The 57,279-nt window shown below is 72.5% G+C and carries 51 protein-coding genes and 1 tRNA gene (1 of these 52 running past the window's edge); 13 read left to right on the forward strand and 39 right to left on the reverse strand.

The genetic code is table 11. From position 1 onward, the window contains the following. The 3 genes from tilS to dacB form a co-directional block, all read right to left on the reverse strand. Window positions 1-843: the 5' portion of a tRNA lysidine(34) synthetase TilS gene (gene tilS / locus NI25_RS17255; RefSeq protein WP_061443304.1), read on the reverse strand. The gene continues 216 nt to the left of window position 1, outside the view; the window shows 843 of its 1,059 coding nt (coding positions 1-843); it begins with the start codon at window positions 841-843; its stop codon lies beyond the left edge, outside the window. A gap of 192 nt (window positions 844-1,035) precedes the next feature. Beyond that, window positions 1,036-2,163: a zinc-dependent metalloprotease gene (locus NI25_RS17260; RefSeq protein WP_061443305.1), complete on the reverse strand. Its 1,128-nt coding sequence runs from the start codon at window positions 2,161-2,163 to the stop codon at window positions 1,036-1,038. Window positions 2,164-2,350: 187 nt separating this feature from the next. Further along, window positions 2,351-3,946 (reverse strand): D-alanyl-D-alanine carboxypeptidase/D-alanyl-D-alanine-endopeptidase, encoded by a 1,596-nt coding sequence (gene dacB / locus NI25_RS17265; protein WP_228951831.1) that lies wholly within the window; start codon window positions 3,944-3,946, stop codon window positions 2,351-2,353. A gap of 79 nt (window positions 3,947-4,025) precedes the next feature. On the opposite strand from dacB, the gene NI25_RS17270 reads away from it, so the two are divergent. Beyond that, window positions 4,026-4,517 (forward strand): inorganic diphosphatase, encoded by a 492-nt coding sequence (locus NI25_RS17270; RefSeq protein WP_061446956.1) that lies wholly within the window; start codon window positions 4,026-4,028, stop codon window positions 4,515-4,517. Between the two features lie 124 nt (window positions 4,518-4,641). Further along, complete coding sequence (locus tag NI25_RS17275; protein WP_061443307.1) at window positions 4,642-6,351, forward strand: threonine/serine ThrE exporter family protein; 1,710 nt, start codon at window positions 4,642-4,644, stop codon at window positions 6,349-6,351. A gap of 6 nt (window positions 6,352-6,357) precedes the next feature. Here NI25_RS17275 and NI25_RS17280 read toward each other — a convergent pair whose 3' ends face one another. After that, a complete protein-coding gene (locus tag NI25_RS17280) occupies window positions 6,358-7,287 on the reverse strand; it encodes a DedA family protein (RefSeq protein WP_061443308.1) in 930 nt (309 codons plus the stop codon). Between the two features lie 181 nt (window positions 7,288-7,468). Beyond that, the gene (locus tag NI25_RS17285) at window positions 7,469-8,230 is read right to left on the reverse strand and encodes a MerR family transcriptional regulator (RefSeq protein WP_061443309.1); all 762 of its coding nucleotides are present in this window, start codon (window positions 8,228-8,230) and stop codon (window positions 7,469-7,471) included. 129 nt (window positions 8,231-8,359) lie between these two features. Between NI25_RS17285 and NI25_RS17290 the strand changes: the two genes are divergently transcribed. Further along, window positions 8,360-9,787: a glutamate decarboxylase gene (locus NI25_RS17290; protein WP_061443310.1), complete on the forward strand. Its 1,428-nt coding sequence runs from the start codon at window positions 8,360-8,362 to the stop codon at window positions 9,785-9,787. A gap of 125 nt (window positions 9,788-9,912) precedes the next feature. On the opposite strand, the gene NI25_RS17295 is transcribed toward NI25_RS17290, so the two are convergent. The 5 genes from NI25_RS17295 to NI25_RS17315 form a co-directional block, all read right to left on the reverse strand. Continuing rightward, window positions 9,913-10,641, reverse strand: coding sequence for an ABC transporter permease (locus NI25_RS17295; RefSeq protein WP_061446957.1), 729 nt, complete (start codon window positions 10,639-10,641; stop codon window positions 9,913-9,915). 65 nt (window positions 10,642-10,706) lie between these two features. Further along, window positions 10,707-11,648, reverse strand: coding sequence for an ATP-binding cassette domain-containing protein (locus tag NI25_RS17300; RefSeq protein WP_061443311.1), 942 nt, complete (start codon window positions 11,646-11,648; stop codon window positions 10,707-10,709). A 97-nt stretch (window positions 11,649-11,745) separates the two neighbouring features. Next, on the reverse strand, window positions 11,746-12,387 hold the full coding sequence (locus NI25_RS17305; RefSeq protein WP_061443312.1) for a PadR family transcriptional regulator: 642 nt from the start codon (window positions 12,385-12,387) through the stop codon (window positions 11,746-11,748). A 71-nt stretch (window positions 12,388-12,458) separates the two neighbouring features. Next, entirely contained in the window at window positions 12,459-13,919 is a 1,461-nt protein-coding gene (locus tag NI25_RS17310) for an aldehyde dehydrogenase family protein (protein WP_061443313.1), read from the reverse strand. Between the two features lie 75 nt (window positions 13,920-13,994). Beyond that, the gene (locus NI25_RS17315; RefSeq protein WP_061446958.1) at window positions 13,995-14,819 is read right to left on the reverse strand and encodes a helix-turn-helix domain-containing protein; all 825 of its coding nucleotides are present in this window, start codon (window positions 14,817-14,819) and stop codon (window positions 13,995-13,997) included. A gap of 357 nt (window positions 14,820-15,176) precedes the next feature. Here NI25_RS17315 and NI25_RS17325 point away from each other — a divergent pair, with 357 nt between their 5' ends. Next, window positions 15,177-15,662 (forward strand): ATP-binding protein, encoded by a 486-nt coding sequence (locus NI25_RS17325; RefSeq protein WP_061443315.1) that lies wholly within the window; start codon window positions 15,177-15,179, stop codon window positions 15,660-15,662. Between the two features lie 79 nt (window positions 15,663-15,741). Here the strand turns inward: NI25_RS17325 and NI25_RS17330 are convergent, their stop codons facing one another. The 5 genes from NI25_RS17330 to rpmG form a co-directional block, all read right to left on the reverse strand. Next, a complete protein-coding gene (locus NI25_RS17330; RefSeq protein ID WP_061443316.1) occupies window positions 15,742-15,993 on the reverse strand; it encodes a DUF397 domain-containing protein in 252 nt (83 codons plus the stop codon). A gap of 309 nt (window positions 15,994-16,302) precedes the next feature. After that, on the reverse strand, window positions 16,303-16,542 hold the full coding sequence (gene rpsR, locus NI25_RS17335) for a 30S ribosomal protein S18 (protein WP_061443317.1): 240 nt from the start codon (window positions 16,540-16,542) through the stop codon (window positions 16,303-16,305). Between the two features lie 4 nt (window positions 16,543-16,546). After that, a complete protein-coding gene (locus tag NI25_RS17340) occupies window positions 16,547-17,755 on the reverse strand; it encodes a CobW family GTP-binding protein (RefSeq protein WP_061443318.1) in 1,209 nt (402 codons plus the stop codon). After that, window positions 17,752-18,006: a type B 50S ribosomal protein L31 gene (locus tag NI25_RS17345; protein ID WP_061443319.1), complete on the reverse strand. Its 255-nt coding sequence runs from the start codon at window positions 18,004-18,006 to the stop codon at window positions 17,752-17,754. The genes NI25_RS17340 and NI25_RS17345 overlap by 4 nt, the downstream gene beginning before the upstream one ends. 6 nt (window positions 18,007-18,012) lie before the next feature. Next, window positions 18,013-18,177 carry a 50S ribosomal protein L33 gene (rpmG, locus tag NI25_RS17350; RefSeq protein WP_030801977.1) on the reverse strand — a complete coding sequence of 55 codons (165 nt, stop codon included), beginning with the start codon at window positions 18,175-18,177 and terminating at the stop codon, window positions 18,013-18,015. Between the two features lie 72 nt (window positions 18,178-18,249). Between rpmG and rpmB the strand changes: the two genes are divergently transcribed. Genes rpmB through NI25_RS17365 form a run of 3 tightly spaced genes read left to right on the forward strand, consistent with a single transcriptional unit; the run spans window position 18,250 to window position 19,459 of the window. After that, entirely contained in the window at window positions 18,250-18,486 is a 237-nt protein-coding gene (gene rpmB, locus NI25_RS17355; RefSeq protein WP_061443320.1) for a 50S ribosomal protein L28, read from the forward strand. After that, window positions 18,486-18,791 (forward strand): 30S ribosomal protein S14, encoded by a 306-nt coding sequence (gene rpsN / locus NI25_RS17360; protein ID WP_061443321.1) that lies wholly within the window; start codon window positions 18,486-18,488, stop codon window positions 18,789-18,791. The genes rpmB and rpsN overlap by 1 nt, the downstream gene beginning before the upstream one ends. A 53-nt stretch (window positions 18,792-18,844) precedes the next feature. After that, on the forward strand, window positions 18,845-19,459 hold the full coding sequence (locus tag NI25_RS17365) for a hypothetical protein (RefSeq protein WP_324610073.1): 615 nt from the start codon (window positions 18,845-18,847) through the stop codon (window positions 19,457-19,459). Window positions 19,460-19,483: 24 nt separating this feature from the next. On the opposite strand, the gene NI25_RS17370 is transcribed toward NI25_RS17365, so the two are convergent. Beyond that, window positions 19,484-20,638: a DUF2786 domain-containing protein gene (locus NI25_RS17370; RefSeq protein WP_061443323.1), complete on the reverse strand. Its 1,155-nt coding sequence runs from the start codon at window positions 20,636-20,638 to the stop codon at window positions 19,484-19,486. An 87-nt stretch (window positions 20,639-20,725) separates the two neighbouring features. Here NI25_RS17370 and NI25_RS17375 point away from each other — a divergent pair, with 87 nt between their 5' ends. Next, a complete protein-coding gene (locus NI25_RS17375; protein ID WP_061443324.1) occupies window positions 20,726-21,487 on the forward strand; it encodes a Clp protease N-terminal domain-containing protein in 762 nt (253 codons plus the stop codon). A 50-nt stretch (window positions 21,488-21,537) separates the two neighbouring features. After that, the gene (locus NI25_RS17380; protein WP_061443325.1) at window positions 21,538-23,229 is read left to right on the forward strand and encodes a bifunctional 3'-5' exonuclease/DNA polymerase; all 1,692 of its coding nucleotides are present in this window, start codon (window positions 21,538-21,540) and stop codon (window positions 23,227-23,229) included. 81 nt (window positions 23,230-23,310) lie between these two features. On the opposite strand, the gene NI25_RS17385 is transcribed toward NI25_RS17380, so the two are convergent. The 14 genes from NI25_RS17385 to bldG all read right to left on the reverse strand — a co-directional run bounded on the left by NI25_RS17385 (window position 23,311) and on the right by bldG (window position 40,747). Then, window positions 23,311-23,760 carry a hypothetical protein gene (locus tag NI25_RS17385; protein ID WP_199560941.1) on the reverse strand — a complete coding sequence of 150 codons (450 nt, stop codon included), beginning with the start codon at window positions 23,758-23,760 and terminating at the stop codon, window positions 23,311-23,313. 92 nt (window positions 23,761-23,852) lie between these two features. Next, a complete protein-coding gene (locus NI25_RS17390) occupies window positions 23,853-24,068 on the reverse strand; it encodes a hypothetical protein (protein ID WP_061443326.1) in 216 nt (71 codons plus the stop codon). A gap of 50 nt (window positions 24,069-24,118) precedes the next feature. Beyond that, the gene (locus NI25_RS17395) at window positions 24,119-24,313 is read right to left on the reverse strand and encodes a hypothetical protein (RefSeq protein ID WP_148315130.1); all 195 of its coding nucleotides are present in this window, start codon (window positions 24,311-24,313) and stop codon (window positions 24,119-24,121) included. Between the two features lie 112 nt (window positions 24,314-24,425). Next, window positions 24,426-24,499 (reverse strand) — tRNA-Thr (locus tag NI25_RS17400). Between the two features lie 118 nt (window positions 24,500-24,617). Next, window positions 24,618-26,237, reverse strand: coding sequence for an alpha/beta hydrolase (locus tag NI25_RS17405; protein WP_061443328.1), 1,620 nt, complete (start codon window positions 26,235-26,237; stop codon window positions 24,618-24,620). Window positions 26,238-26,346: 109 nt separating this feature from the next. After that, window positions 26,347-27,552 (reverse strand): DNA polymerase III subunit delta', encoded by a 1,206-nt coding sequence (locus NI25_RS17410; RefSeq protein WP_061443329.1) that lies wholly within the window; start codon window positions 27,550-27,552, stop codon window positions 26,347-26,349. A 197-nt stretch (window positions 27,553-27,749) separates the two neighbouring features. Then, a complete protein-coding gene (gene tmk, locus NI25_RS17415) occupies window positions 27,750-31,061 on the reverse strand; it encodes a dTMP kinase (protein ID WP_061443330.1) in 3,312 nt (1,103 codons plus the stop codon). Window positions 31,062-31,206: 145 nt separating this feature from the next. Then, window positions 31,207-34,065 carry a type I DNA topoisomerase gene (gene topA, locus NI25_RS17420; RefSeq protein ID WP_061443331.1) on the reverse strand — a complete coding sequence of 953 codons (2,859 nt, stop codon included), beginning with the start codon at window positions 34,063-34,065 and terminating at the stop codon, window positions 31,207-31,209. Window positions 34,066-34,333: 268 nt separating this feature from the next. Continuing rightward, window positions 34,334-34,531: a hypothetical protein gene (locus tag NI25_RS17425; RefSeq protein ID WP_061443332.1), complete on the reverse strand. Its 198-nt coding sequence runs from the start codon at window positions 34,529-34,531 to the stop codon at window positions 34,334-34,336. Window positions 34,532-34,761: 230 nt separating this feature from the next. Beyond that, window positions 34,762-36,279: a DUF7059 domain-containing protein gene (locus NI25_RS17430; RefSeq protein ID WP_061443333.1), complete on the reverse strand. Its 1,518-nt coding sequence runs from the start codon at window positions 36,277-36,279 to the stop codon at window positions 34,762-34,764. 61 nt (window positions 36,280-36,340) lie between these two features. Then, window positions 36,341-36,931, reverse strand: coding sequence for a hypothetical protein (locus NI25_RS17435; protein WP_061443334.1), 591 nt, complete (start codon window positions 36,929-36,931; stop codon window positions 36,341-36,343). Window positions 36,932-37,157: 226 nt separating this feature from the next. Next, entirely contained in the window at window positions 37,158-39,563 is a 2,406-nt protein-coding gene (locus NI25_RS17440) for a sodium-translocating pyrophosphatase (RefSeq protein WP_061443335.1), read from the reverse strand. Window positions 39,564-39,864: 301 nt separating this feature from the next. Continuing rightward, window positions 39,865-40,296: an ATP-binding protein gene (locus NI25_RS17445; protein ID WP_061443336.1), complete on the reverse strand. Its 432-nt coding sequence runs from the start codon at window positions 40,294-40,296 to the stop codon at window positions 39,865-39,867. A 109-nt stretch (window positions 40,297-40,405) separates the two neighbouring features. Then, a complete protein-coding gene (gene bldG, locus NI25_RS17450; RefSeq protein WP_003975386.1) occupies window positions 40,406-40,747 on the reverse strand; it encodes an anti-sigma factor antagonist BldG in 342 nt (113 codons plus the stop codon). 82 nt (window positions 40,748-40,829) lie between these two features. On the opposite strand from bldG, the gene NI25_RS17455 reads away from it, so the two are divergent. Then, entirely contained in the window at window positions 40,830-43,286 is a 2,457-nt protein-coding gene (locus tag NI25_RS17455; RefSeq protein WP_078884644.1) for a DEAD/DEAH box helicase, read from the forward strand. Here NI25_RS17455 and NI25_RS17460 read toward each other — a convergent pair. From NI25_RS17460 to ssd, 7 genes are all read right to left on the reverse strand, one after another. Then, the gene (locus NI25_RS17460; RefSeq protein WP_107071760.1) at window positions 43,249-43,755 is read right to left on the reverse strand and encodes an Rv3654c family TadE-like protein; all 507 of its coding nucleotides are present in this window, start codon (window positions 43,753-43,755) and stop codon (window positions 43,249-43,251) included. The genes NI25_RS17455 and NI25_RS17460 overlap by 38 nt on opposite strands. Then, on the reverse strand, window positions 43,752-44,210 hold the full coding sequence (locus NI25_RS17465) for a TadE family type IV pilus minor pilin (RefSeq protein ID WP_233520739.1): 459 nt from the start codon (window positions 44,208-44,210) through the stop codon (window positions 43,752-43,754). The genes NI25_RS17460 and NI25_RS17465 overlap by 4 nt, the downstream gene beginning before the upstream one ends. After that, the gene (locus NI25_RS17470) at window positions 44,197-44,436 is read right to left on the reverse strand and encodes a DUF4244 domain-containing protein (RefSeq protein ID WP_061443338.1); all 240 of its coding nucleotides are present in this window, start codon (window positions 44,434-44,436) and stop codon (window positions 44,197-44,199) included. Before NI25_RS17470 ends, NI25_RS17465 begins: the two co-directional genes overlap by 14 nt. Window positions 44,437-44,537: 101 nt before the next feature. Beyond that, window positions 44,538-45,335, reverse strand: coding sequence for a type II secretion system F family protein (locus NI25_RS17475; RefSeq protein ID WP_061443339.1), 798 nt, complete (start codon window positions 45,333-45,335; stop codon window positions 44,538-44,540). Next, a complete protein-coding gene (locus NI25_RS17480; RefSeq protein ID WP_078884866.1) occupies window positions 45,332-46,309 on the reverse strand; it encodes a type II secretion system F family protein in 978 nt (325 codons plus the stop codon). The genes NI25_RS17475 and NI25_RS17480 overlap by 4 nt, the downstream gene beginning before the upstream one ends. Before the next feature lie 5 nt (window positions 46,310-46,314). Continuing rightward, window positions 46,315-47,484 (reverse strand): TadA family conjugal transfer-associated ATPase, encoded by a 1,170-nt coding sequence (locus NI25_RS17485; protein WP_061443340.1) that lies wholly within the window; start codon window positions 47,482-47,484, stop codon window positions 46,315-46,317. A 479-nt stretch (window positions 47,485-47,963) separates the two neighbouring features. Next, window positions 47,964-49,157, reverse strand: coding sequence for a septum site-determining protein Ssd (gene ssd / locus NI25_RS17490; protein ID WP_061443341.1), 1,194 nt, complete (start codon window positions 49,155-49,157; stop codon window positions 47,964-47,966). A gap of 725 nt (window positions 49,158-49,882) precedes the next feature. On the opposite strand from ssd, the gene NI25_RS17495 reads away from it, so the two are divergent. Continuing rightward, window positions 49,883-50,740 (forward strand): HAD family hydrolase, encoded by an 858-nt coding sequence (locus tag NI25_RS17495; protein ID WP_078884645.1) that lies wholly within the window; start codon window positions 49,883-49,885, stop codon window positions 50,738-50,740. A gap of 381 nt (window positions 50,741-51,121) precedes the next feature. On the opposite strand, the gene NI25_RS17500 is transcribed toward NI25_RS17495, so the two are convergent. Next, a complete protein-coding gene (locus tag NI25_RS17500) occupies window positions 51,122-51,946 on the reverse strand; it encodes a Fic family protein (protein ID WP_061443343.1) in 825 nt (274 codons plus the stop codon). Window positions 51,947-52,057: 111 nt separating this feature from the next. Here NI25_RS17500 and NI25_RS17505 point away from each other — a divergent pair, with 111 nt between their 5' ends. Then, window positions 52,058-53,038, forward strand: a complete 981-nt coding sequence (locus NI25_RS17505; RefSeq protein ID WP_061446961.1) for an ATP-binding protein — start codon at window positions 52,058-52,060, stop codon at window positions 53,036-53,038. A 32-nt stretch (window positions 53,039-53,070) separates the two neighbouring features. Here the strand turns inward: NI25_RS17505 and NI25_RS17510 are convergent, their stop codons facing one another. Continuing rightward, window positions 53,071-54,366: a polysaccharide deacetylase family protein gene (locus NI25_RS17510; RefSeq protein WP_061443344.1), complete on the reverse strand. Its 1,296-nt coding sequence runs from the start codon at window positions 54,364-54,366 to the stop codon at window positions 53,071-53,073. A 255-nt stretch (window positions 54,367-54,621) separates the two neighbouring features. Here NI25_RS17510 and NI25_RS17515 point away from each other — a divergent pair, with 255 nt between their 5' ends. Continuing rightward, on the forward strand, window positions 54,622-57,186 hold the full coding sequence (locus NI25_RS17515) for a SulP family inorganic anion transporter (protein ID WP_061443345.1): 2,565 nt from the start codon (window positions 54,622-54,624) through the stop codon (window positions 57,184-57,186). The last annotated feature ends 93 nt before the right edge of the window (window positions 57,187-57,279 follow it).

A 57,279-nucleotide genomic window follows, 5' to 3' on the forward strand; every position in this document is an offset into this window, starting at 1 on the left:
CTCCAGGACGCCGGTGGCGTCGCGGACGCCGGCCTCGGCCTGGCGGGCCCAGGTGTCGAGGGCGTCGGCGTCGTCCCGGGAGAGTTGGGCCGTACGGGCGAGGGCCTCGACGACGCCCTTGCCGAGCGCCTTCTCCAGGGCGGGCAGGCCCTCGTGGCGCAGCCGGGAGCGGGTGTAGGCGGGGTCGGCGTTGTGCGGGTCGTCCCAGACGGGGAGGGACTGGACCATGCAGGCCTTGCGGGCGGTCTGGCGGTCGAGCTGGAGGAAGGGGCGCCGGTAACGGCCGCCGGCCCCCGAGACCGCGGCCATGCCCGACAGGGAGCGGATGCCGGAGCCGCGGGCGAGGCCCAGCAGGACCGTCTCGGCCTGGTCGTCGCGGGTGTGGCCGAGCAGGACGGCGGCGGCGCCGTGGCGGGCGGCGGCCTCGTCCAGCGCGGCGTAGCGGGCGTCGCGGGCGGCGGCCTCCGGGCCGCCCTCGCGGCCGACCGTCACGGCGGTGGCCTCCACCGGGTCGAGGCCCAGTTCGCGCATGCGCAGGACGACTTCTTCGGCGCGCAGGTCGGAGCCGTGCTGCAGGCCGTGGTCGACGGTGACGCCGCCGGCGCGGATGCCGAGCCGGGGTGCCTCGAAGGCGAGGGCGGAGGCGAGCGCCATGGAGTCGGCGCCGCCGGAGCACGCCACAAGGACGAGCGGGGAGGCGGGGAGTCCGGACGCGCCCTCGGGCGTGCGTCCGGCGGCCGTCGCGGCGGGGACGCCGGCCGGAGTGTTCAGTTCGGTGAGGATGTCGTGGAGGACGCGGCGGACCGCCAGGCGTATCGCCGCGACCGCAGGATGGGGACCCATGTCCGGTGCCCTTCATGAAGTTGTCGGGGGTGAGCCCGAGATTCGGTCACGCAGAGTGTGTAGATGGTGACAGAAACGGGCCGTTCCCTGAGCATCGCACGCCTGCCGAAGGCAAACGGTCCCTCGGACGGGTGATTGGAGGGTCGTTCGACTGCCGTCGGCCGGAATCGTTTCACGCCCCGCCCGCGGGGTTCACGCCTCCGGCTTGCGGTGCACCCGCGCGATCCAGTCCGCCGGTTTGGCGATCTCCGACTTGGTGGGGAGCGTGTTGGGCGAGGTCCAGACGCGGTTGAACCCGTCCATGCCGCACTCGTCGACGACGGCCCGTACGAAACGCTCGCCGTCGCGGTACTGGCGGAGCTTGGCGTCCAGGCCGAGCAGCTTGCGCAGCGCCATGTCCAGGCGGGAGGCGCCCTTGGCGCGACGCTGCTGGAACTTCTCCCGGATCTCCCCGACGCTCGGTACGACCGCGGGTCCGACGCCGTCCATCACGAAGTCGGCGTGCCCCTCCAGGAGGGACATGACGGCGGTGAGGCGGCCGAGCACCTCCCGCTGGGCCGGGGTCTGCACCAGCTCCACGAGCGAGCGCCCGCCGTCGTCCTCCTCCGCCTCGGGACGGCCCCCGGCGAGGGACTGGGCGGCCTCGCGGACCCGTTCGAGGACGGTCATGGGGTCGACGTCGGTCTCGGCCAGGAACGACTGGATTTCGCCCTCCAGGTGGTCACGCAGCCAGGGCACGGCGGTGAACTGCGTGCGGTGCGTCTCCTCGTGCAGGGTCACCCACAGGCGGAAGTCGTGGGGCTCCACGTCGAGTTCGCGCTCGACGTGCACGATGTTCGGCGCGACCAGGAGCAGCCGGCCGCCGCCGTTCGCGCCGGCGGGCAGTTCGCGGGTGGCGGGGGCGAAGGTCTCGTACTGGCCGAGGACGCGGGAGGACAGGAACGACAGCAGCATGCCCAGCTCGACGCCGGTGACCTTGCCGCCGACGGCGCCGAGGACCGCGTTGCCCGGACCGCCGCCGCGCCGCTGCTCCATCTTCTCCAGCAGGGGTTTGAGCAGCTCGCGGAACCCGGCGACGTTCGCCCGGACCCAGCCCGGCCGGTCGACCACCAGGACGGGGGTGTCGTGGGTCTCCTCGGTGCCCATCCGGGTGAAACCGCGGACGTGCTCCTCCGAGGCCTTGGCATGGCGGCGGAGTTCCCCGACGACGGCCCTGGCCTCGTCGCGGCTCACCTCGGGGCCCGGTCGTACGAGCCGGGTCGCGGTCGCCACCGCGAGGTTCCAGTCGACCATGCCGGAATGTGCGCCGATGCTCGTCATGGGTCAACGGTACGGGAGCGCTGCCGCTGGGGGCAGGCTGAGCGGTGCCCGGGGGGCGCTTACGAGGTCGGCCGGCACGAGGTCCGTTGCCGAGGCACCCGGCGTTGCAGGCCGTGCCCGCCCTCCCCATTGCCTGAACGGCATGGGAGGTACCCCCACCGCCGTGCGGAACGCCTGCCCACGGCGGTCAAGAAGCCAGCGTCGTCGCTGCCCTGTCCAAAGCCGACTGCGCCGCCCACGGGTCCGTCGTGTCGTTGGCCAGGAAGGCGAAGCCGAGGAGGTGGCCGTCGGGGGTGGTCACCGTGCCGGCGAGGGTGTTCACGCCGGTGAGGGTGCCGGTCTTGGCGCGGACGAGGCCCGCTGCGCCGTCCGTGTAACGGCCGGCCAGGGTGCCGGTGAAGTGGGCGACCGGCAGCCCGGTGAGGACGGCGCGGAGCTGGGGCCGGGAGGGGTCGGCGGCCTCGGTCAGCAGGGCGGTGAGGAGGTCGGGGGTGATCAGGTCGGTGCGGTCCAGGCCGCTTCCGTCGTGGAACCGCGCTCCGTCCACCGGCAGGCCGAGCTGCTTCAGGCGGGCCGTGATCGCGGCGCCCGCCCCGGCGAAGTCGGCGCGCTTGCCGGTCGCCACGGCGGTGTGGCGGGCGAGGGCCTCGGCGAGGTCGTTGTCGCTGTTGGTCAGCATGCGCTCCACCAGGGCCGACAGCGGGGGCGAGGAGACCGTGGCGAGGGTGGCGGCGCGGCCCGTGGCCTTGGAGGGTCCGGGGGGTGACGCGGTGATGCCGTGCTGCTTCAGGAAGCCCGCGAAGGCGCGGGCGGCGGCGTCCGCCGGGTCGGCCACGCGCGGGGCGGGGCCGCTGGTGGAGTCGTCGGTGCGGCCCTCGTCGGCCATCAGGGCGGTGACGCGGGCCAGGTTCTCGTTGACCCCGATCGGGTGCAGGTCCGTACCGGCGTAGAGCGTCGTGTCGTACGACAGGGTCACCTTGCGCACGCCGCGCTTCTTCAGGGCGGTGGCGGTCTTCTCCGCGAGGGTGCGCAGGCCGGCGAGGCCGTGGGCGTCCTCGTGGGCGGTCAGGGTGGGGTCGCCGCCGCCGACCAGGACGAGTTCGCCGGTGTCGGCCTCCAGGGCGGTGCGGGTGGTGAGGCGGTGGTCGGGGCCCAGGGCGGTGAGCGCGGCCACGGCTGTGGCGATCTTGGTGGTGGAGGCGGGGGTGAGCGCGGCGCCGGAGTCGAGGCCGTAAAGGCGCTTGCCGGTGGTCAGGTCGACGACGGCCGCCGCGCGGCGCCCGCCGAGCGCCGAAGCGTCCTTCAGCAGGGGGTCGAGGAGGTCCGCGAGGGCCGCCCGGTCGGCGGGGGCCGCCTTGACGCCGCCGGGGGTGGTGGTGCCGCCCAGGCCGGTCAGTACGGGCCCGGCGCTGGGTGCGGGGCGGGGCGAGCCGGGCGCCGTACCGGAGCCGCCGGGCCCGTGGCCGTGATCTGTGCCACCCGTGCGGTCCAGGGCGACGGCCCGGTCCCGCTCGGCCGTACGCTGACCCGTGGAGTCCCAGGGGCCGGCGGCGGTCACCACACCGGCGGCCAGCGCCAGCCCGGCGGTGGCGGCACCGGCGGTGTACTGCCAGGTCTTCGGCCTGGTGATCCTGGCGAGCTGCGGCGCCGTGGCCCGTGCGAACCGTGTGACCCGCGGCTCGGCGGTCCGGGCAAAGCGGGTCAGACGGGGACGTACGGCACGCGCGGCCCGCGCCACACGCGGCCCCGCGGTCCGCCACGGCCTCAGCTCCGGCACCGTCACCAGCCCCTTTCGCGATCACACGCCTGCGTGAGGGACACTTAACCACCAGAACTATGTGCTGATCATGGAGGAGCGTCCGGTGGAGTTCGACGTCACGATCGAGATCCCGAAGGGTTCGCGGAACAAGTACGAGGTGGACCACGAGACCGGTCGTATCCGCCTGGACCGCCGCCTGTTCACCTCGACCGCCTACCCGACCGACTACGGCTTCGTCGAGAACACCCTCGGCGAGGACGGCGACCCGCTGGACGCGCTGGTCATCCTGGACGAGCCGACCTTCCCGGGCTGCCTCATCCGCTGCCGCGCGATCGGCATGTTCCGGATGACGGACGAGGCCGGCGGCGACGACAAGCTGCTGTGCGTGCCGTCGACCGACCCGCGTGTGGAGCACCTGCGTGACATCCACCACGTCTCGGAGTTCGACCGCCTGGAGATCCAGCACTTCTTCGAGGTCTACAAGGACCTGGAGCCCGGCAAGTCCGTCGAGGGCGCCGACTGGGTCGGCCGCAGCGACGCCGAGGCCGAGATCGAGCGGTCCTACAAGCGCTTCAAGGACCAGGGCGGCCACTGAGCGGTTCGGTCTCCCGTAAGGCGCCCGTAACGGGCCGCACGCACACGCGTGCGGCCCGTTCGTGTTTGAGTGACCATACTGAGGTCAACAGGAGGGTGTGTCGGTACCAGGGAGCGTTGCGCAGGTGACGGAGGCGGAGGAGCCCAAGCCGCAGTCGGACGAGGCCCGCAGTGCCTTCCGGCAGCCCAGCGGCATCGCGGCGTCCATCGACGGCGAGTCGTCGACGACGTCCGAGTTCGAGATCCCGCAGGGACTCGCCGTCCCGCGACACACCGGCTCCGAGTCCGAGACGACCTCGGAGTTCTCGCTCCCCGACGGCCTGGAGGCACCGCAGGCCGTCCCCGCGGACGCCGAGGGCTCGGCGTTCAGCATGCCGAGCACCCACAGCGCGTGGACGGCCCCAGCCGCCTTCACCCCGGCGAGCGGCTTCCCGGCGGTGAGCCTGACGGACGTGCCCTGGCAGGACCGGATGCGCGCCATGCTGCGCATGCCGGTGGCCGAGCGGCCCGCGCCCGAACCCTCCCAGAAGCACGACGACGAGACCGGCCCCGCCGTGCCGCGCGTGCTCGACCTGACGCTGCGTATCGGGGAGCTGCTGCTGGCGGGCGGTGAGGGCGCCGAGGACGTGGAGGCGGCCATGTTCGCGGTCTGCCGGTCCTACGGCCTGGACCGTTGCGAGCCGAACGTCACCTTCACCCTGCTGTCGATCTCCCACCAGCCGTCCCTGGTCGACGACCCGGTGACGGCCTCGCGCACGGTACGCCGCCGGGGCACCGACTACACCCGGCTCGCGGCCGTCTTCCACCTGGTGGACGACCTCAGCGACCCCGACACGAACATCTCCCTGGAGGAGGCCTACCGGCGCCTCGCGGAGATCCGCCGCAACCGGCACCCGTACCCCACGTGGGTGCTGACCGTGGCGAGCGGTCTGCTCGCGGGCGGGGCCTCGCTGCTCGTGGGCGGCGGACTGACCGTGTTCTTCGCGGCGATGTTCGGCTCGATGCTCGGCGACCGGCTGGCATGGCTGTGCGCCGGGCGCGGGCTGCCGGAGTTCTACCAGTTCGCGGTGGCCGCGATGCCGCCGGCCGCGATGGGCGTGGCGCTGACGGTGACGCACGTCGACGTGAAGGCGTCCGCGGTCATCACCGGTGGGCTGTTCGCGCTGCTGCCCGGGCGGGCGCTGGTCGCGGGGGTGCAGGACGGTCTGACCGGTTTCTACATCACGGCCGCCGCGCGACTGCTGGAGGTCATGTACTTCTTCGTCAGCATCGTCGCCGGGGTGCTGGTGGTGCTGTACTTCGGGGTCCAGCTGGGCGCCGAGCTCAACCCGGACGCCAAGCTGGGCACCGGGGACGAGCCGTTCGTGCAGATCTTCGCCTCGATGCTGCTGTCGCTGGCCTTCGCGATCCTGCTCCAGCAGGAGAGGTCCACCGTGCTGGCGGTCACGCTGAACGGCGGCGTCGCCTGGTGCGTGTACGGCGCCATGCACTTCGCCGGTGACATCTCTCCGGTGGCCTCCACGGCCGCCGCGGCGGGGCTGGTGGGCCTGTTCGGGCAGCTGATGTCCCGGTACCGGTTCGCGTCGGCGCTGCCGTACACGACGGCCGCGATCGGGCCGCTGCTGCCCGGTTCGGCGACGTACTTCGGTCTGCTGGGGATCGCCCAGGGCGAGGTCGACTCGGGGCTGCTGTCGCTGTCCAACGCGGTGGCGCTGGCGATGGCCATCGCGATCGGGGTGAACCTGGGCGGGGAGATCTCCCGGCTGTTCCTCAAGGTGCCCGGCGCCGCGAGTGCGGCGGGACGCCGGGCGGCCAAGCGGACGCGAGGTTTCTAGCGGGGGTCAGCGTCCCTGGTTGTACGGGTACTGGTCGCCGTACTGCTGGGGCTGGGACTGGTCGCCGTAGCCCTGCGGGTACTGCTGGGCGTACGGCTGCTGCGGGGGCTGCTGGTACTGCTGGGGCTCCTGGTACTGCTGGGGCTCCTGGTACTGCTGGGGCTCCTGGTACTGCTGGTGCGGCTGCCGGTACTGCTGCGGCTGGTCGTACGGGTCCACCCGGCGCAGCTGGGTCGTGGCGTCGTCCATGACCGGGTACTGCGGCTGGGGCTGGTGCCGCTGGGACACGGCAGGGGCCGGTTCCGCCGCCGCGGCGCGCTGCTTCTTCTTGCGTTCGCGCAGGTACTCGATGGCGATCGGGACGACCGAGACCACGACGATCAGGACCAGGATCGCCTCGACGTTGGTCCGGATGAACTCGATCTGGCCGAGCCAATAACCCGCGAGGGTGACACCGGTGCCCCAGGCCACGCCGCCGATGACGTTGTACGTGAGGAAGGTGCGGTACTTCATGCGGCCGGCGCCCGCCACGATGGGGGCGAAGGTGCGCACGATGGGCACGAAACGGGCCAGGACGATCGCCTTGGGGCCGTACTTCTCCATGAACTCGTGCGCCTTCTCCAGGTTCTCCTGTTTGAAGAGCTTGGAGTTGGGGCGGCTGAAGAGCTTGGGCCCGAAGAACTTGCCGATCATGTAGCCGACCTGGTCACCGAGGACGGCGGCGGCCACGATCAGGGTGCACACCAGCCACAGCGGCTGGCTGATGTACTCGCCCTGGGCGACGAAGAGACCCGCGGTGAACAGCAGGGAGTCGCCGGGCAGGAACGCGAAGAGTCCCGACTCGGCGAAGACGATGAGCAGGATGCCCGGCAGACTGAACGTCTCGATCAGGTAGTCCGGGCTGATCCACTCGGGACCGAGCGCAAGGGTGGTCACGGGATGTGGCTCCTGCTGCTGGGGGGAGGCGGGCGGGACCTGGCTGCCCAAACGTACAACGCAGCCGCGGTGTCCCAGGTTCCACGGGGTTCCCCGGGGTGCGCCGTGACGTACCCCGGGGAAACCTGAGGACCATGGGAAGTGAAGAATACGGCGGCGGCCAGGCCCCGCACCCCAGCGCTCAGGGGGTGTGCCGGACGGCGTTGGCGAGGATCGCGTCGCGCATGTAGGCGGCGAGGCCCGGCTTGGCGGCGTCGATGTTCCGCGTGAAACGTTCGTCCGAGACGTACATCTCCCCCAGGCAGGTGTGCATCTCGTACCCGCAGTCGTAGTGGTTGCGGGCGATGCCCCGGCGGTGGTCCTCGGCGGCGTCCATGGCCCCCTCGGAGTCGGCGGGCTCACCGGCCTCCATCAGGGCGACGAAGCGCCGGGTCAGCTCGTCGGCCTCGTCCTGGATGCGCTGCCAGTCCTCCTTGGTGTAGGAGGCGGTCTTCTCCTTGGACTGGCGGTAGGCGTCGGTGTCGCCCCAGCGCTCCTTGACCTCCTCCTCGTACTGGTCGGGGTCGAAGTCGCCGAAGACCTCGAACTTCTCCTCCGGCGTGAGGTTGATTCCCATGCTGCGTGCCTCCATGGCCTGCTCCACGGCCGCCGCCATCTTCTGCAGCTTCTCGATCCGGGCGGTCAGCAGTTCGTGCTGGCGGCGCAGGTGCGCGCGCGGGTCCGCGGCCGGGTCGTCGAGCAGGGCGGCGACCTCGTCGAGCGGGAAGCCCAGCTCCCGGTAGAACAGGATCTGCTGCAGCCGGTCGAGGTCGGCGTCGCTGTAGCGCCGGTGGCCCGCGTGGCTGCGCTCGCCGGGTGCGAGCAGGCCGATGTCGTCGTAGTGGTGCAGCGTGCGCACCGTCACTCCGGCGAAGCCGGCCACCTGTCCCACGGAGTAGCTCACTTCCGCTCCCTTCTCTGACGCGGTCCACGCTGCCTCCTCACGTGACGTGAGGTGCAAGCCCGTGCGACGCACGCAGGCCCGGCGCCCGCCCGGGTGCGGGGTGCGGGGTCCCGGCCTACCGTCGGTCGTATGCCACTGCACCACGGGCCCCACCCGCCGCAGGACGACGACCGGGAACGGCGCCGGCTCGCCGTGAACCCGTTCTACGCGACGGCGGACCCCCTCGGCGGCATGACCGAGGCCCCGCCCACGCACCGCCTCCCTGACGCTCCCCTGCCGCCCTCGACGGCGTACCGCCTCGTGCACGACGAGCTGATGCTGGACGGCAACGCGCGGCTGAACCTGGCCACCTTCGTCACCACCTGGATGGAACCGCAGGCCGGGGTGCTGATGAGCGAGTGCCGGGACAAGAACATGATCGACAAGGACGAGTACCCGCGCACCGCCGAGCTGGAACGGCGCTGCGTGGCGATGCTCGCCGACCTGTGGCACGCGCCCGACCCGGAGGCGGCCGTGGGCTGCTCGACGACCGGGTCGAGCGAGGCGTGCATGCTGGCCGGGCTGGCGCTGAAGCGGCGCTGGGCGCTGCGCAACGCCGACCGCTACCCGGCGAAGGACGTGCGGCCCAATCTCGTCATGGGCGTGAACGTCCAGGTCTGCTGGGAGAAGTTCTGCAACTTCTGGGAGGTGGAGGCCCGGCAGGTCCCGATGGAGGGCGAGCGCTTCCACCTGGACCCGCAGGCCGCCGCCGAGCTGTGCGACGAGAACACCATCGGGGTCGTCGGCATCCTGGGCTCCACCTTCGACGGCTCCTACGAGCCGATCGCCGAGCTGTGCGCCGCCCTGGACACCCTCCAGGAGCGGACCGGACTCGACGTCCCGGTGCACGTCGACGGGGCCTCCGGCGGCATGGTCGCGCCGTTCCTGGACGAGGACCTGGTGTGGGACTTCCGGCTGCCCCGCGTCGCCTCGATCAACACCTCGGGACACAAGTACGGGCTGGTCTACCCCGGGGTCGGCTGGGCACTGTGGCGGGACTCGGCGGCCCTTCCGGAGGAGCTGGTGTTCCGCGTGAACTACCTGGGCGGCGACATGCCGACCTTCGCGCTGAACTTCTCCCGGCCGGGCGCCCAGGTGGCGGCGCAGTACTACACGTTCCTGCGGCTGGGCCGCGAGGGGTACCGCGCCGTGCAGCAGAACGCGCGGGACATCGCCGGCTCGCTCGCGCGGGGAGTGGCCGCGCTGGGCGACTTCCGGCTGCTGACACGCGGCGACGAGCTGCCGGTGTTCGCCTTCACGACGGCCGACGACGTGACGGCGTACGACGTCTTCGACGTCTCCCGGCGGCTGCGGGAGGGCGGCTGGCTGGTGCCGGCGTACACCTTCCCGCCGCACCGCGAGGATCTGTCGGTGCTGCGGGTGGTGTGCCGCAACGGCTTCTCGGCGGACATGGCGGATCTGCTCCTGGACGACCTGGAACGGCTGCTGCCGGAGCTGCGCCGCCAGCCGCATCCGCTGACCCGGGACAAGGGGGCGGCGACCGGGTTCCACCACTGACCCGGTTCCGCGTCGACGGTGATCGCCGGTTCCCCGACCGCCCCGTCCGCTTCCTCACCGCCCGCCTCGGCGCCGGGCACCCGTCCCGCCCGTGAGCCGGGTGCCGGCAGCCGGAGTCGCCGCCCTCACCGGCTCAGCCGCGCGAACCTCGCCACCGCCAGCGGGAAGAACACGGCGAGCAGCGCCAGCGGCCAGGCGAGGGCGGCCCAGACGTGGCCGGACTCGCCGCCGGGGCCGCCGAAGAGGTCGCGGACGGCCGTGGCGGTCTGGGACATCGGGTTCCACTGGACGACGGTGCCCAGCCAGCCGGGCATGGAGTCGGGTGTGGCGAAGGCGTTGGAGAGGAAGCCGACCGGCCAGACCAGGATCTGCACCGCCTGCACCAGCTCGGGCTTCCCGGCCACCAGGGCCAGGAAGATGCCGATCCACAGCATGGCGAAGCGGAAGAGCAGCAGCAGGCCGACCGCGCCGAGGAAGGCGCCGGGGCCGCCGTGGGCGCGCCAGCCGAGCGCGTACCCGACGCCGGTCAGCACGGTGAGTCCGAGCGCCGACTGGAGCATGTCGGCGGCGGAACGGCCCACCAGGACCGCGCCGTTGGTCATGGGCAGCGAGCGGAAGCGGTCGACGACGCCCTTGTTGAGGTCCTGGGTGACGGCGATCATGGTGCCCTCCAGGCCGAAGGCCATGGTGAGCGCGAGCATGCCGGGGACCAGGTAGTCGACGTACTCGCCGCTCACGCCCCGGCCGCCGCCGACCAGGTAGCCGAACATCAGCAGCAGCATGACGGGGAAGACCAGGTTGACGACGACCGTCACCGGCTGCCGTCCCCAGCGGGCCAGCTCGCGGCGGGTCATGGTCCAGGAGTCGGACAGGGCGTGGTGCGCGGGACTCACGGCGGTCGTACGCACGGCGGTCGTACTCACGCGGCCTCCTTCGTGCGGTCGGTGAGGTGCAGGAACACCTCGTCCAGGGTCGGCCGGCGCAGCGCCACGTCCTCGGCCTCGATGCCGGCCTCCTCCAGCGCCCGTACGACGCCGGAGAGCGCCGCCATCCGGTCGGTGACCGGGGCGCTGACGAGCCGGCGGTCGGCGTCGACGCGGACACCGGTCAGCGGCAGCAGGGCGACGGCGGCGCCCAGTTGGCCGGCGTCGCGCAGGACGACGTCGACGCGGTCGCCGCCGGTGGCGGCCTTGAGCTCGTCCGCCGTGCCGTCCGCGACGACCCGGCCGGCGTCCACGACGGAGATGCGGTCGGCGAGCTGGTCGGCCTCCTCCAGGTACTGGGTGGTGAGCAGGACCGTCGTACCGGCACCGACCAGGGAGCGGACCGAGTCCCACACCTCCGCGCGGCCGCGCGGGTCCAGACCGGTGGTGGGTTCGTCCAGGAAGAGGACCTCCGGTTCGGTGATGAGGGACGCGGCCAGGTCCAGGCGGCGGCGCATGCCTCCGCTGTAGGCACTGACCGGTTTGCGTCCGGTGTCGGCGAGGTCGAAGCGCGCGAGCAGTTCGTCGGCACGCGCGCGTGCCCTCCGGGCGCCGAGGTGGTGGAGGCGGCCGAACATCTCCAGGTTCTGCCGGCCGCCCAGTTCCTCGTCGAGCGCCGCGTGCTGGCCGAGCAGGCCGATGCGCAGCCGCACGGCGTACGCCTCGGCGACGACGTCGTGTCCGGCCACCTCGACACGGCCCGCGTCCGGCCGCAGCAGCGTGGACAGGATGCGGACCAGGGTCGTCTTGCCGGCTCCGTTCGGGCCCAGCACGCCGTGCACCGTGCCGCGCGTGACGGTCAGGTCGAGCCCGTCCAGTGCGTTCTTGCCGCCGTACCTCTTGCGTGCGCCTTCGACGGTGATCGCCGTGTCGGCCACTGCCACTCCCCCTTCGCGCTCTCTCCGGGAGAGAGCTAGCCAAATTTGACTACCGGCCGACGAAGGTATGCCCTCGACCTCTCTTAGTCAAACTTGATTAGCGAGCATCCCCGTAGTGGGGCCGCCCCGCCCCGAAGGGGTTCTCCTCGCCCTCGGCCAGCACACCGACGAACGGCTCGCCCTCGCCTGCGAAGGTGTACGCGCCGCCCCGGACGCGTTCGATGAGGCCGCGGGTCCACTCGGCGCCGGAGTCGGCCGAGTGGACCCAGTAGTTCATGATCTCGCCGATGTGCCCGTACTGGCCGGGCCCCTCCGCGGGCATGTAGTACTCGGTGACGGCGGCACGCCACTCCTCGATCTTCCGCACCCGCTCCTCCAGGAGCGCCAGGGCCTCCTCGCGCGGCAGGTCGACCATGAAGCCGAGCGCCGCGGTGAGCACGTCCGGCCGCTGGTCGTATGCGGTGAGGTAGTCGCGGAGCAGCGCGAGGTACTCCTCGGTGCCCTGCTCCGTGATCTCGTACTCCACGCGCGGCGGCCCGCCCGCCGTGGACGGCGCGATCTCGTGCGCGAGGAGCAGTCCCTGCTTCGCCATCTGCTTCAGCGCGTGGTAGATCGAGCCGGGCTTGGCGTTGGACCACTCGTGCGCGCCCCAGTACTCCAGGTCGTTGCGCACCTGGTAGCCGTGGGCCCGCCCGTGCTGGCGGACGGCGCCGAGCACGAGGAGACGGATCGCTGACATGCCTCCAGCCTATGACCCGCCCGTCGCGCCCCCGCGCCGGCGTCCGCGCGCGGCGGGCGTCGGAACGCGCCTCAGAACGGGAAGCCGCTGCGCCCGTGCTGCACCGAGATCCACTTCTGGGTGGTGAAGGCGTCCAGCATGGTGTCGCCGTTGAGGCGGCCGAGGCCGGAGTGCTTCTCGCCGCCGAAGGGGACGATCGGCTCGTCGTGCACGGTGCCGTCGTTCACGTGGAACATCCCGGTGTCGATCCGCTTGGCGAACGCGACACCCCGCTCGACGTCGCCCGTGTGCACGGCGCCGCTCAGCCCGTACGGCGTGTCGTTGACCAGGCGCACGGCCTCCTCCTCGCCGTCGAAGGGGACGAGGAAGGCGACCGGGCCGAAGACCTCCTGCTTCAGCAGCGCGGAGTCGGCGGGCAGGCCGGTGAGGACCGAGGGCTCGACCAGGTTGTCCGTGCCCGAGCCGCGCACCAGGGCGGTGGCGCCCTCGGCGAGCGCCTGCTCGACCACGCCGGAGAGCGCGTCCGCCTGCGAGGAGTTGATCACCGGGCCGATGACGGTGGCCGGGTCGCGCGGGTCGCCGGCCTTGAGGGTCTTCACCTTGGCGACGAACTTCTCGGTGAACTCGTCGGCCACCGCCCGGTCGACCAGCACGCGGTTGGCGGCCATGCAGACCTGGCCCTGGTGGACGTAGCGGCTGAAGACGGCCGCGTCGACCGCGTAGTCGACGTCGGCGTCGTCGAGGACCACCAGGGCGCTGTTGCCGCCCAGTTCGAGGACGGAGCGCTTGAAGTTCGCGGCGCAGACGGTGGCCACGTGGCGGCCCACCTTGTCGGAGCCGGTGAAGGAGATCACCTTCGGCACCGGGTGCTCGATGAAGGCGTCGCCGATCTCCGCGATGTCGGTGACCACGACGTTGAGCAGGCCGCCCGGCAGTCCGGCGTCCTGAAGGATCTTCGCGACCAGCGTGCCGCCGACGATCGGCGTGTTCTGGTGCGGCTTGAGGACGACGCCGTTGCCCAGGGCGAGGGCCGGGGCGACCGACTTCAGGGAGAGCAGGAAGGGGAAGTTGAACGGGCTGATGACGCCCACGACGCCGACCGGCACGCGGTAGACGCGGTTCTCCTTGCCGTCGACGGGCGAGGGGATGATCCGCCCCTCGGGCGCCAGCGCCAGGTGGACCGCCTCGCGCAGGAACTCCTTGGCGAGGTGCAGTTCGAAGGCGGCCTTGAGACGGGTGCCGCCCAGCTCGGCGACGATGGCCTCGCCGATCTCCTCCTCGCGCTCCTCCACCAGGCGCAGCGCCTTCTCGAACACCGCGCGGCGCGCGTAGGGGTTCGTCGCGGCCCACTGCTTCTGCGCGCGCTCGGCGGCCCGGTAGGCGGCGTCGACCTCGTCGACGGTGGCTATCGTGATCGAGGCGAGCTTCTCGTTGTCGTACGGGTTGAAGTCGATGATGTCCCAGGAGCCGGTGCCCGGGCGCCACTCGCCGTCGATGTACTGCTGGGCGAGGTCGGTGAAGTACGACGACATGAGAACCCTCAATCCCCTCAACTGCCGCAGCCGCCGCGAGCGAGCCGCCTGATTGAGCGTCATCGTACTTATGTTTCAGGAGAGTTGAAGGAGTCCTCGCAGAAGGTCCCGGCTCTCGTCCGGGCCCGGGCTGTCCTGCTGGAGTTCCTTCAGCGCCGTCTCGTACTGGGTGACGTCCTCCTGCTTGTCCAGGTACAGCGCACTGGTCAGCTGCTCCAGGTAGACGACGTCCGAGAGGTCGGACTCGGGGAAGCTGAGGAGCGTGAACGCGCCACTCTCGCCGGAGTGCCCGCCGAAGCCGAACGGCATGACCTGGAGGCGCACATTGGGGCGTTCGGACATCTCGATCAGGTGCTGCAGCTGGCCGCGCATCACCTCGCGGTCGCCGTACGGACGGCGCAGGGCGGCCTCGTCGAGCACGATGTGGAATTCGGGGGCGTTCTCCGCGACCAGGCGCTTCTGCCGCTCCAGGCGCAGCGCCACCCGCCGCTCGACGTCCGCCTCGCCGGCGCCCTTCATGCCGCGGCGGACCACCGCGCGGGCGTACTCCTCGGTCTGCAGCAGTCCGTGCACGAACTGCACCTCGTAGACCCGGATCAGCGAGGCGGCGCCCTCCAGGCCCACATAGGTGGGGAACCAGCTGGGCAGCACGTCGGAGTAACTGTGCCACCAGCCCGCGACATTGGCCTCCTTGGCCAGGGAGAGCAGGGAGGCTCGCTCCTGCTCGTCCGTGATGCCGTAAAGGGTCAACAGGTCTTCGACGTCCCTGGTCTTGAAGCTCACCCGGCCCAGCTCCATCCGGCTGATCTTCGACTCCGAGGCGCGGATCGAGTAGCCCGCCGCCTCTCGCGTGATCCCCCGCGTCTCACGCAGTCGCCTGAGTTGTGATCCGAGCAGCATGCGCCGCACCACCGATCCGGGCTCTCCCGCGCTCACGTTCGCCAGCCTCCCCAACCGTCTTCAGGGGCCGAAGTCTGCCACTAAAACACTCCGAGCAGTACTCGTCCGGTTACGGAAACGGAATCGAGCCAAAGGAAACGTGCAAGATCCTGCACACGGTCGGCCGGATCCGGCCGTCGAAGGAGATGAAGAGGAGGCGAAGATGACGGAAAAATTGACCAACAAGCGGTACGGGCAGGTCCATTTCGGTCACCTGCACGTGCATCTGCCCTTGCATCTGCGGTACGCATCCGAAACCATGGTCCCCGCACCACCGCGCCGCATCGCTACGACCGCGAATTCCCGGGAGTGCCTCGCATGGGGACGAATGGATCGACCATGCTCGAGCCGTTACGGCAGGGCCTTCCGCCACTCGACCCCGCAGCCGTGTCGAACGCCGCGTCCTGCGCCCTGCCGCCCCGTTACGAAGCGGTGCGCGAGGCCCGGCGGTTCACCCGCAGAACACTCGACGGCTGGGACACCGGCGACCGCTTCGACGACATCTGCCTGGTGGTCTCCGAACTCGTCACCAACGCCCTGCGGCACGCACTCCCCGCGGACTCCCCGCGCCACGACGAGCAGCACGGTCCCGTACGGCTGCATCTGATGCGCTGGACGGAACGGCTGGTGTGCGCGGTGCGCGACCCCAGCCACGACAGTCCGGTGGCCCGCGAGACGGACGACTTCTCGGCGGAGTCGGGCCGAGGCCTGTTCCTCGTCGACTCCTTCAGCGACAGCTGGGGCTGGCACCCGCTCGCCGGGACGCTCAACGGCAAGGTGGTCTGGGCGCTGTTCCGGATCTAGCCGGAGACAGGGCGGCCCGGCTGCGGACCGGCCGTCGGCCCATCGGGCCTTCAACCTGTCGGCCCTCGGCCCTCAGCCCTCAGCCCGCGATCAGGTGGTCGAACTCGCCGTCCTTGACGCCCAGCAGCATGGCCTCGATCTCGGCCCGCGTGTAGACGAGCGCGGGCCCGTCCGGGAAGCGGGAGTTGCGCACCGCCACCGCACCGTCGGGCAGACGCGCGAACTCCACGCACGAGCCCTGCGAGTTGCTGCGCCGGCTCTTCTGCCAGGCCGCATCGTGCAACTGCGTGGCGGCCATGCCGTTGTACACGTCGTACACGTCGTGGTCCACAGGTCGCTCCCCGGTGGCTGGTGCACTGGCTGATGTGGCCATTGATGCAGTGGTCAACTGATCCGGATCATAACCCTGTTCACGTGCAGATGCATGAGCAAATGCACGTGCACGCGCGGTGCTCCCGCGGTTACAGCTTTGACGACCGCTTTACCGAGCCCTGCCCTCTACGACGCCGGGTCCCGGGAAGTCGTTCCCGCATGTGCCCCCGAATTCGAAGAATATGCAACAACATGCGACACCACCGGGGCCCGGCCGCTAAGGGCGGGCCCCGGTGGTGTCGCCGGTGCGCGGGGTACGGCGGGCCGGTCAGCGGGTGCCGTACGGCAGCAGCGCCATCTCGCGCGCGTTCTTGATCGCCCTGGCCAGCTGCCGCTGCTGCTGGGACGTCACGCGGGTGACGCGACGGCTGCGGATCTTGCCGCGGTCGGAGATGAACTTCCGCAGCAGCTCGGTGTCCTTGTAGTCGATGTACGTCACCCCCGCCCGGTCCAGCGGGTTGGGGCGCTGCCGGGCGGACACGCGCTCGTTCTTACGGGGTCGGGGCATCGGGTCAGACCTCCAGGAGGGTGTCGAAGGCGGGCGGCAGCCGTTCCCAGGCGGCCTGCCCCGCGGCGTACTCGGCGTCGGTCAGCAGGCAGGACTCCAGGAGCCGCTCCAGGCCGTCGCGGTCGAGGCCGGGGGAGGTGAAGACCAGGTGCTGGCAGCGGTCGCCGTGCTCGGGGTGCCAGTCCAGCGCGGCGGCGGCGCGGCGCACCGGCGGCACCAGTTCCCAGGCCGCGTCGGGAAGCGCGGCGAGCCACGGCCCCGCGCTCTCGACGCACAGGGCGCCGCCCGCGGCGTCCCAGTGCAGCAGCGTGTCGCCCTTGCCGGCGAGCCAGAACCGCCCCCGGCTGCGGGCCGCGGCACAGGTCAGGTCCTCGAGCGCCGCGTACAGCCGCTCCGGGTGGAAGGGGCGGCGGCGGTGCCAGACCAGGGTGGCGACGCCGTGCGCGTCGGCCTCGGCCGGCAGCAGGGCGCAGGCCGGGTGCTGTGCGGCGGCCGCGGCCTCCACGTCGAACCCGGCGAGGGCGGCCCGCGCCAGCTCCGAGGGCGGGGATACGGGCGGGGCAGGGACCGGGGCGCCCGCCGGATCACCGTGGCCGATCGGGACCCGGCGGGCTGTCGGATGGAGCTGGGTGAGCAGCTCGCGGTCCTCGTCGTCGGCCTCCGGCGAGCCGGGGAGGGACTCGGCGAGGGCGAGGACGGAGGCGTACTCCAGTTGCCGCGCGAAGGTGTCGGCGACGGTGCGCTGATCCGTGGCCGCCGCGGCCAGGCCGCCCTCGGCGAGGTCGTCGCCGTTGCCGAGGTACGGCAGGACGAGGGCCGGGTCGACGGCGGTGATCACACCGGTGACGGTGAAGCCGCCGGCCGTGACCACCTCCGCCATCGCCTTGGGCTCGACGGAGTCCCACAGCTCGACGACCGCCAGCGGGGTGCCGCCGGCCTCCGCGAGCCGGACCAGCTCGGGCACGAGGTCCTCGCGCAGGGCGCAGCACGCACAGTCGTTGACCAGGGGCGCCTCACCCGCGTCGAGGATGCCCGTGGCGTCCCGCACGGTCCGCACGACCGTGCCCGCGGTGGCCGTCGCCAGGTCGTGGTGGAGGACGACGCTGCCGGGTACGTCGGCCAGCAGCCGCGCCACGGCCGCCCGGCGCGCGTCGGCGTGCAGCCCGCCGACGATCACCACCGGCAGGTCGTGGCGGGGGCCCGGCCCGCTCATGCCCCGCCCTCCTTCCCGTACCGGCGCTCGAAGCGCTCCACGCGCCCGGCGGTGTCCAGAACGCGGGCGGTGCCGGTGTAGAAGGGGTGGCTGACGTGGGAGATCTCGACGTCGACGACCGGGTAGGTGTGGCCGTCCTCCCATTCGACGGTGCGCTCGCTGGTCATGGTCGAGCGGGTGAGGAAGGCGTAGTCGGCGGCGCGGTCGCGGAAGACGACCGGGCGGTACTCGGGGTGGATGCCCTTGCGCACGGTGCCTCAGCGCTCCTCTCGGAAGTCGACGTGCCGGCCGGCCACCGGGTCGTATTTGCGCAGGACCAGCCGGTCCGGGTCGTTGCGGCGGTTCTTGCGGGTGACGTAGGTGTAGCCGGTCCCGGCGGTGGACCGGAGCTTGATGACCGGACGGAGTTCGTTGCGTGCCATGCTGCTATCTTACTGAAAATGAATTCCATTAACAGCTAGGGTCCTTCCGGCCCGGAGGAGAGGTACGTCACCGTGTCCGCCCACTGCATGCTGACCGGGACCAAGCCCGGTTTCGGCAACCGCGTCTCCCACTCCCACCGGCGCACCTCGCGCCGCTTCGACCCCAACGTCCAGACCAAGCGCTACTGGCTGCCGAGCGAGCGCCGGCACGTGCGGCTGCGGCTGAGCACGAAGGGGATCAGGACGGTCGACTCCATCGGCGTCGAGGCGGCGGTCGCGCGCATCCGTGCCCGGGGAGTGAGGATCTGATGGCGAAGAAGAGCAAGATCGCGAAGAACGAGCAGCGGCGGGAGATCGTCGCGCGGTACGCGGCACGCCGGGCCGAGCTGAAGGAGATCGTCCGCCGCCCCTCGTCGACGGAGGCCGAGCGGCTCGCCGCCCAGCGGGAACTGCGCAGGCAGCCGCGCGACGCGAGCCCCACGCGGGTGCGCAACCGCGATCAGGTCGACGGGCGTCCGCGCGGGTACTTCCGGGTCTTCGGGCTCTCCCGGGTGAATCTACGCGAGCAGGCGCACGCCGGACATCTGCCCGGGGTCCGCAAGTCGTCCTGGTAGCTTGCGGCTGTCTTGGGGCCGAACGGCCGTCCGTCGACAGCTAGGAGCTTGCGGTGACACGGGTGACTGCGGACAGTACGGCGAGCACGGCGCACGCGACGCGTACGGCCGGGGGCGGGGCCCCGGGCGTCCCCGCCCCGGCCCCGGGATCACGCCGGCGCTCGGGGCGGCGCTCCGTGCGGGCCGCGGCCGTGGCCGTCGGGCTGGTGGGCGCGCTGGCGCTGACCGCCTGCTCCGACGGCGGCTCGGACGGTGGTTCCGGCGGCGGGGGTGACGAGTCGTCCGCGGCGCCCGGCGCCTCCGCGAGCGCGGAGACCGGCGGTTCCGGCGGCGGGTCGCCGTCGGCGGGTGCCGCCGGCGAGCTGGAGGGCAGCTGGCTGGCGACCTCCGACGGCCAGGCGGTCGCGCTGATGGTGACCGGCGACAAGGCCGCCCTCTTCGCCACCGGCGGGACCGTCTGCAGCGGCACCGCCGCCGAGGCCTCCGGCACCCGCACGATCCGCCTGAAGTGCACGGGCGGCGACGACCGGACGACCGGCACGGTCGAGTCGGTCGACGACACCTCGCTCAAGGTGACCTGGGAGGGCGGCGTCGGCGAGGAGACGTACACCAGGTCCGAGGGCGGATCGATGCCGCCCGGACTGCCGACCGAGGGCCTCGGCTCCTGAACCGGTCCCTCCTCTTGCGGCGGACTACCGCAACGGCCGGCGGCGTTCGACGTGGGCGTCGTCGGCCGCGCGGGTGCCCTCCGTCCAGCCCGCCGCGTCCGAGACGCCGCGCAGGCGGGTCGTGGTCGTCTCCGGGAACAGGCGCTCCAGCCGCTCGGTGACCGCCACCTCCCGGGAGGCGAGCACCGGCAGGAGGTCCGCGTCCGCCGCCGCACCGGTCGTGGCGGATTCGGCCGTGGCCGCCTCGGCCGCGGCCCGCAACCGGGTGCCCGCGCGGTGGGCGTAGGCGGCGAGGAACGACTGCCGGAAGGTCTTGGTGCGCTTGCGCCCGCCGGCCCGCTGCCCGGCCTCCGCCTTCGTCATCGCGGTCTCGGCCTGCACCAGCAGTGAGGTGTAAAGGAGTTCGACCGCCTCCAGGTCGGCCTCGAAACCGACGACGGTGGAAAAGCCGAAGGGCTCGTTCCACACGGCCCCGCAGTGGTTGGCGTCGGCCACCGCGTCCAGCAGCACCGCCTTGGCCTGCTCGTAGGGCGGCTCCACCCCGATCCGGCACGCCCCCGGGGTGTCGGGCGCGGCGGCGGCCCCCTGGGCCCGCGCGGACAGCAGCGCCTCGTCGACGCTGTGCCGGGCCATCAGCTCCTGCGCCTTGGCGCTCAGCGCCTCGGCCTCCTCGGGATACCCGGTCGCCTCCGCCTTGGCGAGCAGCGCGCGGATGCGGGCGAGGGCGCGCGATTCGGGCCGGGCCTCACGACGTGGTGCGCCCACCGCGTCTTCCAGCGGCTCCAGCGCGGGCAGCCGCAGCAGCAGGCGGTACAGCCGCAGTACGTCCGTGGCACGGGAGAAGCGATCGGTGCGGGGCGGCGCCTGATCCGGTACGGCGTCGAGCTGGGCGGCCCAGCGGGGTCCGCGCGGGCGGTCGTGCGGCGCCTGGGCGCGGATCAGCACGGCCACCATCCGCACGTGCACGTCGTCGAGTTCGCGCCGCACGATCCGGACGAGGTCGGCCGGCTGCCAGCCCCGCCGCCAGGCCGCGGCCACGAACTCCTCGCCCCGGACGAGGAGTTCGGCATCCGCCGCCGGATCGGCCGCGAGCAGGGAGGCCGCCGTGTCGAGGGCGTCGTCGCCCGTGTCGTACAGGGCGGTCTCGAAGGCACGGTCGACGGTGCGGGGCGTACTCACCCGGCGATGGTGCCACGACCGCCGCACCGGAAGCAGACTGTCAACCATCGGTTGACAGTCAGGAAGGGTGCAACCTACGGTTGACACATGACGACCGACCCGAGCATCACGTCATCCGTACGCCTCGACGAACTCATCACCGCGATCAAGAAGGTGCACCAGGAACCCCTGGAACAACTCCAGGACGCCGTCATCGCGGGCGAGCACCTGGGTGAGGTGGCCGACCACCTCATCGGCCACTTCGTGGACCAGGCCCGGCGTTCAGGCGCGTCCTGGACGGACATCGGCAGGAGCATGGGCGTCACCCGGCAGGCGGCGCAGAAGCGCTTCGTGCCCAAGGAGTCCGCCGACCTGGACGCGAGCCAGGGCTTCAGCCGCTACACGACCCGCGCGCGCGAGGCCGTGATGGCCGCCCACAACGCGGCCAAGACCGCAGGCAGCGCCGAGGGCCTGCCCGAGCACCTCGTCCTCGGCCTGCTCACGCAGCACGAGAGCCTGTCCGCCAAGGCGATCGCCGCGCAGGGCGTCACCCTCGACGCCGTCCGCGAGGCGGCGCTCGCCGCCCTCCCGCCCGCCGCCGCCGAGGTCCCGGAGCTGGTGCCCTACGGGCCCGCCGCCAAGAAGGTCCTCGAACTCACCTTCCGCGAGGCCCTGCGCCTCGGCCACAACTACGTCGGCACCGAGCACATCCTGCTCGCCCTGCTGGAGCACGAGGACGGCGAGGGCGTGCTCAGCGGGCTCGGCCTCACCAAGGAGGCCACCGAGCGCTTCGTCACCGAGGCGCTGGCGCAGTTCATCGAGGTGACCAAGCAGGGCGGGGAGGGCGGAACGGGGGGCCCGGAGGACTGAGCGCCGGCCGCTCCGGGGCCGTTGTCAGACCCCGGTGCGACACTCGCGTCATGGCCGAGAGGTGGGCACTCGCGGTGGCCGAGGGCGGTGGCGTGGACGTCGCGCCCCTCGGCCCCGACGGGCTGCCCGCCGGGCCGGTGCGGCGCGAGCGCGATCTCGCCGAGGCCGTACGGGCCAGACCGGAGGTCACACGCTGGGTGTGGCGGTCCACCGCCGAGATCGCGCCGCGCCTGCTCGCCACGGGGGTGCGAGCGGAGCGGTGCTACGACGTGGAGGCCGCCGAGACCCTCCTGCTCGGCCACGAGGGGCGGTACGGGGAGCCGCGCTCGGCCGCGGCCGCCCTGGCCCGGCTGCGCGGCGGACCCGTGCCGCCCGACCCGCCGCAGCGCTCCGCCGAGCCGGGCGCGCAGTCGTCGTTGTTCGAACCCCAGGCCGTCCACCTCCCCCTCACCGATCTGCTCGCCGTCTACGCCGAGCAGCAGCGCCGGCACGAGCGCTGCGAGCACCCCGACCGGATGCGGCTGCTGACGGCCGCCGAGTCGGCGGGGATGCTGGTGGCCGCCGAGCTGAACCACGCGGGGCTGCCCTGGCGCGCCGACGTGCACCGCGAGGTGCTGCACGACCTGCTGGGCGAGCGGTACGCGGGCGGGGGTGAGCCGCGCCGCCTGGCCGAGCTGGCCGAGGAGGTGTCGGCGGCGTTCGGCCGCCGGGTGCGGCCCGACCTGCCCGCGGACGTGGTCAGGGCGTTCGCGCAGGCGGGCGTGAAGGTCGGCTCCACCCGCCGCTGGGAGCTGGAGTCGGTGGACCACCCGGCCGTGAAGCCGCTGATCGAGTACAAGAAGCTGTACCGCATCTGGGTCGCCCACGGCTGGTCCTGGCTCCAGGACTGGGTGCGCGACGGGCGGTTCCGCCCCGAGTTCCTGGCCGGCGGCACCGTCACCGGACGCTGGGTGACCAACGGCGGGGGCGGGCTGCAGATCCCCAAGGTGATCCGGCGCGCCGTCGTCGCCGACCCGGGCTGGCGGCTGGTCGTCGCCGACGCCGACCAGATGGAGCCGCGCGTGCTGGCGGCGATCTCCCGCGACCCCGGCCTGATGGAGGTGGCCGGCCGGGAGACCGACCTCTACCAGTCCGTCTCCGACCGCGCCTTCTCCGGCGACCGCGCCCACGCCAAGCTCGCCGTGCTCGGCGCCGTCTACGGCCAGACCTCCGGCGACGGCCTCAAGAACCTCGCCACGCTCCGACGGCGCTTCCCCAGGGCGGTGGCCTACGTCGACGACGCGGCCCGCGCGGGCGAGGAGGGCCGGCTGGTGCGCACCTGGCTGGGCCGCACCTGCCCGCCCGCGGCCGGCGCGGCCGACGGCGTCGAGGAGGCGGGCCTGCCCCAGGACGACCCCGCCGACACCGCGGGCCGCCCGCAGGAGTGGGTGCCGGGGTACGCGTCCACCAACGCCCGCGCCCGGGGCCGCTTCGCCCGCAACTTCGTCGTCCAGGGAAGCGCGGCCGACTGGGCCCTGCTGCTGCTCGCCGCGCTGCGCCGGACCTGCGCGGACATGGCGGCCGAGCTGGTCTTCTTCCAGCACGACGAGGTGATCGTGCACTGTCCCGAGGAGGAGGCCGACACCGTCGTCGCGGCGATCCGGGACGCGGCGGAGCTGGCGGGGCGGCTGACGTTCGGGGCGACGCCGGTGCGGTTCCCGTTCACCACGGCGGTGGTGGAGTGCTACGCGGACGCGAAGTGAGGGGCCGCGGCGCCGGCCGGGAACCCGACCGCGGGGACAGGGACGCGGGACGCGGCGGAGCGTCAGCGCGATGCCGCTCCCTCAGCGCTTCCGGTACATGTCCAGCTCCCGCCAGGAATTCGCCGTCTCCTCGGCGACGGGAAGAGGCTGCCGCCAGGCGGTGGACGAGTCGATGTCCGGTGCGGAACGCCGCAGCCCTTCCGCCGCGGCCTGCGCGTCGCCCGGGACCGAGACGGCCAGGAACCCGAAAGGAGCCGTGGACCGCAGTTCCACGCACACCACGGGTCTGCCGGGCCGCAGCGCCACGAAGTCCTGCCCGCCGACGTGCCCCCGCGTGCCGGCGCTCAGCACGCCGGGAATCCAGACGCCGTGCAGAGCCACTCCGCGCAGGGCACGCCACCAGTCGGACTCCACCGTCACCCGGCGTACGGCCGTCAGCGGCACGCGCACGGTCCCGCGGCGCGCTGCGGCCCTCTCCCGCCAGGAGAGGCGCACCACGAGGTCGCCGTCCCTCACGAGGACCCGCGCCACGTCACTGCCTCCCTTCCCTTCCCGGGAACCGGGGTGGTGGCACAAGGACGTAACACGACCCGCTCGTCCGGACGGCTACCGGGCGCGGGGCGTTACCCGTCCGCCGTCCAGTCCTCCGGCCCGCCGCCCCGCCACTCGATCAGCCCGGGGTCGTCGAGCGTCGTGTCGGACTCGGGCAGGCCCGCTCGCCGCAGGAACTCGACCACGTCGAGCAGGTGGTACGCGATGCCCGCGTACTCACCGCGGATCGTGACCCGCCTGCCACCGTCGGGGCTCGGCGGCTGCACGATCACAGGCGCCTCTTCCATGCCTACGGTGTGCCCCTCGCCGGGCGGCCCATGCAGGCACGGTCCACCGTTCAGGGCGACGGCGGGTCATTCTCCGGGGCACTGCCGCTCCTCGCGGGCGAGGGCAGCGATCGTTCCTCCGGCAGCCGTAGCCGGTCGCCGGCGTCGAAGCGGTCGTAGTCGTCCACCTGTTCGAACGCGAGCGGCAGCACACCGAAGTTGGCCAGGTTCTGCCAGTGGATACGGGCGTAGGACGTGACGGGCAAGCGGACGCACACGACCGCCGAACTGGGCGGCGCCCTTTCCGTAACGGCGAGGAGGACCCCTCCCGGGACGCAAAAGGGCCGGGTCGGAAACATCCGACCCGGCCCTTCTCTGAGCCGCCTTCGGGATTCGAACCCGAGACCTACGCATTACGAGTGCGTTGCTCTGGCCATCTGAGCTAAGGCGGCGCGCCGTGCACCCATGGTGCGATCAGCAACGTCGGTAAGTCTACACAGTTTCCAGGGGTGCTTCGTACCGGCCCCGGACGCTCGGGCGCCGCGGCCGGTACGAGGGATTCCGGCGTCGTCAGGAGCAGCGCTTGCCGTCCTTCGGGGCCGTTCCGGTCAGCAGGTACGTGTTGATCGCGGAGTCGATGCAGGCGCTGCCGCGGCCGTAGGCGGTGTGGCCGTCGCCCTCGTAGGTGAGGAGGCGGCCGGAGGAGAGCTGGTCGGCCAGGGCCTCGGCCCAGCGGTAGGGGGTGGCCGGGTCGCGGGTGGTGCCGACGACGACGATCGGGGTGGCGCCCGCCGCCTTGATGCGGTGCGGCTCGCCCGTGGGCCGCACCGGCCAGTACGCGCAGTTCAGGGAGGACCAGGCGAGGCCCTCGCCGAAGACCGGGGAGGCCTTCTCGAACTCGGGGAGGGCCTTGCGCACCTCGTCCGGGGAGGAGAAGGCGGCGGGGAGGTCGAGGCAGTTCACGGCGGCGTTGGCGAACATCAGGTTGCTGTAGCCGCCGTCGGACTCGCGCTCGTAGTAGCTGTCGGAGAGGATCAGCAGGCCCGCGCCGTCCTTCTCCTTGATCGCCGAGGTGAGGGACTCGCGCAGCTGCTGCCAGGCGCCCTCGTCGTACATCGCGGCGATCACGCCGGTGGTGGCGAGGGACTCCGTGAGCTTGCGGCCGTCGGCGTCGCCGGCGGGAAGGGGCTTCGCGTCCAGGTCGTCGAAGAAGGACGTGAGGTTCTTGCCGACCTGGTCGGGGGTGGTGTCCTTGTCGCCGAGTGGGCAGTCCGGCTGCTTCACGCAGTCCTTCGCGAAGGACTGGAACGCCGTCTCGAAGCCCGCCGTCTGCTCCAGGTTCAGGCGGCGCGCGGGCAGGGAAGGGTCCATCGCGCCGTCCAGGACCAGGCGGCCCGCCCGGTCCGGGAACAGGCCGGCGTAGGTCGCGCCGAGGAACGTGCCGTACGAGGCTCCGACGTAGTTCAGCTTCTCGTCGCCCAGCACCGCGCGCAGGACGTCCATGTCCCGCGCCGCCTCGACCGTCGAGACGTGGCGCAGCAGCTTCGGCGCGTCCGCTCCGCAGCCCTCGGCGAACTTCTTGTAGGCGTCGACCAGCTCCTCCGTCTCGCCCGCGTCGTCGGGCGTGACGTCGGTCCGCGTGTACGCGTCCATCTCGCGGCCGTCGAGGCACTCGACGGGCTCGCTGCGGGCCACCCCGCGGGGGTCGACCGCGACCATGTCGTACTGGGCGCGGACCTTCGCCGGGTAGCCGATGCCCGCGTACTGCTGGAGGTAGCCGATCGCCGAGCCGCCCGGTCCGCCCGGGTTGACCAGCAGCGAGCCGATCCGCTTGCCGGGTCCCGTGGCCTTCTTGCGGGCCACCGCGAGCCGGACGTCGCCCTCGGTGGGCTTGGCGTAGTCGAGCGGTGCCTTCATGGTGGCGCACTGGAAGCCGGGGACGCCGCAGTCGCGCCAGCCGAGCTTCTGCTCGTAGTACGGAGCCAGCTCGGAGGGCGTGCTCTTCGGCAGCGGGGTCAGGGTCGCCGTGGCCGCTTCCGTCGAGCCCGCCGCCTCCGCCGCGGGGGATCCGGCGGACGTCGACGCGCCCCCGGCCGAGCAGGCGGTGGCGAGCAGCGCGGCGGCGAGCAGCGCTGCTCGGAAACGGGTGCTGCCGGTGCGGGTCCTGCGGTGAGTGCGCCTTGTGTGCATCCGTCGAGCGTAACGCTCCGCGACCGTCCCATCGCGGTGCGTGCTTCGCGTGCCTCGTACGGGCTACGGCGTCAACGCCCGATGCCTTCCGCGGAGCGAGGGCGCGTGCTCAGCCTGCCCTGAGGGCCATCGTCATCGCCTCCACCGCCAGCAGCGGGGGCACATTGCGGTCGAGGGCCTCGCCGCAGGCCGCGATCGCCTCGATGCGGCGCAGCGTGGACTCGGGCGTGCTGCCACGGGCGAGCCGCTCCAGGGAGTCCTCCGCGTCGGCGTTGGCGATCGCCACGCGGGAGCCGAGCTGGAGCGCCAGAACGTCGCGGTAGAAGCCGGTCAGCTCGCTCAGGGCCAGATCGAGGCTGTTGCGCTGGGTACGTGCCTTGCGGCGCTTCTGGTCGGCCTCCAGTTCCTTCATCACGCCGGCCGTGCCGCGGGGCAGCCGGCCGCCCTGGGCCGCTCCGAGCGCTGCCTTCAGTTCCTCGGTCTCCTTGGTGTCCATCTCCTCGGCGAGCTGCTTGGCGTCCTCCGCCGCGGCGTCGACCAGCTCCTGGGCCGCCTTGAGGGCCCCGCCGACGTCCTCGACCCGCAGGGGCAGCTTCAGCACGGCCTCCCGGCGGGCCCGGGCGGCCTGGTCCGTGGCCAGCCGGCGGGCACGGTCGATGTGGCCCTGGGTGGCGCGGGCCGCCGCGGCGGCGACGTCCGGCTCGATGCCCTCGCGCCGTACGAGCATGTCGGCGACGGCCTGGACCGACGGCGTGCGCAGGTTCAGGTGGCGACAGCGGGAGCGGATCGTGGGCAGGACGTCCTCGACGGAGGGGGCGCACAGCAGCCAGACGGTGCGCGGGGCCGGTTCCTCCACGGCCTTCAGGACGGCGTTGGCCGACTTCTCGTTGAGCCGCTCGGCCTCCTCGACGAGGATGATCTGCCAGCGGCCGTTCGCGGGCGAGGTGAACGACTTGCGGACGGTGTCCCGCATGTCCTTGGCCAGGATCTCGGCGCCCATGGCGACCACGGTGCTGACGTCCGCGTGGGTGCCGACCAGCGCCGTGTGACACCCGTCGCAGAAGCCGCAGCCGGGGACGCCGCCGAGGGCGCGGTCGGGGCTCACGCACTGCAACGCGGCGGCGAAGGCCCGCGCCGCCTGGGTCACGCCGGAACCGGGCGGGCCCGTGAACAGCCAGGCGTGCGTCATGCTCGTCGCCTGCGGGAGGGGGCCGTCGGCCGCGGCGGCGGTGACGAAGGCGTCGGCATCCCGGGCGGCGGCGACGAGCGGCTCGCACACCTTCTCCTGCCCGACGAGGTCGTCCCACACGGTCATGGGTCACGCCGTCCTTCCGTCGCACTGAGCCGGCCGCACCGGGCCGCCACGCTGATACGCCTCGCTGTTCCGCGGCGCGCCCTCCATTGTGCGGGGCGGCACCGACAACCGTGCGGGGCGGCACCGGCAACGCGGCGGGACGCCCGGGGCGCGGGCCCCGGACGCCCCGGTACGCAGATGCTCAGGTACTCACGTGCTCAGCGCCGTCCCCGGCCCCTGCCCCGGCCGCCGCGGCCGTCGTCGTCCCGGCCTGCCTCGTCCTCGTCGTGCGGCCCGAGCAGTTCGTCCGCCAGCGTCGGCAGGTCGTCCAGCGGCGTCTCCTCGGCCCAGTCGGAGCGGCGCCTGCGTGGCGGTGCCTGGTCGGGGTCGATCCGGGGCAGCTCGCGCGTGCGGTCCTGGGCCTCCTCTGCGGGACCCTCCTCGCGGAAGAAGCCCGGCGGGACCCGGTCGGCGGGGTCGTCCCCGCGCACGGGCGGCAGTACGGCCGTCTCGTCGGCGGCACCCGGCGGCGTCACGGGCGGCAGGACCGCCGTCTCGTCGGCGTCCCGCGGCTCTACCGCCGGCAGCACCGCCGTCTCGTCCGCCGCGCCGGACGGCACCTGCGGCCTGGGCAGCTCGGTCGTCACCTCGGACTCGGACTCGCCGGACGTCCGGCCGCCGTCGTCGGGCCTGGGGCGGGCACCGTCCTCGGCGTCGTCGGCCCGGTCCTCGTCCGGCGTGTCCCGCACCGGGCGCAGTACGGCCGTGTCCTCCACCGGTCCGCCGGAGGCGTTGGCCGGGGTGACGACCGGGGTCGGCACGGTCGCCGCGTCGGAGGGCGCCGAGGCCGCCGGCTTCGGGCGGGGTGCGTCCGCCGCCGCGGGGGCCGCCGGCCTGGGCCCGGCCGCAGCCGCTGCCGCCGCCTGCTCCGCCGCCCGGCGTGCCTCCTCGGCGCGCAGCAGGGCCTCCTCGGCCTTGCGCTGCTTCTCCAGGCGCCGGGCCTCGGCCTCGGCACGCAGCCGCTCCTCCTCCTCGGCCTGCTTGCGGCGCCGCTCCTCCTCGGCCCGCAGCCGGGCCTCCTCCTCGGCGCGGGCCTTCTCCTCCGCGAGGAGCCGTGCCCGCTCCTCCTCGGCCTTGCGACGTGCTTCCTCGGCCCGCTGCCTGGCCTCCTCGGCCTGCCGCTCGGCCTCGCGCCGCTGCGCCTCCTCCAGCTCGCGCCGCTTGCGCTCCTCCTCCTCGGCGCGCACTCGCGCCTCCTCCTCGAGGCGCTCGCGCTCCAGGCGCTCCTCCTCGGCCTTGCGCGCGGCCTCTTCCTCGGCCTTGCGACGGGCCTCCTCCTCGGCCTTGCGGCGCGCCTCCTCCCGGGCCTTGATCTCGGCCTCGGACAGCGGCAGCACCTGGTCGAGCCGGTGGCGTACGACGCTGGTGACGGCCTCGGGCTCCTGCCCGGCGTCCACGACCAGGTAACGCCCCGGGTCGGCGGCGGCGAGGGTGAGGAATCCGGAGCGCACGCGCGCGTGGAACTCGGCGGGCTCCGACTCCAGCCGGTCCGGCGCCTCGGTGAACCGCTCGCGGGCGGCCTCCGGCGCCACGTCCAGCAGGACGGTCAGGTGCGGTACGAGCCCGTTGGTGGCCCAGCGGTTGATGCGGGCGATCTCGGTCGGCGACAGGTCGCGGCCGGCGCCCTGATAGGCGACCGAGGAGTCGATGTAGCGGTCGGAGACGACCACGGCGCCGCGCTCCAGGGCGGGCCGGACCACGGTGTCGACGTGCTCCGCGCGGTCGGCGGCGTACAGCAGCGCCTCCGCGCGGTGCGACAGCCCGGCACTGGAGACGTCCAGCAGGATGGAGCGCAGGCGCTTGCCCACCGGGGTCGCACCCGGCTCGCGGGTGAGCACGACCTCGTGGCCCTTGCCGCGGATCCACTCGGCGAGGGCCTCGGCCTGGGTGGACTTGCCCGCGCCGTCGCCGCCCTCCAGGGCGATGAAGAAACCGTTCGTCGCGGGCGTCGGCACCGGGTCGTCGCCGCCGAGCAGCGCGTCCCGCAGGTCGTGCCGCAGCGGCACGCCGGAGCGGTCGTCGGCCTTGGCCAGTACCAGCGCGGCCAGCGGCAGCAGCAGGGCGCCGAGCAGCATCAGGACGAACGCGGCGCCGCCGTGGGCGAAGACGAACTTGCCGCTTTCCAGCCGGTGCGGTCCGATCGCCGCGGCCAGCACGGGTCCGACGACCGCGCCCAGCGCCACGTAGACCCGGACGACCGCGTGCAGGTGCTCGGTGATCCGGGCCCGGCGGTGGTCCTCGGTCTCCTGGTCGAGCAGCGCGTGCCCGGTGTTCGCGGCGACGCCCGCGCCGACGCCGGTCAGCGCCAGGAGCAGCAGCACGGTGGTGTCGTCCGGGACGAGTCCGGCGGCCAGCAGGGTGACGCCGGCGAAGGCGATCGCCAGGGCGAGCAGCCGCCGGCGCGACAGGGAGGGCAGCACGGCGGGGGCGGTGCGGATGCCGACGACCACGCCGCCGGTCAGCGCGCCCACCGCCAGGCCGTACAGCACGGGGCCGCCGCCCAGGTCCTTGGCGTGCAGCACGGCCACGGCGACCGTGGCGGCCACCACCGCGGCGACCGCGGCGCAGGCGAACACCAGCAGCGGGAGCGCGCCGGTGCGGCCCTTGTCGACGCCGTCGCCACCGTTGCCGCCGCTCCTGGGGCGGCGCATGCCCTCCAGCGGCGACCGCGCGCGCGGGGTGCGCACCGCGGGCAGCTCCAGGAAGGTCACCACGGACAGGGAGGCGGCGAAGAGTCCGGCCGCCACGTACGAGGCGAGCGCCGCCTGGTGGCCGGCGAACCAGTCGGCGCCGGCGCCCAGCAGGTTGTTCAGGAGCCCGGCGACGACCAGGACCGCGGCCGCGAGGGGGATCGCGACGAAGCTCGTGCGCAGCGACAGGCGGCGCAGCGCGTCCATGTGGTCCGGCAGCGGCCTCACCGTCGCGCCCTCCAGCGGCGGGGCGGGCAGCAGCGCGGGTGCCGCGCTCTCCCGGCACACGGTCCAGAAGCGCTCGGCGACGCCGGTGACGAAGACGGTCACCAGGAGGACGGCGAGCGCGTTGCCGGGCGTCCAGTCGATCCACAGCGGGGCGACGACCAGCAGGGCGGCCCGCAGCCCGTCGGCGCCGACCATGGTCCAGCGCCGGTCGAGCGGGCCGTCCTGCGAGGTGAGTGAGGTCAGGGGCCCGAGCAGGACGGCGCCGAAGAGCAGCGTCGCCAGGATGCGGACGCCGAAAACGGTCGCCACTGCGAACGCCACGCCCCGGTAGCCCCCGCCGAAGGAGCCCGCGCCGATCGCGGCCTGGACCGCGAGGAGGACCAGCACCAGGAGGGCGAGGATGTCGCCGACACCTCCCACGAGCTGTGCGCTCCACAAACGCCTCAGCTGCGGACGGCGCAGCAGGGCACGGACGGCGCGCTCGCGGGAGTCCGCGACCAGGGCGTCGTCCGGGGCGGGGTGAGGGGCCGTTGGCTGCTCGGCTCGCGTCATGCGTTCAGCCTATCGGTCGGCGCCGACAGTCCGGTGTGCCCGGCCGAACGTACGCACGCCCCGACACCGAATTGATGCCGGGGCGTTCGTTTCGCGAAGAGCGTGTGACGAAGAGCCTGCGCGAAGACGGGTGCCTGAGCCGGGCTCAGTCCTCCGACGCCTTGGACGCGGTCGCCTTCTTGGCGGCCGTCTTGGCGGTCGTCTTCTTCGCCGTGCTCTTGGCGGCGGTCTTCTTGGCCGCCGTGGTCTTCGCCGCGGCCGTCTTCTTGGTCGCCGCCGCCTTCTTGGCCGGGGCCTTCTTGGCGGCCGTCTTCTTCACGGCCTTCTTCGCCGTCTTCTTGGCGGGTCCCTTGGCGCGCTTCTCGGCCAGCAGCTCGTAGCCGCGCTCGGGCGTGATCTCCTCGACGCTGTCGCCGGAGCGCAGGGTCGCGTTGGTCTCGCCGTCGGTGACGTACGGGCCGAAGCGGCCGTCCTTGACCACCACCGGCTTCTCGCTGACCGGGTCGGTGCCCAGCTCCTTCAGCGGCGGCTTGGCCGCGGCCCGGCCACGCTGCTTGGGCTGGGCGTAGATCGCCAGCGCCTCCTCCAGCGTGATGTCGAAGAGCTGCTCCTCGGTCTGGAGGGACCGCGAGTCCGTGCCCTTCTTCAGGTACGGGCCGTAGCGGCCGTTCTGCGCGGTGATCTCCACGCCTTCGGCGTCGGTGCCGACGACGCGCGGCAGCGACATGAGCCTCAGGGCGTCGTCGAGGGTCACCGTGTCCAGGGACATCGACTTGAACAGCGAGGCCGTCCGCGGCTTCACGGCGTTCTTGCCGGTCTTCGGGGTGCCCTCGGGGAGCACCTCGGTGACGTACGGGCCGTAGCGGCCGTCCTTGGCGACGATGGCGTGGCCGGTGGCCGGGTCGGTGCCCAGCTCGAAGTCGCCGCTCGGCTTGGCGAGCAGCTCCTCCGCCAGCTCGACGGACAGCTCGTCGGGGGCCAGGTCCTCGGGGACGTCGGCGCGCTGGTGGTTCTCGGAGTCCTTCTCGCCGCGCTCGACGTACGGGCCGTAGCGGCCGACGCGCAGCTTGATGTCGTTGCCGACGGGGAAGGAGGACACCTCGCGCGCGTCGATCGCGCCGAGGTCGGTCACCAGCTCCTTGAGGCCGCCGAGGTGGTCCCCGTCGCCGTTGCCCGCGTCGGCCGCGCCGCCGCCGCCCGCGCCGCCGCCCTCGCCGAAGTAGAAGCGGCGCAGCCACGGCACCGCCTGGGCCTCGCCGCGGGCGATGGCGTCCAGGTCGTCCTCCATCTTGGCGGTGAAGTCGTAGTCGACGAGCCGCCCGAAGTGCTTCTCCAGGAGGTTCACCACGGCGAAGGAGAGGAACGACGGGACGAGTGCCGTGCCCTTCTTGAAGACGTAGCCGCGGTCCAGGATGGTGCCGATGATCGACGCGTACGTCGACGGGCGGCCGATCTCGCGCTCCTCCAGCTCCTTGACCAGGGACGCCTCGGTGTAGCGGGCCGGGGGCTTGGTGGCGTGGCCGTCGACCGTGATCTCCTCGGCCGTCAGCGCGTCGCCCTCGGCGACCTGCGGCAGGCGGCGCTCGCGGTCGTCCAGCTCGGCGTTCGGGTCGTCGGCGCCCTCGACGTAGGCCTTGAGGAAGCCGTGGAAGGTGATGGTCTTGCCGGACGCGCTGAACTCGACGTCCCGGCCGTCGGAGGCGGCACCGCCGATCTTCACGGTGACGCTGTTGCCGGTCGCGTCCTTCATCTGGGAGGCGACGGTCCGCTTCCAGATCAGCTCGTACAGCTTGAACTGGTCGCCGGTCAGACCGGTCTCGGCGGGCGTGCGGAAGCGGTCGCCGGAGGGACGGATCGCCTCGTGCGCCTCCTGCGCGTTCTTGACCTTGCCTGCGTACGTGCGCGGCTGGGGCGGCAGGTAGTCGGCGCCGTACAACTGCGTCACCTGGGCGCGGGCGGCCGAGACGGCCGTGTCGCTCAGGGTCGTGGAGTCCGTACGCATGTAGGTGATGTAGCCGTTCTCGTACAGCTTCTGGGCGATCTGCATGGTCGCCTTGGCGCCGAAGCCGAGCTTGCGCGAGGCCTCCTGCTGCAGCGTCGTCGTACGGAACGGGGCGTACGGCGAGCGGCGGTACGGCTTGGACTCGACGGAGCGGACGGCGAAGCGGGTGTTCTCCAGGGCGGCGGCGAGCGCGCGGGCGTTCGCCTCGTCCAGGTGGAGCGTGTTCGCGCTCTTGAGCTGCCCCAGGGAGTCGAAGTCGCGGCCCTGCGCGACACGCCGTCCGTCGACCGTCTGGAGGCGGGCGACCAGCGACGACGGGTCGGAGGCGTCTCCCGCGCGGCCGGTGGCGAAGGTGCCGGTGAGGTCCCAGTACTCGGCGGAGCGGAACGCCATGCGCTCGCGTTCCCGCTCGACGACGAGCCGGGTGGCGACGGACTGGACGCGGCCTGCCGACAGGCGCGGCATGACCTTCTTCCACAGGACCGGCGAGACCTCGTAGCCGTAGAGGCGGTCGAGGATGCGGCGGGTCTCCTGGGCGTCGACGAGCTTCTGGTTCAGCTCGCGCGGGTTGGCGACGGCGGCGCGGATCGCGTCCTTGGTGATCTCGTGGAACACCATGCGCTTGACCGGGATCTTCGGCTTGAGGACTTCCTGAAGGTGCCAGGCGATGGCCTCGCCCTCGCGGTCCTCATCGGTGGCGAGGAAGAGTTCGTCGGACTCCTTCAGCAGGTCCTTGAGCTTCTTGACCTGGGACTTCTTGTCGGCGTTGACCACGTAGATGGGCTGGAAGTCGTGTTCGACGTCCACACCGAGGCGGCGGACCTCGCCGGTGTACTTCTCCGGCACCTCCGCCGCGCCGCTGGGAAGGTCGCGAATGTGCCCGACGCTCGCCTCGACGACGTAGCCAGGGCCGAGATAGCCCTTGATCGTCTTCGCCTTGGCAGGCGACTCGACGATGACGAGTCGGCGGCCGCCCTTCGCGGTCTCGCTGGTCGGGGACAACTTCGCTCTTCTCTCCGGTCGACGCTGGGCCTTCCCAGGGCGTGGTCCCGGGTCGGGTCGTTCTGTGTTTCGATCGTGACGCTGCGGAGTGTGACGGTACCTCCCGCCCCCGTGTCAAACGGGAAAAGCCCACAACGGCCACTCGAACGGTAACCCGACGAACCCTGTTCCTGCCGCCCGGAGTGCTCACCTGCCCCGACGCGTGTATCCGGAGCGCGATCCCCCGGTTACCCGGGCGGCGCTCCGGCCGAGGCCGCCAACCCGCTCCTCACGCCCGCGTCAGGCACCACGCCCCGACGCCCAGCGCGATCACCGCGGCGACGCTCGCGACGGTCGCGGATGCGACGGGGCTCACACCGAGCGCGACGGGCCGGCCCTGCCGCACCCGCGTCGTGGTCCACGCCAGCAGACCGGCCCCGAACAGGGCGAACACCAATCCCGCGAAGATCGCCGGCCCGCTCTCCATGCTCCCCGTCCCCTTTTCTCCAGCCGGCGCACGCCGGTCCGCGTCTCCGGCCTCCCGGAGGCTGTCACCCACGGGAGGCGGGCAGGCGAACCCGAGGTGAACGGGGAGACGACGGGACCGCGGCACGCGCTGGCACGGGCGACACGAGCGGGGCGGGCAGGCGGATCAGTGTGGCGCGGGGGCGCGGAAGGAATTGGGTGCGCGCACCCACGCCGGGCGACCGGGCCGCCCTACGCCGGTTCGAGGAAGCCCTGCTCCACCAGCAGGCGGATCTGCGCGGGCGTGCGGTCGCGCAGGGCCACCGGGTCCTCGCCGACCAGCTGGGCGATGGCGTCCAGGATGCGGCCGGCGCTCATGGTGCCGTCGCAGACGCCCGCGAAACCGGCGCCGACCGTGTCGACCCGGGTCGCCCGGCGCATGCCGCGGTTCTGGCGCAGGACGACGTGCTCCGGGTCCTCGGCGCCGGGCAGCCCGACCTGTTCCTGGACGACCTCGCCGGCGAGCGTGAAGTGGGCCTCCAGCAGGGCCGCGTCGTCGTGGGAGCGCAGGTAGTCGACCCGGTCGAAGTGGGCGCGCACGGTCTCGCCGAGCGGCTGCTCGATCGGGTGCGGCCACTCCTCGGCGACGACCGAGGGCTCGGCGGCCGCGGTCCGGCGCAGCGTGATCCAGCCGAAGCCCACGGCCTTCACCTTGCGCGCCTCGAACTCGTCCAGCCACGCGTCGTACCGCGCCTGGTACGCGGCCGGGTCGCCGCGGTGGTCGCCCGCGTCCCGCAGCCACAGCTCGGCGTACTGGGTGACGTCCTGCACCTCGCGCTGCACGATCCAGGCGTCGCAGCCGCGCGGCACCCAGGAGCGCAGCCGGTCCGTCCAGTCCTCCCCCTCCACGTGCTGCCAGTTGGCGAGGAAGTGCGCGAACCCGCCCTCGTTCAGGCGCTCCCCCGTCTGCTGAACGAGCGAGCGGCACAGATCGTCCCCGCTCATCCCGCCGTCGCGGTAGGTGAGCCGGGCGCCCGGTGAGATCACGAACGGCGGGTTGGAGACGACGAGGTCGTACGTCTCGTCGTCGGCGACCGGTTCGTAGAGGGAGCCCTCGCGCAGGTCGGCGGCCGGGGCCCCGGACAGGGCGAGGGTCAGCGCGGTGATGTGCAGCGCGCGCGGGTTGACGTCGGTGGCGGTCACGCGCGTGGCGTGCGCGGCGGCGTGCAGCGCCTGGATGCCGGAGCCGGTGCCGAGGTCGAGGGCGGCGGAGACGGGCGTACGGACGGTGAGGCCCGCGAGGGTCGTGGAGGCGCCGCCGACGCCGAGGACGACGCCCTCGGCGTGGTTGCCGATGCCGCCCGCGCCGCCGACCGCGCAGCCGAGGTCGGAGACGATGAACCAGTCCTCGCCGCCGGGTCCGCCGTAGGGCCGTACGTCCACGGTGGCCGTGACCTCGTCGTCGCCCGCGCGCTCGAGCCAACCGCTCTCCAGGCAGGCGTCGGCGGGCAGCACGTCCGCCACGCGCGCGTGGGGCACGGGTTGCTGGAGCAGGAACAGCCGGACGAGCAGTTCCAGCGGCGTGTCGCCGCGGGTCGCCCGGAGCGCGGGCACGGTCTCGCTGCGCGACAGCGCCGCGTAGGCGGGGGCGCCGAGCAGCTCCAGCAGTCCGTCGGCGGTGAAGGACGCCGCGAGCAGGGCGTCCCGCAGCCGGGCGGTGACGTCGGGGCGGTCGGCGGCGGGCAGGGGGGACAGGCTGGCGTTACTCACACCCCCATTGTGGCCCGGCGGTCCGTCGCCCGCCCCGCGTCCGCGTGTGGGCGCCGCCCGGTCAGCCCTTGGCGGCCGAAGGAGTCGCCGAGGCCGACTTGCAGCTGGGCTGCTTGGCCATCGCCTTGCCGACGTCGCCCTCCTCCAGGGTCTTCAGCGCATCGTTGCCGCTCTTGCTGAGCTTGTTCAGCTCGGTGGCGATGTCCTTGAGGCCGTCGGCGAACTCGGCCTGGTCCTTGGTGTTGAGCTCCTCCACCTGCTTGCGCAGGGAGGCGTACGACGAGGAGAGGCCGTTCAGCTCGGTGACCGCGTCCTTCTGCTTCTTCTCACCGTCGTCGACGTCCGGGGGGCCGGCCTTCTGGACGGTGGCGCCCATCGCCTTGTAGGCGTCGGACATGTCCTGGAAGGCCTTCGCGTCGGTCTTCTGGACCTCGGCCGGCGTGCTGCTGTCCGAGGTCTCCTTCTGGATCGCCGCGTTGGCCGCCGCGATCTTCTTGGCCTGCGGCTGCACGCCCTCGCAGACCTCCTTGGCCCAGGAGTCCAGCTTCTCGTTGTCGTCGCTGCCGCCGCATCCCGTCAGCGCCAGTACCAGTACCGCACCGCCGGACAGTGCGACCGCGAGCTTCTTGTTCACCGGATTGGTCCCTTCCATGGCTCTCGGCCCCGGAACATACACGCCGGATGGGGGACATCCACCGGACGAACATCCGTTATGACGGTATTGAAGCCATTTGCACCAAGAGACATCGAGGGAGAGAAGGCTCACGGCGTGCGGGGCTCACACACGCGCGACGGGCGGACGACGCGTCAACACGCGCCGCCCGCCCGTCCTTTGCGCCCCGCCTCCGGCCAGGCGTACGGGCCCCGGAGGCAGACGCCTACGAAACCACCGCAGGATCGGCCGACTTGGGCTTCTCGTCGGTGCCGTCCTCGTCGCCCATGGCGATCCCGCGCCGCTTGGACACGTAGACCGCCGCCGCGATGACGACGAACGCGACGACGGCGATCAGCACCCGTACGCCGATGCTCTTGTCGGCCCCGTAGGAGAACTTGATGACGGCGGGGGCGATGAGCAGCGCCACCAGGTTCATGACCTTCAGCAGCGGGTTGATGGCCGGGCCCGCGGTGTCCTTGAAGGGATCGCCGACGGTGTCACCGATGACGGTGGCGGCGTGGGCCTCGCTGCCCTTGCCGCCGTGGTGGCCGTCCTCGACGAGTTTCTTGGCGTTGTCCCAGGAACCGCCGGAGTTGGCGAGGAACACCGCCATCAGCGTGCCCGCGCCGATCGCGCCCGCCAGGAACGCGCCGAGCGCGCCCACGCCGAGGGTGAACCCGATGAAGATGGGCGCCATCACGGCCAGCAGTCCGGGCGTGGCGAGCTCCCGCAGGGCGTCCCTGGTGCAGATGTCGACGACCTTGCCGTACTCGGGTTTCTCGGTGTGGTCCATGATCCCGGGCCGTTCCCGGAACTGCCGCCGCACCTCGAAGACCACGGCGCCCGCCGACCGCGACACCGCGTTGATCGCCAGCCCCGAGAAGAGGAAGACGACCGCCGCGCCGGCGATGAGCCCGACGAGGTTGTTGGGCTGCGAGATGTCCATCATCAGGTTCATCGGCGCGCCCTCGCCGCTGAGTTTCTCGCCCACGTCCGCCGCACCGGTGGTGATGGCGTCGCGGTACGACCCGAACAGGGCCGCGGCGGCGAGTACGGCGGTGGCGATGGCGATGCCCTTGGTGATGGCCTTGGTGGTGTTGCCGACGGCGTCCAGGTCGGTGAGCACCTGGGCGCCGGCGCCCTCGACGTCGCCGGACATCTCGGCGATGCCCTGCGCGTTGTCGGAGACCGGCCCGAAGGTGTCCATGGCGACGATGACGCCGACGGTGGTGAGCAGGCCGGTGCCGGCCAGCGCCACCGCGAACAGCGCCAGCATGATCGACGTACCGCCGAGCAGGAAGGCCCCGTAGACGCCGAGGCCGATCAGCAGAGCGGTGTAGACGGCCGATTCGAGGCCGAGCGAGATTCCGGCGAGGACGACGGTGGCGGGGCCGGTGAGCGAGGTCTTGCCGATGTCCTTGACGGGACGCCGGGTGGTCTCGGTGAAGTAGCCGGTGAGCTGCTGGATCAGGGCGGCGAGCACGATGCCGATCGCCACCGCGACCAGGGCGAGGATCCGCGGGTCGCCGCTCTTGCCCGCGATCGCCGCGTCGGTGACGCCGTCCAGGTCGGCGTACGAGCCGGGCAGATAGACGAAGACGGCGACCGCCACCAGCACCAGCGAGATCACCGCGGAGATGAAGAAGCCCCGGTTGATCGCGCTCATGCCGCTGCGGTCGGACCGCCGGGGAGCCACCGCGAAGATGCCGATCATCGCCGTGATCACGCCGATCGCCGGGACCAGCAGCGGGAACGCCAGCCCGGAGTCGCCGAACGCGACCTTGCCCAGGATCAGCGCGGCCACCAGGGTGACCGCGTACGACTCGAAGAGGTCGGCGGCCATGCCCGCGCAGTCGCCGACGTTGTCGCCCACGTTGTCGGCGATGGTCGCGGCATTGCGCGGATCGTCCTCCGGAATGCCCTGCTCGACCTTGCCGACCAGGTCGGCGCCGACGTCGGCGGCCTTGGTGAAGATGCCGCCGCCGACCCGCATGAACATCGCGATCAGCGCGGCACCGAGGCCGAAGCCCTCCAGGACCTTCGGCGCGTCGGCCGCGTACACCAGCACCACGCAGCAGGCGCCCAGCAGGCCGAGCCCCACCGTGAACATGCCGACGACGCCGCCCGTGCGAAACGCGATCTTCGTCGCCTTGTGCGAGACGAGAGTGAGATCCTTTTCCGGTTCGCCGGGTGCCGGTGTCGCTTCCCGCGCCGCCGCGGCGACCCGCACATTGCTGCGTACGGCGAGCCACATGCCGATATAACCGGTGGCCGCCGAGAACGCCGCGCCGATCAGAAAGAAGATCGAACGTCCGGCACGTTGATTCCAGTCGTCCGCGGGCAGCAGCATGAGCAGGAAGAACACGACGACGGCGAATACACCGAGCGTGCGCAACTGCCGGGCCAGGTAGGCGTTCGCGCCTTCCTGGACGGCCGCCGCGATCTTCTTCATGCTGTCGGTTCCCTCGCCCGCCGCGAGCACCTGGCGCACCAGGACGCCCGCGAGCACCAGCGCGGCCAGCGCGACGACCGCGATGACCGCGACCAGGGCGCGGTTTCCGTCGGTCAGCACGGCGGCTGCGAGGTGGGAGGGATCGCCCAACTGATGAGGGGTGGAAAGCTCCGCCATTCGTCCTCCTTGACGCTTGGGCTGAGCTCAAGATGTGGACGGGATTGTAGGTACCGGAACCTGATCAAAACAGTGCACGACAAAAGGAATTGACCTGTCAACCGCAAGAGAGCCGGAAGTAGTAATGCCCCTCCGGCATTAATTCCGCGATCTGTTTGCTGATCAATTTCCGTGCGGATTGATCGTGAATGAATTCACTTAACGCTCGCACGGCTCCAATGTATGTCCGCCCACGGCAAAGGGCCCCACCAGGTGGGGCCCTCCGGGTGACACGGGGGTGATGCGGAAGCGACGCGGCGGGTCAGATCGGCGGAAGCACCGCCGGCGCGGTGGGCCAGGTCATGCGGATCAGCCCGCCGTCCTCGCCCGCCGAGACCTCCACGTCGTCGACGAGTCCGCTGATGACCGCGAGGCCCATCTCGTCCTCCTCGGCCTCCAGCTCGTCGGCGGCGCCCCCGGAGGTCTTGACCCCGGGGACCGCGTGCGGCGCCTCGTCACCGACCTCGATGGAGAACTGCTTCTCCTCCTCGATCAGCGACACCTTGACCGGCGCCGTGATGCCGACGTGCTGATGCAGGCCCACAGCCCGGGTGCAGGCCTCACCGACGGCGAGCCTGACCTCGTCGAGGACGGCCTCGTCCACTCCGGCCCTGCGCGCCACCGCGGCCGCCACCAGACGGGCGGTGCGGACGTGCTCGGGCAGCGCGCTGAAGCGGAGTTCGACGGTGGCCATGCATCCCCCTCGGAACTACGGGCGTGCTTTCGAGGGTCCGGGCCGCCGACAGCCCGGACCCCCCTCGTTCTCTTGCCGCCCCGGGCCGCACAGGGTCCGGGGCCGGTCGTCAGTCGGTGGCCGCCACCGCTTCCTCGACCGAGGTGTGAATGGGGAACACCTTGGTGAGGCCGGTGATACGGAAGATCTTGAGAATGCGCTCCTGGTTGCAGACCAGCCGCAGCGAGCCCTCATGGGCACGCACCCGCTTCAGTCCACCGACCAGCACGCCGAGCCCAGTGGAGTCGAGGAAGTCCACGCCCTCCATGTCCACGACGAGATGGAAACTCCCGTCGTTCACCAGCTCGACCAGCTGCTCACGCAGCTTGGGCGCGGTGTATACGTCAATTTCGCCACCGACCTCGACGACCGTACGATCGCCGACGGTACGGGTCGACAGGGACAGGTCCACGGATCCTCCAGCACCTTGCTATCGAGCGGTCGTCCCTCGGGACACCTCGGCTTGAAGCCCCCAGGACGGTTCGCCAGCCGCGATGGCATTCAATCACTTACCGGCAGGCGTGCACGACGCCTTGGTCCCATTGTCCGTCACGCCAGTGACAGACTCGGTGCCGATGGCCAAGAATCACCGACCCGATCGATCCCCGGCGGAGCCCGGCTCCCGGCCGGAACCGGGCATGCTCCTGGACCGGCTCGCGGCGGGACCGAGCCGGGCTGCGCGCATCACTCATACGGAGCACTTGCCCCCGCGTGCGGGCCGTCATGCCGTCTGGCCGGAGCGGATTCGGCCGGAGGTCATCGCCGCGGTGCAGGCCGCGGGGATCGAACATCCCTGGGCCCACCAGGCACGCGTGGCCGAGCACGCCCTCGACGGCGACTCGGTGGTCGTCGCCACGGGCACCGCGTCCGGCAAGTCCCTGGCCTATCTGGTGCCGGTCCTGTCCGCCCTCCTGGACGGCTCCGAAGCCCCGAACGGGCGCGGCGCCACCGCCCTCTACCTGGCCCCCACCAAGGCGCTGGCAGCCGATCAGTGCCGGTCCGTGAAGGAACTTTCACAGCCCCTGGGCACATCCGTCCGAACGGCTGTCTACGACGGCGACACGCCGTTCGAGGAACGCGAGTGGATCCGGCAGTACGGCACGTACGTCCTGACCAACCCGGACATGTTGCACCGCGGCATCCTGCCCTCCCATCCCCGCTGGTCCTCCTTCCTGAGGGCGCTGAAATACGTCGTCATCGACGAGTGCCACACCTACCGAGGCGTCTTCGGCTCCCACGTCGCCCAGGTCCTGCGCAGACTGCGCAGACTGTGCGCCCGCTACGGCGCGTCGCCCGTCTTCCTGCTCGCCTCCGCCACCGCCGCCGAGCCCGCGGTGGCCGCCCGCCGGCTCACCGGACTGCCGGTGATCGAGGTCGCCGACGACGCGTCACCGCGCGGGGAACTGGTGTTCGCCCTGTGGGAACCGCCGCTGACCGAACTGGAGGGCGAGAAAGGTGCTCCGGTCCGCCGCACGGCCACCGCCGAAGCCGCCGACCTGCTCACCGACCTCACGGTGCAGGGCATGCGGTCGATCACCTTCGTACGCTCCCGGCGCGGCGCCGAGCTGATCTCGGTGATCGCCCAGGAACGCCTGGCCGAGGTCGACCGCTCTCTGGCCGGGCGCGTGGCGGCGTACCGCGGCGGCTACCTCCCCGAGGAACGCCGGGCCCTGGAACGCGCCCTGCACTCCGGTGACCTCCTCGGCCTCGCGGCGACGAACGCCCTCGAACTCGGCCTCGACATCTCCGGCCTGGACGCCGTGGTGATCGCCGGGTACCCGGGCACGCGCGCCTCGCTGTGGCAGCAGGCGGGCCGGGCGGGCCGGGCCGGACAGGGGGCGCTGGCCGTGCTGGTCGCCCGTGACGACCCGCTGGACACCTTCCTCGTCTACCACCCGGAGGCCCTGTTCGACCAGCCGGTGGAGTCCACGGTCCTCGACCCGGACAACCCGTACGTCCTCGCCCCCCACCTGTGCGCGGCGGCTGCCGAACTCCCCCTGACGGAGGAGGACCTGAAACTCTTCGGCCCCGCCTGCGAGGAACTGCTGCCCCAGCTGGAGGCGGCGAAGCTGCTGCGCCGGCGCACCCGGGCCTGGCACTGGACCCGCCGCGAGCGGGCCGCCGACCTCACGGACATCCGCGGCGAGGGCGGACGCCCGGTCCAGGTCGTCGAGGAGGGCACGGGCAGGCTGCTGGGCACGGTGGACGCCGGTGCCGCCCACACGACCGTCCACGAGGGCGCCGTCCACCTCCACCAGGGGCGCACGTACCTCGTCCGCTCCCTGGACCTGGAGGACTCCGTCGCGCTGGTCGAACAGGCCACACCCGCCTACTCGACGGTGGCCCGCGACACGACGGCGATCTCGGTCCTGGAGACCGACGTCGAGATCCCCTGGGGCGACGGGCGCCTCTGCTACGGCTCCGTCGAGGTCACCAACCAAGTGGTCTCCTTCCTGCGCCGGCGCCTGATCACCGGCGAGGTCCTGGGCGAGACGAAGCTCGACCTCCCTCCCCGGACGCTGCGCACGCGCGCCGTCTGGTGGACGGTCACCGAGGACCAGCTGGACCAGGCCCGGATCAACCCGGAGATCCTCGGCGGCGCCCTGCACGCCGCCGAGCACGCCTCGATCGGCATGCTGCCCCTGTTCGCGACCTGCGACCGCTGGGACATCGGTGGCGTGTCGGTCCCCCTGCACCCGGACACGCTGCTGCCGACGGTCTTCGTGTACGACGGCCACCCCGGGGGCGCGGGGTTCGCCGAGCGCGCCTTCCACACCGCCCGCGACTGGCTCACGGCCACCCGGGAGGCCATCGCCTCCTGCGAGTGCGACGCCGGCTGCCCGTCCTGCATCCAGTCCCCCAAGTGCGGCAACGGCAACGATCCGCTGCACAAGCGGGGAGCGGTGCGGCTCCTCACGGTGCTGCTGCGGGGGGCGGCGGAGGCGGGGTAGGGGGCGCGGAGCGTCCCGGCGGGGCGGAGAACCCCGGCGGGGCGGAGGACCCCGGCAGGGCGGAGGACCCCGGCAGGGCGGAGGACCCCGGCGGGGCGGAGGACCCCGGCGGGGCGGAGGTCAGGGCCGGGCCCGCCCTGGCCCTGACCTCCGCCGTGAACGGCCCCGTGCCGGAGGCCGCCGTCACGTCCGAGACCTGCCCGGTGAGCGCGCACCGCACCAACCGCACCCCTTGGGCCCGCGCGACCCGCTCCGCCCTGTCGCACGCCGCCGTGCCGCCCCCGGCCCAGCGGTCCGCCGCCGCGAGCGCGGCCAGATCGGCGCCGCCGGCCGCGCGATGACGGGCCACGACGGCCTGCCCCAGCGCGAGCACAACGCCGAACACCAGACACAGAACGGCGACGGCACCAACACTCCACACGGTCGCCGAGCCCCGGTCGGACGCGGTCCTCACAGCGTCGCGCCTCACGACTCCGCCCCCGCCGGCGCCGTCCCCACCGGCTGCTCCACCGAAGCCACGGCCTCCTCCCGTACCTCGAAGGGCAGGCCGTGCAGAGCCGGCGGCTCGGCCACCACGACCACGCGGACCAGGCCCCCCTCCCGGCTCACCGTGACCCGGGCCCCTCGGGGTGCCGCCTCGCGGGCGACCTTCACGACCGCGTCGGCCGGGTCCTGTCGTGCCGCCGCGCGGGCGCCCGTCCGGGCCGCGTCCACGCACTGGATCTGAGCGGCCACCACGAGCAGACCCCACACCAAGGCCATCGCGAACACCACCAGCACCGGAAGCACCACAGCCGTTTCCGCCGTCACGAAGCCGCCGTCCCGTCCGCCGCGGGGTTCGCCGTCCGGTCCGCTGTGCGGGCGGCGTCCGCGAACACCCCGGGCCCACGCCTTCCTCGTCGCCGCCCGCTCACATCCCCGCATCGAGTGCCTGCTTCACGATGCCCTGCAGCTCCGCGCTGACCGCGCCGCTCGTCACGACCTTGTAGAGGACCACGGCGAAGGCCACCGCCGCGACGATCCCCATCGCGTACTCGGACGTGACCATTCCCGCGTCCCGCCGAAGGGCCTGCCGGGCGGCACGCCGCCGCAGTGCCGTACCCGCTCCGTACACCAGGGCACGCAGCCGTGCCCGTACCACCTGATACATCACAACCCCCGTGAGGTTCGGTTCCGTTGTTCACTTGCTCGTCCGCCGCTCGCGCGTCGGACACCCGCTCCCCGGTCCTGTCGCCGGTGCCTCCCGATCCGTCAGCCACCGCCTCCCCCGCGCCCCAGCACCCCTCCCGCCAGCCCGATGACCACCGGCAGCACACCCACCGCGATGAACGCGGGCAGGAAGCACAGGCCCACCGGGGCGGTCACCATGACGGCCGCCCGACGGGCCCGGGCCGTCGTAGTGCGGGCCCAGTCGGCGCGAGCCTGGGCGGCGAGCCGGGCGACCGGGCCCGCCGCCGGCAGGCCGGACACCTCGGCCCGTTCCAACAGCCGTGCCAAGGCCAACGCCCCCGGCACGGCCGCCAGCCCTTTCCAGGCACCGTCCGGTTCGCCACCGAGGCGCACCTCCGCGGCACCGCGCGCCAGCGCGTCTCCGACCGGCCCGCCCAGAGCGCCGCCGACCGCCCGTGCGGCCGTGACCGGGCTCGCGCCCGCCGCGATGCAGGCCGCGAGGAGGTCCGCTGCCAGCGGCAGTTGGCGGGAGGCCGCCGCGCCGGCCGCCTCCGCCGCCGATGCTCCAGCGGCCGCGCGACGGGTACTCCAGCGCCACAGCGCTCCGGCGCCCACCAGTCCCACCAGGACTCCGGCCGCACCGCCGATCAGGGCCCAGCCGGCGCCCACCGGGCCGAGCAACGGCAGCCACGGGCGGACGGTTCTCAGCAACTCCGCGTGTCGCGGGGCGGGAGGAGCCGGTTCCGGTGCCAGCAGGCGGGTGGTCCTTCTGCGCAGCGCCCGCTCCCGCCGGGTGGCGACGAGGCCGCTCGTCAGCCAGCCGACGAGCAGCACCGTCCCCACCACGAACCCCAGCCTGTGGACGAGGTCGTCGTTCACGACGCCGCCTCCGCTCCGCGCACGATCCGCGCCACCCACCAGACGCCCAGGCTCTCCAGCACCCCGCCGGCCAGCAGGCAGCCCAGCCCTGCTCCGGTGTGCAGCAGCACGTGCAGGGGGTCGGCCCCGAGGGCGACGCCGAGCAGGAGGCCGAAGGCCGGAAGACCGGCGAGCATCACGGCCGTGGCCCGGGCGCCCGCCAACTGGGCCCGCAGGTCGGAGCGCTGGTCCCGCTCGGCGCGCAGCGCGCCCTCCAGCCGGTCGAGCCCGGCCGCGAGCCCCGCGCCCTGGTCGACCGCGACCCGCCAGCACGCCGCGAGACCCCGCAGCCCCTCGGCACCGGGTTGCCCGGCCGCCGCCGCGAGCGCCCCGGGAACGTCCCCGCCGAACCGGGCCGCCGCCAGCACCGCCGCCTGTGCGTCACCGAGCCCGCCGCAGTCGTGCGCGGCGGAACGGTGCACGGGGGAAACGTGCACAGCCGAGTCCTGCGCGGCGCACAGCAGCGCCTCGCCCGGTTGTCGCCCCGACCGGACCTCCCCGGCGAGCGTCCCGCACAGCGCGATCACCGCGTCCTGCCGGCGTTCCCCGGCCCGCCGCCGCCGGCCGGCCAGGCGGATCCGCCGCAGCATCGGCACCCCGGCCGCTCCCGCGACGATCGGCAGCACCGAGTCACCCAGCAGCGCCAGTACCAGCCCGGCGGCCAGTGACGCCCACTCGGGCCTCAGCCGGCCACGGGCACGCCGCAGCCCGTCGGTCACCCGGCGCACCGGAGACGGCGGCCCCGCACCGCCCGCACCGCCGGGCCCAGCCACCCGGCCGGTCCGGCTCTCGGCGAGCACCAGGCGCGCTCGCCGTACGCCGGAGTGCCATCCGCCGGCCAGCCACGCGGCCGCTCCCAGGCACACCAGTGCCACGGCCGTCGACACCTCGCCCGTGCCCGTCACGAACGCCCCCGTCATGACCGCCCCCGTCATGGCCGTCACCTCTGCGTCTCTCGTCCGGCGGCCCGCTCTTCGAGCCCCGGGGCGCGCAGCAGCTCCCGCAGCCGCGGCCAGCCGCGTTCGGCCACGAAGGCCTCGGCTCCCCAGCGCAGCGCCGGTACCGTCCGCACCAGCCCGGACGGGTCCCGTTCCAGTACGTGGACCTCGGCGATCCGGCGCCGGCCCGTGCGGTCACGGACCAGGTGGAGGACCACCGAGAGGGCCGCCGCGAGCTGGCTGTGCAGGGCCGCACGGTCCAGTCCGGCGGCCGTGCCGAGCGCCTCCAGCCGGGCCGGGACGTCGGCGGCCGCGTTGGCGTGCACAGTCCCGCACCCGCTGTGACCCGTGTTCAACGCGGCGAGCAGGTGGGCCACTTCGGGGCCGCGGACCTCGCCCACGACCAGCCGGTCCGGGCGCATGCGCAGCGCCTGCCGTACCAGGTCTTCGAGGGTGACCAGGCCCGCGCCCTCCTGGTTCGCCGGCCTGGTCTCCAGACGGACGACGTGCGCATGGTCCGGTCGCAGTTCCGCCGAGTCCTCGGCCAGCACGATGCGCTCGTCCGGTCCGACGAGCCCGAGCAGGGCGCTGAGCAGTGTCGTCTTGCCACTGCCGGTGCCGCCGCTGACGAGGAAGGACAGCCGGGCCCGGACCAGCGCGCACAGCACGCGGTCACCGCCGGGCGGCACCGTGCCCGCAGCCGCCAATTCGTCGAGCGTGAAGGCGCGCGGCCGCACCACCCGCAGCGACAGGCAGGTGCAGTCGACGGCGACCGGCGGCAGCACCGCGTGCAGCCGGGTGCCGTCGGGCAGTCTGGCGTCCACCCAGGGCCGGGCGTCGTCGAGCCGGCGCCCGGCAACGGTGGCCAGGCGCTGCGCGAGCCGTCGTACGGCCCCCGCGTCGGGAAAGGCGACCGGCGCCAGCTCCAGACCACCGCCGCGGTCCACCCACACCCGGTCCGGTGCGGACACCAGTACGTCCGTCACCGACGGGTCGGCGAGCAGCGGGTCGAGGGGCCCGCTGCCGACCAGTTCCGACCTGAGCTGTTCGGCGGCACCGAGGATCTCGGCGTCCCCGAGCACCCGCCCCTGTTCCCGCAGGGCCTGCGCCACACGCGCGGGCGTGGGGTCCGCTCCGCTCTCGGCGAGCCGGCGCCGCACGCCGTCGAGCATTCCGGCCACGGCCGGCGTTTCCGGCACGGCGCCTTGGCGTCTCCGCGAAGCCGCCGAAATCGCCGAAGGGGCCGAAATCGCCGCCGCGGACCCCACGGAAGCTGTGCCCTGCCTCTGCCCCAGCCCCCGCCCCGGTGCCGGTCCTGAAGCCGCTCCCGGCAATCCGGCGGACGCCGGTCCCACCGACGGCACGGCGCCGCGGGGCTCAGCCCCTCCCGCAGGCGCCCTGCCAGACAGGGCTCCGGACGGCCGGAAGGCCCAGCCCGGCACCGCCCGCGCGGTCGGCTCCTCGCGCATCAACCGCGCCGTCCACCCCTCCGGCGTCCCGGGCGTCCCGGGCGTCCCGGGACTCCTCCCGCCCGCTCCCTTCCCGGAAGTCGCCCCGGTGAGGACCACCGACGCCCTGCCCGGCTCCCCCGCAACCGCCATGTCCATCTCGACCCGCCTTCCGTCTCTCACGACCGCCCCGGCCATGTCCGTCATGCGGCGCTCCCTCCCCGCCCGTCCGACTCCGCCAGCACCCGCTCCCAGAACCCCCGGCAGAAGCGCGCCAGGGGGCCGCGGGAAGGCGTGCCCGGGGGCCGTCTGCTCTCCGTGGCGCGCAGCAGCCCGGACTCGACCGGCACTTCACCGGCCAGGGGGAGGCCGAGCAGCCGGGCCACCTCACGGTCGTCGAGGCCGGAGGCGTACGGCCCGCGTACCGCGACCCGCAGGTCGCGCAGGACCATGCCGACCGCGGCCGCCACCCGGCCCGCCGCCGCGACGGCCCGCAGTTCGGCGGGGACGACGAGGAGTCCGACGTCGAGCTGCGCGAGGATCTCGGCGACGCCGTCGTCGATCCGGCGCGGCAGGTCCACCACGACCGTGCCGCCCCTTCGCCGGGCCGCCGCGAGCACCGCACGTACGGCCTGCGGCGGTACCGCGACACAGTCCCCCCGGTCCCAGCTGAGCACCCGGAGCGAATGAAGCTCGGGCAGTGACTCCTCCAGGGCGCCGCCGCCGACCCGCCCCCGGGAGGCGGCGAACGCCGGCCATCTAAGCCCGTCCGCCGTCTCGCCGCCGAGAAGGACGTCGAGGCCGCCGCCCATCGGATCGGCGTCCACGAGCAAAGTACGCAGCCCCTCCCGCGCGGAGGTGACGGCCAGCGCGCAGGCAAGTGTGGACGCTCCGGCGCCGCCCCGGCCGCCGATGACGCCGACGGTGAGGGCCGGACGTCCGACGCCCTCCGCGACGTCGGCGATGCGGTCGACCAGCCACTGCTCGCCGTCGGGCAGCATCAGGACGTGGTCGGCGCCGATCTCGACCGCTCGCTGCCAGACCCCCGAGTCGTCCTGGTCACGGCCCACGAGGACCACTCCGCGTCTCCGGACGGCTCCGCGGACCCGCCGTGCCGCGTCGTCCCCGACGAGGACCAGTGGCGCGGCTTCCCAGCCGGCCGGCCGCGCGGGCCCCGAGGGTGCCGGAGTCGTTGCGGACGTCGCCGCCGCAGTGAGCGCCGAAGGCGTCGAAAGAGGCGTCCCGGGGAGCGAGTGGTGCACCTCCGGTGTGGCGCCCGCGGCGGCGCACAGGCGCAGCAGGTCGTCGAGGAGGTCCGGGTCCTCGGTGACGATCAAGGGCCCGCTCTGTCGGCCTCCGGCGGCGGGCGGCGGGTCGTGCGTGATGGTTCCGGTCATGGTTCGAATCCCCCTTCGGCGCGACTCCCGCGGTCGCGCGGTGTTCGCGGCACCTCTTGATGCCGTACCTCGTCGTCGCTTCGTCTCGTGATCTCGTGATCTCGTGATCTCGTGATCTCGTGATCTCGTCGTGGCGTGGTCTCGTCGTGTCCCGTCGTCTCTCGGGCAGCCGTGCGGCCCGCGAATCGCAGCCGTGTGAGGAACCCGAAACCGAGCCCGCACGAGCGGCCGACATCACGCGTTCGGCAAACAGATCCGGCCAAGGGAACTCGGCGCGGCCCGAACGCATGGGAATCACGGTGCAGCGATCCGGAAAATCGTGTGGATCTTGGTCAAAAACTGTGGACAACTCGATGGTTGTGAATATCGACTCACTCGAACCGGTGAGCCGTCTCCGGCCCGGCTCCACTCCTCGTACGACTCCGCACGACTCCCGGAGAGCAGTCCGTCAGTCACACTGAGTAGCCGAACGCGCCCACGGCAAGAGACGGGCCCCGCGCCGCAACGGCACGGGGCCCGATCATGGGAAAAGCGCAGAAACCCACCCGGACATGCGACGACCCCCGCCGGGGGGGAGAGCGGGGGTCGTCTCCACGGCCGACTCGGGGGGGGAGGAGTCGGACCGGGTTAGCACGGTCGCGAACGATCCGTGACTTCCATGGTGTACCCGAGAGCCTTCTCAGGCAAACCCACGCGCCCCACCTTACGCCGAATGGGCTGCGCCTATGCTCAGGCTTGTGGAAAACCACTCCTTGCCCCACTCCGCGCACCACTCCATGCCCCGCACGGCGGCCTTCTTCGACCTGGACAAGACGGTCATTGCGAAGTCGAGCACGCTCACCTTCAGCAAGTCGTTCTACCAAGGCGGGCTGATCAACCGCAGGGCCGTGTTGCGCACCGCATATGCCCAGTTCGTCTTCCTCGCCGGCGGAGCCGACCACGACCAGATGGAGCGGATGCGGGAGTACCTCTCCGCACTGTGCCGCGGCTGGAACGTCGAGTTGGTCAAGGAGCTGGTGGCCGAGACCCTGCACGACCTGATCGATCCGATCATCTACGACGAGGCGGCCTCCCTGATCGAGGAGCACCACACCGCCGGCCGCGACGTCGTGATCGTGTCCACGTCGGGCGCCGAGGTCGTCGAGCCGATCGGCGAGCTGCTCGGCGCGGACCGGGTGGTGGCGACCCGCATGATCGTGGGTGACGACGGCTGCTTCACCGGCGAGGTGGAGTACTACGCGTACGGACCGACCAAGGCGGAGGCCATCCGTGAGCTGGCCGGGTCCGAGGGGTACGACCTGTCCCGCTGCTACGCCTACAGCGACTCGGCGACCGACCTGCCGATGCTGGAGGCCGTCGGCCATCCCCACGCGGTCAATCCGGACCGGGCGCTGCGCCGGGAGGCCCTCGCGCGCGAGTGGCCGATTCTCGACTTCCATCGTCCGGTGCGGCTCAAGCAGCGACTCGGCGGACTGTCCGTGCCCCCTCGGCCCGCGCTCGTCGCCGCCGCCGCGATAGGCGCCGCAGCGGCCACCGCCGGCCTCGTCTGGTACGCGAGCCGACGCCGGTCCACGGCGGCCTGACGGCCTGCCCCCCGGCGCGCCACCCCCGCCCGGCAGGCGCGATCAGCCCTTTCGCCCGCGTATGAGCGCGAAAGTAAAGAAGTGCGGCGAACCCTTCCGCTTGCTCGGGCCCAGGAGTACAAAGGACTCAACGGCCCGCGAGACCAAGGACATCCGAAAGGATCACCTTAAACACGCATTTGGCCCCACGGACCGAGCACGGACACCGGGCACCCACGCGACGTCGACCCGTCGATTACGGGCCAGCCGCACCAGGTGACGGGCGAAGTTCCCGACCTGATGGGCACATACCGAGGACGCTTGGTAACCCGGTGGTCGTGCCAGCGGCGGTACGAGCACTCGTACCGCCGCATTTCTGTGTGTCAGGCCTGCCCGGGCCCCCTACGCCGCCCCGCGCTGGAGTGCCTCGCACACCGCCGTCGACTCGCGGGCGCCCAGGGCGACCGCCTTGCCGCAGTGCGCGATCCAGGCGCCCATGCCCTCCGGGGTTCCGGACGCGTAGCCGTCGAGCGCCGCGAGGTAGGCCGCGCGCCCCAGTTCCGCGTAACCGACCTCGGCCGGGCACACCGACTTGGGGTCCAGTCCGCTGCCGACCAGGATGATGCGCTCGGCCGCGCGCGCGACGAGACCGTTGTGGGAGGTGAAGGGACGCAGCGCCAGCAGTTCCCCGTGCACCACGGCGGCCGTCACCAGCGCCGGCGCGGAACCCCCGGCGGTGACGAGCCCGGCCAGGCCGTCCAGGCGGCCGTGCGCCTCCTCGGCGTCGGGCAGCGGCAACTCGACGAGCGGCTCGTCCACCGGCTCGCCCTTCCGGCGGGGCCGCCCCACCTCGTCGTCCTGGGTCGCGGCCGCGACCAGGTGCAGCCGTGCCAGCACCCGCAGCGGTGACTGGCGCCAGATGGACAGCAGCTGTCCCGCCTCGGCGGTGAGACGAAGCGCGGCGCCGACCGTGCGCGCCTCGTCGTCGCCGCTGAAGTCGCTGCGCCGGCGCACCTCCTCGAGGGCCCAGTCCGCCCCGGACAGCGCCGCCGAGCCCCGGGCGCCGCGCAGGGCCGCCTCGGAGGTGATCTCATTGCTGCGACGCCGCATGATCCGGTGGCCGTAGACGCGGTCCACGGCCTTGCGTACGGACTCCACTGACTCGGCCACCCCGGGCAGGCTGCCCAGGGCCGCGAGCGGATCGGCGTTCGCGCCTGTCGTACTCATGGGTAAGACCCTACGCAAACCCGCGCCCCGCCCCACGAATGAGTGGTCTTCTTCACCCCGCACCACTCTCGCGTGCCACGTACAGCTATCGAACCACTACCGTTGGTGAACATGAAAATTGCTTTCGTCGGGAAGGGCGGCAGCGGCAAGACGACCCTGTCCTCCCTGTTCGTCCGCCATCTCGCCGCCACCGGCGCACCCGTCGTCGCGATCGACGCCGACATCAACCAGCACCTGGGGACCGCGCTGGGCCTCGACGACGCGGACGCGGCTGCCCTGCCCTCGCTCGGCGAGCACCTGCCGCTGATCAAGGACCATCTGCGCGGCACCAACCCGCGCATCGCCTCCGCCGAGCAGATGATCAAGACGACACCGCCCGGCGAGGGCTCGCGCCTGCTGCGGGTGCGCGAGGACAACCCGGTCTACGACGCCTGCGCCCGGCCGGTGGAACTCGACGGCGGGGCCGTCCGTTTGATGGTCACCGGCCCCTTCACGGACGCCGACCTGGGAGTCGCCTGCTACCACTCCAAGACGGGAGCGGTGGAGCTGTGCCTGAACCACCTGGTCGACGGCCGTGACGAGTACGTCGTGGTGGACATGACGGCCGGTTCGGACTCGTTCGCGTCCGGCATGTTCACCCGCTTCGACATCACGTTCCTCGTCGCCGAGCCGACCCGGAAGGGGGTCTCCGTCTACCGCCAGTACAAGGAGTACGCCCGCGACTTCGGCGTCACCCTGAAGGTCGTCGGCAACAAGGTGCAGGGGCCGGACGACCTCGACTTCCTGCGCGAGCAGGTCGGGGACGACCTGCTGGTCACCGTCGGGCACTCGGACTGGGTGCGCGCCATGGAGAAGGGCCGCCCGCCCCGGTTCGAGCTCCTGGAGGAGGACAACGGCCGGGCGCTGCGCACGCTGCACGCGGCCGCCGACGCGACGTACGAGCTGCGGGACTGGGCGCGTTACACGCGGCAGATGGTCCACTTCCACCTGAAGAACGCCCACAGCTGGGGGAACGAGCGCACCGGTGCCGACCTGGCGGCGCAGGTCGACCCCGGTTTCGTGCTCGGCGAGGAGGTCGCAGCTCCCGCGTGACCGTCCCCGCGCCCCACGGGGTGCGGGCGGCGTTACTGCTTGGCGGCCGGCGCCCCGGGCACTCCCTTCGGCGCCGGTGCCGGCGCGGCGGAGAGGAACGACGCCCAGCCCTTCTCGGGAGCCTCCCCGACACCGAGGGTGCGCAGCTTCTTCAGCACCTTCGGGTCCTGGGCGTCCAGCCAGTCCGCGAGTTGCCGGAAGGAGACACAGCGCACCTCCTTCTTGTTGCACACCGTCTCGACGACCTCCTCGACGGCGCGCATGTAGGTGCCGCCGTTCCAGGACTCGAAGTGGTTGCCGATGATCAGGGGCGCACGGTTGCCGTCGTAGGCCCGCTCGAAGCCCTGGAGCAGGCTGTCACGCATCTGGTCGCCCCAGAACTCCCGCTTGGCGGGGTCGCCCTGGGTGGCGCTGCCCGACTGGTTGACCATGTAGTTGTAGTCCATGGTGAGCTGCTCGTAGGAGTGGCCGGGGAACGGCACGAGCTGCATCGACAGGTCCCACAGGCCCTCCTTCTTCGACGGCCAGACCTGGTTGTTCACCCCGCTGCTGTCGTAGCGGAAGCCCATCTGGCTCGCGGCCTTGACGAAGTTCTTCTGGCCCTCCAGGCACGGGGTGCGGGCGCCGATCAGCTCCTTGTCGTAGTCGAAGGGGAGCGGCGCCGCGTTCTTCATGCCGGTGTTGGTCTTCCAGGTCTTCACGAACTGCTTGGCCTGCTTGATCTCCTCCTTCCACTCCTCGACGGACCACTCGCCGACCCCGCCGTTCGCACCGCAGAAGTGGCCGTTGAAGTGGGTGCCGATCTCATTGCCCTCCTGCCACGCCAGCCGCAGCTGCTTGACGGTGTCGGTGATGCCCTGCTCGTCGTTGAAGCCGATGTCGGAACGGCCCGGGGAGTGCTGGGGCGGGTTGTACAGGTCCCGTTTCTCGGTCGGCAGCATGTACACGCCGCTCAGGAAGAACGTCATCGTGGCGTTGTTCTCCTTGGCCACTTCGCGGAAGTGGGAGAACAGTTTCTGGCTGTCCTCACCCGCGCCGTCCCACGAGAACACCACGAACTGCGGGGGTTTCTGGCCGGGCTTGAGGCGTTCGGGACGGGGCAGGTGCGGCTGGGCCCCGGTGTACGCGGTGGAACCGTCGCCGATGAGCCGGACCGCGTTCTTCGGCGCCGGTGCCGCTTTCCCCTTCTCCTTCTCCTGACCTTGCGTGCCTTCCCCGGAACCGGTGCCGTTGTCGATCGCGCAACCGGCGAGCGACGCGGCGCAGACCGCGGCGACCACGGCGCGCGCGGCCATCCTGCGGGAGGCCATTCTGCGGGTGGCGGCCATGTCCGCCCACCTTCTTCCTTCTCTCGGGCCAACGCCGACAAGGCGATGTCGGGTGCTGAGCCGGGCCGTGCCGTCAGCGCCGTCAAGGTGACACGGAAATGAGAAGGAATTAGTACGACAAGCCGATGAAATGCTCGATTCACTCGACTACGCGGGGCGTTACGCCATTCGCGCTAAAAACCTATGCCTCTTCTTTACTCTGAATTACTCTCTATTTACTCGCTGTAATCGAACGAGCACACAGGAGTCGGGAACATGTCAGCCTGCGTCCCCGCCCGCGCCGATTCGGCCCGGACCAAGCACGTCCACCCACCCCACAGCCCGCCGCCCGGCGGCCCCCGGCGCCTCCGCGTCGCCGGTGCCGACGTCTCGGCCGCGATCGCGGTCTTCCTGATCGCCCTGCCCCTCTCCCTCGGCATCGCCCTGGCCACCGGCGCTCCCCTCCAGGCCGGCCTCGTCGCCGCCGCGGTGGGCGGGATCGTCGCCGGTCGGATCGGCGGCTGTCCGCTCCAGGTCAGCGGCCCCGCCGCCGGACTCACCGTGGTCACCGCCGACCTCATCCAGCAGTACGGCTGGCGCACGACCTGCGCCATCACCGTGCTCGCCGGGCTGGCCCAACTCGGCCTCGGCTGCCTGCGGGTGGCCCGCTCGGCGCTCGCCGTCAGCCCCGCCATCGTGCACGGCATGCTCGCCGGCATCGGCGTCACCATCGCCGTCGCACAGTTGCACATCGTCCTCGGCGGCACCCCGCAGAGCTCCGTGCCGGACAACCTGGTCGCGCTGCCCGCCCAGTTGGCGAACGTCCACCCCGCCGACCTGGCCGTGAGCGTGCTGACCCTGACCCTGCTGCTGCTCTGGCCCCGCATCCCCGGCCGGGCCGGGCAGTTGCTGGGCAAGCTGCCGGCCGCCCTGATCGCCGTCGCCGGCGCCACCGCGGTCGCCGCCCTCACCGGGCTCCGCCTGCCCAAGGTCGACCTGCCGTCCTGGAGCAGCCACGCCCTGGCCACACTGCCCGACGGTCCGGTACTGGGCCTCGTCGCCGCCGTTCTCACCACCACGCTGGTGTGCAGCGTGCAGTCCCTGCTCGGCGCCGTCGCCGTGGACAAACTGGTCGCCGCCCGGCCGGCTACGTCCGGTCACGGTCACGTCCAGCGTTCCAACCTCGACCGCGAACTGCTGGGTCAGGGTGCCGCCAACGTCGTCTCCGGGTCGCTGGGCGGGCTGCCCGTCGCCGGTGTGGCCGTGCGCAGTTCCGCGAACGTGGCGGCGGGCGCCGTCAGCCGGAACTCCACGATGCTGCACGGCGTTCTTGTAGTGATCGCCGCACTGCTGCTGGTCCCCGCCCTGGAGCTCATCCCGCTCGCCTCGCTCGCCGCCCTGGTCATGACCGTCGGCTTCAAGATGATCTCGCTGAACCACATTCGCACGGTGACCCGCCACCGTGAGGTGCTGGTCTACGCGGTCACCACCTGCGGCGTCGTGTTCCTCGGCGTGCTGGAGGGCGTCGCGCTGGGCATCGCCGTGGCCGTCGGCGTCGCCCTGCACCGCCTCACCCGCACCCGGATCACCCACGACGACGCGGAAGGAGTCCACCACGTTCATGTGCGCGGCCAGTTGACGTTCCTCGCCGTGCCGCGGCTCAGCCGGGTCCTGCACCAGGTGCCCCACGGAGCGGACGCGGTCGTGGAACTGGACGGGTCCTTCATGGACCACGCGGCCTACGAGACACTGCAGGACTGGCAGAAGACGCACATCGCACAGGGCGGCGCCGTCGACATCACCGGCCGCCGTCCCGGCACCCGCCTCTCCGAACCGGCCGAGGTGGACGGCTGCCGCTGCCGACCCTGGACACCGTGGCGCAACCACCAGTGCGAGCGCCCCTCGACGGCACCACCCCCGGCCGGCCCGGACCGGCAGCCCGCCACCGGCGGCCCCCACAGCGGGAACTCCGGCACGACGACGGGCAGCACGAGCGGCGGGACGACCGCCCCGGCCACCTCCCCGAGCACCCCCGGCACCACCGACAAACCCGCCGCAACCACCGGCCCCGCAGGAGCCGACGGCCCCACGAGCCCCGCCGAATCCGCCGGCCCAGCGCCCGTCACGAGAGTCGCCGGAAGTGAACTCGCCCGTGGTATCAGCGCGTTCCACCGCAACACCGCACCGCTGATGCGCCGTGAGCTGGCCCGGCTGGCGCGAGAGGGGCAGCAACCCTCCCAGCTGTTCCTGACCTGCGCGGACTCCCGGGTGGTCACGTCGATGATCACGTCCAGTGGCCCCGGCGACCTCTTCGTCGTGCGCAACGTCGGCAACTTCGTCCCGCTGCCCGGCGAGGAGAGCGGCGACGACTCGGTGGCCGCCGCGATCGAGTACGCCGTGGACGTGCTGAAGGTGCGGTCCATCACCGTGTGCGGGCACTCCGGGTGCGGCGCCATGCAGGCGCTGCTCGGCGCCGGGCCGGAAAACACGCGCACTCCCCTCCAGCGGTGGCTGCGGCACGGGCTGCCGAGCCTGGCCCGTGTCCCCGCGGAGACGCACGAGGACTCGGACGCGGACGGCCACCGCGCTGCTCGGCCGTCCCTGCCCCGGCTGGCCGGACGCGCACCCGCCGACGCGGCCGAGCGGCTGTGCCTGGCCAACGTGGTCCAGCAGCTGGAGCACCTGCGCGCACACGAGTCGGTGGCCCGTGCGCTGGCCGCCGGGCACCTGGAGCTGCACGGCATGTACTTCCACGTCGGCGAGGCCCAGTCGTACCTGCTGTCCGGGGACGCGGAGGGCGGCGTGTTCCAGCTGGTGCTGGAAACCGACCTGACCGCCTGACCGTCCGCCCGTCCGCCCGCCTGACGACCTCACCGTCCGGGCGGCGGTCCGGGAGAGCCGAGGCGCGGGCCGGTGTGAGCGGCGTTACACACG

The organism is Streptomyces sp. CCM_MD2014 (assembly GCF_000772045.1).
In the GTDB taxonomy this organism is placed as follows: Bacteria; Actinomycetota; Actinomycetes; order Streptomycetales; family Streptomycetaceae; genus Streptomyces; species Streptomyces salinarius.

Coding starts and splice junctions, on each gene's coding strand:
- NI25_RS17260 (WP_061443305.1), bottom strand. CDS start 2,163: ATGACGAGCATCGGCGCACATTCCGGCATGGTCGACTGGAACCTCGCG.
- NI25_RS17290 (WP_061443310.1), top strand. CDS start 8,360: ATGCCACTGCACCACGGGCCCCACCCGCCGCAGGACGACGACCGGGAA.
- NI25_RS17295 (WP_061446957.1), bottom strand. CDS start 10,641: ATGACCCGCCGCGAGCTGGCCCGCTGGGGACGGCAGCCGGTGACGGTC.
- NI25_RS17305 (WP_061443312.1), bottom strand. CDS start 12,387: ATGTCAGCGATCCGTCTCCTCGTGCTCGGCGCCGTCCGCCAGCACGGG.
- NI25_RS17310 (WP_061443313.1), bottom strand. CDS start 13,919: ATGTCGTCGTACTTCACCGACCTCGCCCAGCAGTACATCGACGGCGAG.
- NI25_RS17315 (WP_061446958.1), bottom strand. CDS start 14,819: ATGCTGCTCGGATCACAACTCAGGCGACTGCGTGAGACGCGGGGGATC.
- NI25_RS17325 (WP_061443315.1), top strand. CDS start 15,177: ATGGGGACGAATGGATCGACCATGCTCGAGCCGTTACGGCAGGGCCTT.
- rpsR (WP_061443317.1), bottom strand. CDS start 16,542: ATGCCCCGACCCCGTAAGAACGAGCGCGTGTCCGCCCGGCAGCGCCCC.
- NI25_RS17340 (WP_061443318.1), bottom strand. CDS start 17,755: ATGAGCGGGCCGGGCCCCCGCCACGACCTGCCGGTGGTGATCGTCGGC.
- rpmG (WP_030801977.1), bottom strand. CDS start 18,177: ATGGCACGCAACGAACTCCGTCCGGTCATCAAGCTCCGGTCCACCGCC.
- rpsN (WP_061443321.1), top strand. CDS start 18,486: ATGGCGAAGAAGAGCAAGATCGCGAAGAACGAGCAGCGGCGGGAGATC.
- NI25_RS17375 (WP_061443324.1), top strand. CDS start 20,726: ATGACGACCGACCCGAGCATCACGTCATCCGTACGCCTCGACGAACTC.
- NI25_RS17380 (WP_061443325.1), top strand. CDS start 21,538: ATGGCCGAGAGGTGGGCACTCGCGGTGGCCGAGGGCGGTGGCGTGGAC.
- NI25_RS17390 (WP_061443326.1), bottom strand. CDS start 24,068: ATGGAAGAGGCGCCTGTGATCGTGCAGCCGCCGAGCCCCGACGGTGGC.
- NI25_RS17405 (WP_061443328.1), bottom strand. CDS start 26,237: ATGCACACAAGGCGCACTCACCGCAGGACCCGCACCGGCAGCACCCGT.
- NI25_RS17410 (WP_061443329.1), bottom strand. CDS start 27,552: ATGACCGTGTGGGACGACCTCGTCGGGCAGGAGAAGGTGTGCGAGCCG.
- tmk (WP_061443330.1), bottom strand. CDS start 31,061: ATGACGCGAGCCGAGCAGCCAACGGCCCCTCACCCCGCCCCGGACGAC.
- NI25_RS17425 (WP_061443332.1), bottom strand. CDS start 34,531: ATGGAGAGCGGGCCGGCGATCTTCGCGGGATTGGTGTTCGCCCTGTTC.
- NI25_RS17435 (WP_061443334.1), bottom strand. CDS start 36,931: ATGGAAGGGACCAATCCGGTGAACAAGAAGCTCGCGGTCGCACTGTCC.
- NI25_RS17440 (WP_061443335.1), bottom strand. CDS start 39,563: ATGGCGGAGCTTTCCACCCCTCATCAGTTGGGCGATCCCTCCCACCTC.
- NI25_RS17445 (WP_061443336.1), bottom strand. CDS start 40,296: ATGGCCACCGTCGAACTCCGCTTCAGCGCGCTGCCCGAGCACGTCCGC.
- NI25_RS17455 (WP_078884644.1), top strand. CDS start 40,830: ATGGCATTCAATCACTTACCGGCAGGCGTGCACGACGCCTTGGTCCCA.
- NI25_RS17465 (WP_233520739.1), bottom strand. CDS start 44,210: ATGCGGGGATGTGAGCGGGCGGCGACGAGGAAGGCGTGGGCCCGGGGT.
- NI25_RS17470 (WP_061443338.1), bottom strand. CDS start 44,436: ATGTATCAGGTGGTACGGGCACGGCTGCGTGCCCTGGTGTACGGAGCG.
- NI25_RS17480 (WP_078884866.1), bottom strand. CDS start 46,309: ATGACGGGGGCGGTCATGACGGGGGCGTTCGTGACGGGCACGGGCGAG.
- NI25_RS17485 (WP_061443340.1), bottom strand. CDS start 47,484: ATGCTCGACGGCGTGCGGCGCCGGCTCGCCGAGAGCGGAGCGGACCCC.
- ssd (WP_061443341.1), bottom strand. CDS start 49,157: ATGACCGGAACCATCACGCACGACCCGCCGCCCGCCGCCGGAGGCCGA.
- NI25_RS17495 (WP_078884645.1), top strand. CDS start 49,883: ATGCTCAGGCTTGTGGAAAACCACTCCTTGCCCCACTCCGCGCACCAC.
- NI25_RS17500 (WP_061443343.1), bottom strand. CDS start 51,946: ATGAGTACGACAGGCGCGAACGCCGATCCGCTCGCGGCCCTGGGCAGC.
- NI25_RS17505 (WP_061446961.1), top strand. CDS start 52,058: ATGAAAATTGCTTTCGTCGGGAAGGGCGGCAGCGGCAAGACGACCCTG.
- NI25_RS17510 (WP_061443344.1), bottom strand. CDS start 54,366: ATGGCCGCCACCCGCAGAATGGCCTCCCGCAGGATGGCCGCGCGCGCC.
- NI25_RS17515 (WP_061443345.1), top strand. CDS start 54,622: ATGTCAGCCTGCGTCCCCGCCCGCGCCGATTCGGCCCGGACCAAGCAC.